This is a genomic window from Microcoleus sp. D2_18a_B4, from assembly GCF_036702475.1.
Taxonomy (GTDB): Bacteria; Cyanobacteriota; Cyanobacteriia; order Cyanobacteriales; family Microcoleaceae; genus Microcoleus.
Genome location: NZ_JAUBTL010000037.1, coordinates 1 through 57,671, shown reverse-complemented (window position 1 = coordinate 57,671; position 57,671 = coordinate 1). Strand labels below are relative to the sequence as shown.

The 57,671-nt window shown below is 45.2% G+C and carries 46 protein-coding genes and 1 pseudogene (1 of these 47 running past the window's edge); 24 read left to right on the top strand and 23 right to left on the bottom strand.

Annotated features, from left to right (window positions below):
* The 4 genes from QUB04_RS20410 to QUB04_RS20395 form a co-directional block, all read right to left on the bottom strand.
* Positions 1-347, bottom strand: partial view of a hypothetical protein gene (locus QUB04_RS20410; RefSeq protein ID WP_333287112.1) — the 5' portion only. 160 nt of this gene lie to the left of the window's left edge; 347 of the gene's 507 nt are visible here — the first part of the coding sequence; the start codon lies at positions 345-347; the stop codon falls past the left edge of the window.
* Positions 344-820, bottom strand: coding sequence for a hypothetical protein (locus QUB04_RS20405; protein ID WP_333287110.1), 477 nt, complete (start codon positions 818-820; stop codon positions 344-346). Before QUB04_RS20405 ends, QUB04_RS20410 begins: the two co-directional genes overlap by 4 nt.
* A complete protein-coding gene (locus QUB04_RS20400) occupies positions 813-1,187 on the bottom strand; it encodes a hypothetical protein (RefSeq protein WP_333287108.1) in 375 nt (124 codons plus the stop codon). The genes QUB04_RS20405 and QUB04_RS20400 overlap by 8 nt, the downstream gene beginning before the upstream one ends.
* Positions 1,188-1,348: 161 nt before the next feature.
* Entirely contained in the window at positions 1,349-2,782 is a 1,434-nt protein-coding gene (locus tag QUB04_RS20395; protein WP_333287107.1) for a hypothetical protein, read from the bottom strand.
* 512 nt (positions 2,783-3,294) lie between these two features.
* Here QUB04_RS20395 and QUB04_RS20390 point away from each other — a divergent pair.
* A complete protein-coding gene (locus QUB04_RS20390) occupies positions 3,295-4,923 on the top strand; it encodes a site-2 protease family protein (protein WP_333287105.1) in 1,629 nt (542 codons plus the stop codon).
* A 240-nt stretch (positions 4,924-5,163) separates the two neighbouring features.
* Complete coding sequence (locus QUB04_RS20385; protein WP_333287103.1) at positions 5,164-6,114, top strand: hypothetical protein; 951 nt, start codon at positions 5,164-5,166, stop codon at positions 6,112-6,114.
* A gap of 169 nt (positions 6,115-6,283) precedes the next feature.
* On the opposite strand, the gene QUB04_RS20380 is transcribed toward QUB04_RS20385, so the two are convergent.
* The 3 genes from QUB04_RS20380 to glpX all read right to left on the bottom strand — a co-directional run bounded on the left by QUB04_RS20380 (position 6,284) and on the right by glpX (position 11,969).
* Entirely contained in the window at positions 6,284-9,292 is a 3,009-nt protein-coding gene (locus QUB04_RS20380; protein ID WP_333287101.1) for a UPF0182 family protein, read from the bottom strand.
* 201 nt (positions 9,293-9,493) lie between these two features.
* A complete protein-coding gene (locus QUB04_RS20375) occupies positions 9,494-10,786 on the bottom strand; it encodes a glutamyl-tRNA reductase (protein ID WP_333287099.1) in 1,293 nt (430 codons plus the stop codon).
* Between the two features lie 145 nt (positions 10,787-10,931).
* Positions 10,932-11,969, bottom strand: coding sequence for a class II fructose-bisphosphatase (gene glpX, locus QUB04_RS20370; protein ID WP_333287097.1), 1,038 nt, complete (start codon positions 11,967-11,969; stop codon positions 10,932-10,934).
* Positions 11,970-12,468: 499 nt separating this feature from the next.
* Here glpX and QUB04_RS20365 point away from each other — a divergent pair, with 499 nt between their 5' ends.
* A complete protein-coding gene (locus QUB04_RS20365) occupies positions 12,469-13,086 on the top strand; it encodes a CP12 domain-containing protein (protein WP_333143433.1) in 618 nt (205 codons plus the stop codon).
* 120 nt (positions 13,087-13,206) lie between these two features.
* Here the strand turns inward: QUB04_RS20365 and QUB04_RS20360 are convergent, their stop codons facing one another.
* The 8 genes and pseudogenes from QUB04_RS20360 to QUB04_RS20325 all read right to left on the bottom strand — a co-directional run bounded on the left by QUB04_RS20360 (position 13,207) and on the right by QUB04_RS20325 (position 28,960).
* Entirely contained in the window at positions 13,207-13,593 is a 387-nt protein-coding gene (locus QUB04_RS20360; RefSeq protein WP_333287095.1) for a VOC family protein, read from the bottom strand.
* A 150-nt stretch (positions 13,594-13,743) separates the two neighbouring features.
* On the bottom strand, positions 13,744-14,415 hold the full coding sequence (locus QUB04_RS20355) for an SOS response-associated peptidase (protein ID WP_333287093.1): 672 nt from the start codon (positions 14,413-14,415) through the stop codon (positions 13,744-13,746).
* Positions 14,416-14,936: 521 nt separating this feature from the next.
* Positions 14,937-15,881, bottom strand: a complete 945-nt coding sequence (gene uvsE / locus QUB04_RS20350; protein ID WP_333287091.1) for a UV DNA damage repair endonuclease UvsE — start codon at positions 15,879-15,881, stop codon at positions 14,937-14,939.
* A 338-nt stretch (positions 15,882-16,219) separates the two neighbouring features.
* Positions 16,220-16,426, bottom strand: coding sequence for a hypothetical protein (locus QUB04_RS20345; protein ID WP_333210369.1), 207 nt, complete (start codon positions 16,424-16,426; stop codon positions 16,220-16,222).
* Positions 16,427-16,544: 118 nt separating this feature from the next.
* Positions 16,545-21,818: an AAA family ATPase gene (locus tag QUB04_RS32570; protein ID WP_445301078.1), complete on the bottom strand. Its 5,274-nt coding sequence runs from the start codon at positions 21,816-21,818 to the stop codon at positions 16,545-16,547.
* 555 nt (positions 21,819-22,373) lie between these two features.
* Positions 22,374-23,219: pseudogene (locus QUB04_RS20335) on the bottom strand (sigma-70 family RNA polymerase sigma factor); the annotation flags it as partial.
* A gap of 683 nt (positions 23,220-23,902) precedes the next feature.
* Positions 23,903-27,202: a helicase-related protein gene (locus QUB04_RS20330; RefSeq protein WP_333287089.1), complete on the bottom strand. Its 3,300-nt coding sequence runs from the start codon at positions 27,200-27,202 to the stop codon at positions 23,903-23,905.
* Positions 27,203-27,307: 105 nt separating this feature from the next.
* On the bottom strand, positions 27,308-28,960 hold the full coding sequence (locus QUB04_RS20325) for an AarF/ABC1/UbiB kinase family protein (protein WP_333287087.1): 1,653 nt from the start codon (positions 28,958-28,960) through the stop codon (positions 27,308-27,310).
* A 284-nt stretch (positions 28,961-29,244) separates the two neighbouring features.
* Here QUB04_RS20325 and QUB04_RS20320 point away from each other — a divergent pair, with 284 nt between their 5' ends.
* Positions 29,245-29,517 carry a helix-turn-helix transcriptional regulator gene (locus QUB04_RS20320; protein WP_333055825.1) on the top strand — a complete coding sequence of 91 codons (273 nt, stop codon included), beginning with the start codon at positions 29,245-29,247 and terminating at the stop codon, positions 29,515-29,517.
* Positions 29,514-30,518 carry a BstXI family restriction endonuclease gene (locus QUB04_RS20315; protein ID WP_333287085.1) on the top strand — a complete coding sequence of 335 codons (1,005 nt, stop codon included), beginning with the start codon at positions 29,514-29,516 and terminating at the stop codon, positions 30,516-30,518. Before QUB04_RS20320 ends, QUB04_RS20315 begins: the two co-directional genes overlap by 4 nt.
* On the opposite strand, the gene QUB04_RS20310 is transcribed toward QUB04_RS20315, so the two are convergent.
* The 3 genes from QUB04_RS20310 to QUB04_RS20300 form a co-directional block, all read right to left on the bottom strand.
* Complete coding sequence (locus tag QUB04_RS20310; RefSeq protein WP_333287083.1) at positions 30,519-31,631, bottom strand: DNA methyltransferase; 1,113 nt, start codon at positions 31,629-31,631, stop codon at positions 30,519-30,521.
* A gap of 176 nt (positions 31,632-31,807) precedes the next feature.
* Positions 31,808-32,869: a mannose-1-phosphate guanylyltransferase gene (locus tag QUB04_RS20305; protein WP_333202590.1), complete on the bottom strand. Its 1,062-nt coding sequence runs from the start codon at positions 32,867-32,869 to the stop codon at positions 31,808-31,810.
* Between the two features lie 218 nt (positions 32,870-33,087).
* Entirely contained in the window at positions 33,088-33,699 is a 612-nt protein-coding gene (locus QUB04_RS20300; RefSeq protein ID WP_333202592.1) for a thylakoid membrane photosystem I accumulation factor, read from the bottom strand.
* Between the two features lie 322 nt (positions 33,700-34,021).
* Between QUB04_RS20300 and QUB04_RS20295 the strand changes: the two genes are divergently transcribed.
* From QUB04_RS20295 to psbM, 6 genes are all read left to right on the top strand, one after another.
* Positions 34,022-34,924, top strand: coding sequence for an undecaprenyl-diphosphate phosphatase (locus QUB04_RS20295; protein WP_333202593.1), 903 nt, complete (start codon positions 34,022-34,024; stop codon positions 34,922-34,924).
* A gap of 680 nt (positions 34,925-35,604) precedes the next feature.
* Positions 35,605-35,826, top strand: a complete 222-nt coding sequence (locus tag QUB04_RS20290; RefSeq protein ID WP_333202595.1) for a hypothetical protein — start codon at positions 35,605-35,607, stop codon at positions 35,824-35,826.
* A gap of 161 nt (positions 35,827-35,987) precedes the next feature.
* Positions 35,988-37,373, top strand: coding sequence for a TIGR03279 family radical SAM protein (locus QUB04_RS20285; RefSeq protein ID WP_333287081.1), 1,386 nt, complete (start codon positions 35,988-35,990; stop codon positions 37,371-37,373).
* Between the two features lie 141 nt (positions 37,374-37,514).
* On the top strand, positions 37,515-39,362 hold the full coding sequence (locus tag QUB04_RS20280; RefSeq protein WP_333287079.1) for a TolC family protein: 1,848 nt from the start codon (positions 37,515-37,517) through the stop codon (positions 39,360-39,362).
* A 147-nt stretch (positions 39,363-39,509) separates the two neighbouring features.
* Entirely contained in the window at positions 39,510-39,806 is a 297-nt protein-coding gene (locus tag QUB04_RS20275) for a 2Fe-2S iron-sulfur cluster-binding protein (RefSeq protein WP_006631487.1), read from the top strand.
* Positions 39,807-40,102: 296 nt separating this feature from the next.
* Positions 40,103-40,216, top strand: coding sequence for a photosystem II reaction center protein PsbM (gene psbM, locus QUB04_RS20270; protein WP_015177760.1), 114 nt, complete (start codon positions 40,103-40,105; stop codon positions 40,214-40,216).
* A gap of 120 nt (positions 40,217-40,336) precedes the next feature.
* On the opposite strand, the gene QUB04_RS20265 is transcribed toward psbM, so the two are convergent.
* The gene (locus QUB04_RS20265) at positions 40,337-41,188 is read right to left on the bottom strand and encodes a universal stress protein (protein WP_333287077.1); all 852 of its coding nucleotides are present in this window, start codon (positions 41,186-41,188) and stop codon (positions 40,337-40,339) included.
* Between the two features lie 141 nt (positions 41,189-41,329).
* Between QUB04_RS20265 and QUB04_RS20260 the strand changes: the two genes are divergently transcribed.
* The 5 genes from QUB04_RS20260 (at position 41,330) to QUB04_RS20240 (ending at position 47,988) form a co-directional block, all read left to right on the top strand.
* Positions 41,330-41,830 (top strand): thioesterase family protein, encoded by a 501-nt coding sequence (locus QUB04_RS20260; RefSeq protein ID WP_333287075.1) that lies wholly within the window; start codon positions 41,330-41,332, stop codon positions 41,828-41,830.
* A 227-nt stretch (positions 41,831-42,057) separates the two neighbouring features.
* Positions 42,058-43,119: a DMT family transporter gene (locus QUB04_RS20255; protein WP_333287073.1), complete on the top strand. Its 1,062-nt coding sequence runs from the start codon at positions 42,058-42,060 to the stop codon at positions 43,117-43,119.
* Positions 43,120-43,141: 22 nt separating this feature from the next.
* Positions 43,142-44,317 (top strand): ATP-grasp domain-containing protein, encoded by a 1,176-nt coding sequence (locus QUB04_RS20250; RefSeq protein ID WP_333287071.1) that lies wholly within the window; start codon positions 43,142-43,144, stop codon positions 44,315-44,317.
* A gap of 335 nt (positions 44,318-44,652) precedes the next feature.
* A complete protein-coding gene (locus tag QUB04_RS20245; protein WP_333287069.1) occupies positions 44,653-47,784 on the top strand; it encodes a right-handed parallel beta-helix repeat-containing protein in 3,132 nt (1,043 codons plus the stop codon).
* A 42-nt stretch (positions 47,785-47,826) separates the two neighbouring features.
* Complete coding sequence (locus QUB04_RS20240; RefSeq protein ID WP_333287067.1) at positions 47,827-47,988, top strand: hypothetical protein; 162 nt, start codon at positions 47,827-47,829, stop codon at positions 47,986-47,988.
* Here QUB04_RS20240 and QUB04_RS20235 read toward each other — a convergent pair.
* From QUB04_RS20235 to QUB04_RS20225, 3 genes are read right to left on the bottom strand one after another with little or no spacing between them, the layout of a single operon-like run.
* A complete protein-coding gene (locus tag QUB04_RS20235) occupies positions 47,977-48,933 on the bottom strand; it encodes a DUF6282 family protein (RefSeq protein WP_333287065.1) in 957 nt (318 codons plus the stop codon). The two genes, QUB04_RS20240 and QUB04_RS20235, sit on opposite strands and share 12 nt — an antisense overlap.
* 59 nt (positions 48,934-48,992) lie before the next feature.
* Complete coding sequence (locus tag QUB04_RS20230) at positions 48,993-49,907, bottom strand: alpha/beta hydrolase (protein ID WP_333287063.1); 915 nt, start codon at positions 49,905-49,907, stop codon at positions 48,993-48,995.
* Between the two features lie 14 nt (positions 49,908-49,921).
* Positions 49,922-50,368 (bottom strand): SufE family protein, encoded by a 447-nt coding sequence (locus QUB04_RS20225; protein WP_333287061.1) that lies wholly within the window; start codon positions 50,366-50,368, stop codon positions 49,922-49,924.
* A 196-nt stretch (positions 50,369-50,564) separates the two neighbouring features.
* Here QUB04_RS20225 and QUB04_RS20220 point away from each other — a divergent pair, with 196 nt between their 5' ends.
* The 5 genes from QUB04_RS20220 (at position 50,565) to QUB04_RS20200 (ending at position 53,965) form a co-directional block, all read left to right on the top strand.
* The gene (locus QUB04_RS20220; protein WP_333287059.1) at positions 50,565-51,563 is read left to right on the top strand and encodes an iron ABC transporter permease; all 999 of its coding nucleotides are present in this window, start codon (positions 50,565-50,567) and stop codon (positions 51,561-51,563) included.
* Positions 51,564-51,667: 104 nt separating this feature from the next.
* A complete protein-coding gene (locus tag QUB04_RS20215) occupies positions 51,668-52,453 on the top strand; it encodes an ABC transporter ATP-binding protein (protein ID WP_333287057.1) in 786 nt (261 codons plus the stop codon).
* Between the two features lie 279 nt (positions 52,454-52,732).
* Positions 52,733-52,858, top strand: a complete 126-nt coding sequence (locus tag QUB04_RS20210) for a hypothetical protein (protein WP_333287055.1) — start codon at positions 52,733-52,735, stop codon at positions 52,856-52,858.
* Positions 52,859-52,872: 14 nt separating this feature from the next.
* Positions 52,873-53,778 (top strand): ABC transporter substrate-binding protein, encoded by a 906-nt coding sequence (locus QUB04_RS20205; protein WP_333287053.1) that lies wholly within the window; start codon positions 52,873-52,875, stop codon positions 53,776-53,778.
* A gap of 34 nt (positions 53,779-53,812) precedes the next feature.
* A complete protein-coding gene (locus QUB04_RS20200; RefSeq protein WP_333287051.1) occupies positions 53,813-53,965 on the top strand; it encodes a hypothetical protein in 153 nt (50 codons plus the stop codon).
* Positions 53,966-53,999: 34 nt separating this feature from the next.
* On the opposite strand, the gene QUB04_RS20195 is transcribed toward QUB04_RS20200, so the two are convergent.
* Positions 54,000-54,362 (bottom strand): hypothetical protein, encoded by a 363-nt coding sequence (locus tag QUB04_RS20195; RefSeq protein ID WP_333287049.1) that lies wholly within the window; start codon positions 54,360-54,362, stop codon positions 54,000-54,002.
* Positions 54,363-54,687: 325 nt separating this feature from the next.
* On the opposite strand from QUB04_RS20195, the gene QUB04_RS20190 reads away from it, so the two are divergent.
* The 3 genes from QUB04_RS20190 (at position 54,688) to QUB04_RS20180 (ending at position 57,280) form a co-directional block, all read left to right on the top strand.
* A complete protein-coding gene (locus tag QUB04_RS20190) occupies positions 54,688-55,419 on the top strand; it encodes a response regulator (RefSeq protein ID WP_333287047.1) in 732 nt (243 codons plus the stop codon).
* A 6-nt stretch (positions 55,420-55,425) separates the two neighbouring features.
* Positions 55,426-56,025 carry an adenylate/guanylate cyclase domain-containing protein gene (locus tag QUB04_RS20185; protein ID WP_333287045.1) on the top strand — a complete coding sequence of 200 codons (600 nt, stop codon included), beginning with the start codon at positions 55,426-55,428 and terminating at the stop codon, positions 56,023-56,025.
* Positions 56,026-56,344: 319 nt separating this feature from the next.
* Positions 56,345-57,280, top strand: a complete 936-nt coding sequence (locus QUB04_RS20180; RefSeq protein WP_333287042.1) for a fused MFS/spermidine synthase — start codon at positions 56,345-56,347, stop codon at positions 57,278-57,280.
* Positions 57,281-57,671 lie beyond the last annotated feature (391 nt).

The window sequence follows — 57,671 nt, the reverse complement described above, 5'->3', positions numbered from 1 at the left end:
CCAGCCACTACGCCTTTGTATTGGTAGTGGGCTTTATGTACCTTCGTATCAGCGGTATCAATCCGAGAAAGCGCCCCGTACATCTGTTTGGCGTACTTAGCACCAGATTCTTTCTCTGTTGCCAGTGTCCGCACTGCTTTTGCCTCTTCCTTTGAGGCATAGCGGGGAGTATCAACCACCGGCACAGAACGGATTGAATCAAAATTGCCGGGATTCATTGGGCTTAAGGCTTGTCCATCAGTGGCGGCCAATACCTTAGATTTGTCGATTGCGTGTCCGCCGTCGTTGCTGGTAGTCATTTTTCCAGCATCAGAATTGCCGCCGAATAGGCGTAGTTGTAAGCTCATAATTTTGTCCCGATTTGAATGTTGATGCGAACTGGGGATGGGAATAAATTCAAGGGATTGATTTGTCGCCACATAGACATCGCCAGCACAAACACCCCCGCCGATGCGAGTACAAGTGCGATGAGTTGCCCAAAGTCAACCCAGTCTAAAAAGCTGGTGGAAGTCTGGCGGGTAAAACCACACACAGGGAACGAACCGTCGTTAGTCCAATCTAGGGTGTCTACACTGTCTACACGTTCTGAGTCAAGCGGTTCAGGCGTGGTGTCTACAGTGTCTAGCACTATGTCTAGTGGTACGTCTAGCACCGTGTCAAGCGATTCACCGTCAACGAGGTACAGTTCCAGCAGCGCTTCCCATGTAGCAGTTTTGCTGAGTTTCCCGAACTGTCTGGCGTCTTCATTGGTGAAGCCACGGTCAAAGGCGATCGCCTTTAGTTGGTCAATGCGACGGTAGCTGACAGTGGGCTTAGTCATGGCTAACAAGCCTCAAATCACCGCCAATAGTCAAGTGTTCGTCAAAGCAGGGATAGGAAGAATCCGGCATCCCCCCACTCGTCCAACTGATTAGGTAAGCCCAAGTTTGTTCGTAAGGATGCCAGCAAATACCAAGCACTTCCCCGTACTCAATACAGTCCTGGTCAAATTCGTCAGTCCAGTGGTCAGAGACTTTGTTGCCGATGCAGAATTTCGAGGTCGGATATTTCTTAGGGCTTTCAATAGCTGACTGAGAACGCGGCACAAAAAACAGCAAAGCGGCCGATGCGATTTTCTGCAATAACTCGCGACGGGGAAACATTAAGAGTTGCGATCGTCCGTTAGGACAATCGGCTGAAAGTGGCATAATTTATAGGCTCCAAACGTTGAGATAGAACGGTTTGGGGAAGTCGTGGTTTGTTCGGTGTGACTAGCACCGCTCAACCGCGCATCAATCTTCCTTAGTTACTCACGATTGCAGACTTACACTTCCTTGTCAACACAGGGACTGTAAAGTTTTGTTTCAAGTTATTCGGCAAGCAACTCCATCACTTCGTGGGGCGTAATGCCGTAAATAGCGGCTAGCAGTTTGACATTTTTCACATCACTTCCTAACTGTTTAAGCACTCCAATTGCACTACCCAATGGAATAGCTTCTGTTGTGGACTGAGTTAGTAAATCAATCGTTGTCTGAGTATTGGCTCGTTTTTTATAAGTACCTTCATTCATCTGTGTTGAATGCCCCAAACTCTTAGCTCTTGTCTCCTGAGACATCCCGGCCATTTGACCGTTGAGATTCGCTAAGTGACGTAAAGCGTGGGTTTGGGTAAAGCCTTTGTCCCATCTTCTTAAGATAGTTTGTGCGCGGTCACTGTATAGCCCACTAATCGTCTTTGGATTGTTTGACGATGTTCTAACATCAGGCAAGTTGCCTGACTTGATTTCTAAACATTCCATCAAATCAGGATGAGTAGGAGGGAGCATGGGTATACACAACCTGTAGCCCGTCTTAGTTGTAGTATCTAGTAACGTCTTATCGCCTACTACGGCAATCATTTGTTTGTTTATCGGTTCATTCAAGGCAGGAATAATAACACCATCTTTCGTCTTAAATGGCTTGTCAATATTCTGAATCGCAAAAACTTCATGAACTCGAAAGCCATACACCAACTGCATTGAGAATACCCACATCCACCGCCTACGTGATTCCAAATGGTATCGTTTGTTGTTGGGAACAGCTAAAACCAATTCGCGAAGTTTTAAAAACTCATCAACCGATAAAGTTTGAAGGTCTTCACGAAATTCTGTTTGTCTACCGTCAATCTCTTTGAGCCTGCCCAATAAGTCGGTACTGTTAATAGTCTCAGCAAGTTTTTTCATGGCAGACAAGCAATTTTTAAAGCAGTTGGTTCCTTGTTTTTTGCCGTTAACTGCGGACAGAATATCTGTTAGGTTTACGACCCTATCTTGTGGCAACAGCTTATAGTAGTCACCGTAAACGGCACTCCAAGTACGTTGCTGACTAATACTACTCCTGTCACGTTGTTGACGGCGTTTAGTGCGTCCATCCCAGTATTCTTTCTCTACTTTTGTTATCGCCTGACCAAACGTTATCAAATCATTTTTGATGACGTTTTTATCCAAAATAACATCATCATACCAGGCTAAAAACCGACTCTCGCTAGAGAAGGACTGTAAACCGCTAGCAACTAGATGAGCTTTCCTCAGAGCATCAGTGATACCTTGCATGGTCAGGTAGCACCCACAAGTCTTGTTGACCCGCTTGTCACCTAACTTGAATTGCAACGTTATGTAACCACCACTCGCTTTCCTGTCTCTTTTTAGCCCTACGCCCTTGGGGCATTCTTTCTGTGCTTGTTGGAAGTAGTCTAGAATCCGCTCGTAGCCAACAAGGTAGTCTGCGGTGGTACTTGCAGTGACAGGATTAGATTTTTCGCTCATCTCTCGCTCCCTACTCTGATAGTGCTGATTTCGACTGATGCACTCAGCCTACAGCAAGTCGCTCAGTGTTCGCTCAAATCAAAAACAGGACTTTCAGAGTGGGTGCAAAAAATGGCTAGAACGACGGAAATTCGTAATTCAAGAGCGAGGCTTTGATTCAAGTCCTGCCGTACCCGTAGATAAAACCTAATAGCATCAACGCTTTGAGCCGTTCTTTACCGAAAAGTAGAGAGCGGCTTAAACCTTATTTGTTTCGCATTTGTTTCGCATTTTGTTTCGCACAACAAATGCGAAACACTGCCTATCTGGGTCAGGTGGTATCCCGGCATCCTGTCGGTAGACACTGCTACCCTTCTGAGTATAGGTTTGCCACAGCCGATGTGCTATCATAAAAAGTCGATTGTGTCAATAGCCTAGCTCCTGCGATGTTCAAACAGCAACAGCAGGTTGTGGGCCGAGTAGCCCTCAGAGGTTATCCTTAGTAATCAGGCTAGTTTCCGACAGGTTTGGATATGTTCCCAACAACTCTATTTCATGTTCCCCAAAATTTAATGCTATTACTCGACCGCAGCGCGATCGACCAATTAGAGCCCCTATTGGCGCAAGCAACCGGAATGCCTATAGTTGCATCGGAAAATACGGCAACAATTGCGCTCGTATTGGTTGCTCTGGGAATTCTGGGTTGGGGATTTTATCGCGCCAGACCTTTTGGCAAACTGGGAATTTTGGCTTGGTTGCAGTCTGTTGCGCTGATGAGTCCCTGGCTGCTGTTCTTTGGTTTGTTCGCCGCCGGAATTTACCTCAATCTAGTGGCGGTATTGTTGCTGCTAGTGGCATCCACGGGATTGTACATTTATCTGGGCCGGCAATTGCGTAAGGCTGCATCTGATACAGTGCTGCCGAGGCCGGATGCTGCTGAGGTAAAGTCCCAAAGCGATGCTTTCTCGGCCCCTGAGTCGCAGCGACCACCAGGCCCAGAAACCATTAAGATCGTCACCTCGTCGCCTGCGAATAATGAATTACAAATTATTCCCGTTCCAGTGGAAGACCTCAAGGCAATTAAAGGCATCTTTGGAATTGATACTTTCTTTGCCACAGAAACGATTCCCTATCAAGATGGGGTAATCTTGAAAGGCAATCTCCGGGGAGACCCAGAACAAGTACACTCACGTTTGACGGCAAGTTTGGAAGAAAGATTAAACGATCGCTACCGTCTATTTTTAGTAGAAAATCAGGACGAGAAGCCCGTAGTTATTATCTTGCCCAGCACCAACGACCCGCAGCCAACAACGGTGTCTCAAAAAATCCTAGCAGTCGTGCTGCTGCTGGCAACAATTGCTACTAGCTTAGAGACAGGCGGTTTGCTGCTAAGTTTCGATTTCTTTAACTCGCCGGCTAGATATCTAGAAGTTTTGCCAATTGCAGCGGGAATTTGGGCGGTTTTAGGCTCTGGGGAAATTGCTCGCCGAGTGCTGGCAAATCGGTACAAGGTTGGCTTGAGTTGGCCGTTTTTTATACCAACTTTGCAGATAGGTTGTTTTGGCGCGATCGACCGTTTTGAGTCGCTGCTGCCCAACCGTAAAGTTTTGTTTGACATAGCTTTTGCCGGGTCAGCGGCTGGGGGAATAGTTTCTGTGCTAATGCTGGTAACGGGTTTGCTGCTGTCTCACCCCGGCAGTTTGTTTCAAATTCCCGCAGAATTTTTCAAGGGCTCGGTTTTGGTCGGAACTTTGGCAAAAGTGGTTTTGGGTTCGGCGTTGCAGCAGCAGATTGTTGACGTTCACCCGCTGGTAGTTATCGGTTGGTTGGGCTTGGTAATAACGGCGATTAATTTGATGCCGGCGGGACAGTTGGACGGGGGTAGAATCGTGCAAGCCATCTACGGTCGGAAAATAGCCAGCCGCACTACTTTGGCGACTTTTGTGGTGCTGGCCATCGTTTCTTTAGTTAATCCTTTGGCCCTGTATTGGGCGATCGTGATTCTGATTTTACAGCGGAATCTGGAGCGGCCGAGCCTCAACGAGCTGACTGAGCCTGACGACGCTCGCGCCGCTTTGGGTTTGCTAGCTTTGTTCTTGATGATTGCTGCGCTGTTGCCGTTGACTCCGGCTTTGGCTGGCCGTCTGGGAATCGGGAACTAGCAGTAGTCGGGCATCTTTGGTAATAGGCTCTTGGGTTGCGGTAAATTAGTGGAATCTAGGAATTGAGCGATCGAACTGAGAACTGAAGGGCGATCGGGTTCCTAACTACTAATTTCCAATTAAGAGCCCCGCCCGGGGCAATTTATCTATTACCAAAAGTTGATTTTTTTATAACCCAAAATTTGTTTAAACTTGATCAATTAAGTTTAAATAACTTATCTGAGCCTATAGGATAAAGTCATGGCTAATCAACTTCCTCCTGTATTGGTAACTTTTGATGCAGATGTTTTAATGACTGGCAGAACCCAAGTGTGGCAAGAATATTCCAAGGTGGGAACTTGCTATATCCCGGAAGTAGTGTACGACGAAATAGATCGTCTGACAGGGCAAGCGGTGGAAAAAGCTCAAGAGCAAGTAGCTAGAGAGTTTATGCGATTTTTTGCCGACAGTGGCTGGATTGCAACTGACGCTCAGGAAACACACCGAGCTCTCGAACCTTCGATCAAAAATCAAAGCAAGCCAGCAATGCTCGTGGTGGCCACGGCTCAGTGCGTTTACGGTTTGGCTCAGGAACACCCGGAGGCATTGGTGATTTTTGTTTCCAACAGCCAGCCTCTGCTGAAGCGGCTGGCTTCTGTAGGCGCTACGAATCTCTGCGGGATTACCGGGGCGATGCTGTTAAATTGGGCGAGGAAAGGGGAACGCCCGCCGGCGGCGACTCAGCAATTGCAAAGTTTGATGCGTACCCTCGCCGAGCGCAAATCGACTCAGCGCCCTAACAGCAGAATTCAGGATGCTGCTGTTGGCCAAACGGGGGCTTCTGCTAGCAAGTTAACGGGAACCCGCGCCGCTTCGGAGCTAAAATCGCCCAGCAGTTTTACTAAAACTAATAAAACGGGTTTGACTCAGAAGCGCAGTGCGAGTTCGCGCCCCAAAACGTCGCCCCGCAGTCGCGAGGAGTCGATAGATTACGAGCCGGCTGTATATCGCATGAAACATATTACACCTCCGAAAAAAAGGAACAGCGGTTTTCTGTCTAGTGCGTTCAATTTTTTGGGAGCGTTATTTTTCTTGACGGTAGCGGTAGGTATTTTGTGGCGAGTGTTCGATGTTAAGGGTTTTAGAAAGACTTTTGTGCCGGCTCTACCACAGCCTGTGCAACAATTTGTTAAGTCGATCGACCCTAAATAATCTGGTTTTCTGAAAATTTCACCTTCTGATCCCCTGGCATCGGAATAATAAAATCGAGTCAACACTTAACACTCAACCATTCAGTTTTTCGACTCCTCCTTCTACAACCCACAGTCAACAGTCAACAGTCAACAGTCAACAATCATGATGAGTGCAACCGGAATTGATATCATTCAGTATTTAAAGCTGGTGCTGTTCCTTCCACAGGTCGAATAATGACCGGTTTATTAGTAGATCGTTGCTCAAAAAGTGCCTTGAGTGCCAAGTCAAGACTTTCGGCCATGACGATGCGGTTTTCGTAGGCAGCAATAACTCTGATTAAAGTCGGCAAACTATTGCGTTCGGCTTCTAAGTAAAGAGGTTCCACATACAGTAAAGATTGTTCAATGGGAATTACTAATAAGTTTCCTTGAATGGCTTTTGAACCCTGGCGATTCCAGAGAGAGATTTGTTCGGAAATAACCGGATCTTGGTTAATTAAAGCTTCTATTTGTTCCGGGCCGTAAACTAATCGCTGTTTGGGGAATAAATACAGCAGCAATTTTCCGTACTCGCTACCATCCGATCGCCCTGCAATCCAAGCAATTAAATTGTTACGACTTACTGGTGTAAAGGGAAGCAGCAAAATAAATTCTTCGGCTTTTTCAGTTGGCAGCTTCATAATCAAATAATAGGGTGATACGGGCTGCTGTTCGCTGCCATAAATTTCATTGGGAACTCGCCACAAATCCTCCCGATTGTAAAATACTTGCGGGTCTTCCATATGATAAGTTAGCAAGCGTTCTGATTGAATGCTCAGCAAATCTACAGGATATCTGATATGTTTGCGGAGAGCCGGAGGCATTTTGTCTAGGGGTTTGAAGAGTCCGGGAAAGATAGCCATCCAACTGTTAATAATCGGATCGGAGGGATAGGCAACGTAGAAGTCAACAGACCCGTTGTAGGCATCAATCACTACTTTAACGGAGTTGCGGATGTAGTTAAACTCATGATTTCCGGGGTCAGAATACGGATAGCGATCGCTCGCTGTATAGGCATCGATAATCCAGTAAAGATAGTTGGGAGATTTATCAGTGACCGAGGGTGAAGGTTTAATCTCGTTGCCATTTTCATCTTTTTCTTTTTCTATATCATCATTGCTAAGATTGGCGTTCGCTACTACTAAATACGGGTCAGAATCGTAGCGTAAAAAAGGAGCTATCGCCCGGACTCTTTTATTAATATTTCGCCGGTAGAGCAATTTAGTTTCTGGCGTAAAATTGCGCGTCAGTGCCATTTGCCAATTTTTGAGATAATTAGCAAACAGCCAGCGCCGCCACATAGAACCGATCGCAATTCCGCCCCTACCGCTGTAAGTATTGTAAACATTGTCTTCGCCGCTGGGATAGTCGAATTCTTTGACTTTTGTGGGCGCCATCGCTTCTGTATCGGTGATTTCGCCGTAGTAAATTCGCGGGTAGCCGATCGGAATACTGGCCCGAATTCGATCGCTGGTTACTTCCAAAGCAGTCTCCCCTTCCTGGGCTGCAACTCCAATATCTTTGACGAAATAATCGGGTAAACCGCCGACACCGACTGTATTTACCGGAGAAAGAGTAAAGCCGTAACCGTGAGTGTAAATCAGGTGTTTGTTCACCCAAGTTTGAGCTTCGGGGGCAACTGCCGTGTAATCTAATTCCCGCGCTGCCAGAAACACTTGTTGGCTTTCAGAATCTCCCTTTTTTGCTTTTTCATTTTTGATTGTGTAGCGCTCTATATCGGCATCAGGAAATGTATAATAGGGTCTAATTTGCTGTAACTGTCGGGTGGTTTGCAGCAGCGGCTGCTTGTCCCACAGCCGGATGTTGCTAATAGTAAGTTTATTTTTTTCTAAGTCGGCATAAGTAAGTTTTCCGGCGGGATCGAAAGTTTTTATTTCTATATTGTTGAGGTCAAAGGCTTCTTGAGTAAAGGCAATACTGCGCTTAATGTAGGGCTTTTCCCTTGCTAATTCGTTAGGTTTAACTAGGAGTTGCTGCACAATTGTTGGCAGCAGCCAAGTTCCCAACAAGCTTAAAGTTAGCCACGCTATAATAATCTTTTTTATGAGTTCATGTTTTATTTTGAATGGGTAAACTTGCCACAGCATCAAAACGGCGATCGCCCCCGCCAAAATACTCAAAAATCCATACCAGGGCAGCCGTACCGTTACGTCAGCATAATTCGCCCCGTAAGTAACGTCTCCCCGCGAATACAGCAATGCGTAGCGCCCCAGCCAGTAGCGGAATGCAACGGCTAGCATGGAAGCTGCACCCAACCCGTACAAGTGCCGCTGCTGCGATCGAGAAAACCCCAAAAATCTCCCTTGACTCAGGCTATTTCCCGATAGCAAATATGTTAAAGCACAAGATACTAAACTGTACAAAAATACAACTGTCAGCCAGAATCCTAGCAAATCTAAGATTGGCAAAATAAATACATAAAAGCTAATATTTTGATGGAAAAGAGGGTCGGTTGTGTTAAAATTAATAGGGTGAAAATATTGCAAAACATTTGTCCAGCGACTGGTGGCAATCAGCCCGATCGCCAAACTGAGAAAAAGGGCGATCGCCCGCAGCCAAAAATCAGGCTTAATTACCACAGCTAAAATTGCCCCCAGCAGCAAGCCCAACTGCCACCAGCGAGAAAATAGCTGCACCCCTATTTGTTGGATTGACTCAATTCCCAACTGCACGGGCGGTGCAGGCAAATTGCCAGCTATACGGAAATAGGCGATACTGCTTGCAGCTAACAGCCCGCAGTGAATTACTATAAAAGTTGCGATCGAACTCAATCCGAATACCGTCAACAGCAGCCAGGAAAAGGTAAGTTGGGATTTAGCAACAGGTAATTCGTAATTCTTCCCAGTTTTGTTGGTTCTTAGTGGAGCGAATAGCGCCCCCGCAATCGGCGATTTCATTTCCTCTGCGGGATGTTCCAGGCGGCGGGCTAAAGCCAAATTTCCGAGCAAAAAGGCAGAAGAAACAGCAATTGCGATCGTCCCCAGCAACCCTTGAGTTTTCAGCTTTAACAGAAAAACCTGAAGATATCCAACTTCCTGAAACCAGAGAATTTCTGCCGAAATGCGGGAGGCAAACTCAACAACCAGCCCTAGCCCCGCAATCAGTAGGATTATTTGATAAATTCGCCTATTAGTCATTAGTTATTAGTCATTAGTTATTAGTCATTAGTTATTGGTGGAATGATAACTGATATCAGGTTCGAGCAATTTACCCTCCCGAATGATGCTTTTGCCGCAAGGGTTGCAGGCATTTTTATTCATGGTAATTTACCGGACATAATATGACTCCTGCTTTCGGGTCAACTGACTAATGACTAATGACTAATGACTAATGACAAACTAGCTGTACTGCTGATTGACATCCACATCCAAATTAAACAGTGTTTGCAAAGTTTGCATCGCTTGCCGCCGCGCCTCAATATCCTGCTGAGCGCGTAACTGTACCATCGGATCGTGCAAAATCTTATTCACAATCCCCCTGGTTAAAGATTCAATCACATCTTGATGTTTCTCCGAAAATTCCGAACCCAGACGCGATAAAGCTTTTTCTAACTCTTGTTCCCGAATCAATTCTATCTTATCCCGCAAACAGCTAATAGTAGGAACAGTTTCCAGACTGCGCCACCAGAGATCGAAAGCCTCTACTTCCTGTTCCAGCAAGCCCTGAGCTTCCATTGCCATTTTGCGGCGGCTTTCGTGATTTTGAGCTACCACTGCTTTCAAGTCGTCCACATTAAACGATCGCACATTAGCGAGTTCGTTCGCATCTGAGTCAATGTTGCGTGGCACAGAAATATCCACCAACATCAAAGGGCGATTCGGGTCTAAAACCGCTTCCAATTTAGCTTTATTTAACAGCGGATCGGTAGCTGCCGTACTGGTAAAAACCAAGTCAGAACTGGCAATTACCTGCATCATTTCCGAGAGCTGATACAGGTGCAATTGAGCATCTTTAAACTGACCGGCCAACTCCAGGGCGCCGCGCACAGAGCGGTTAACTATCGAAATATGGCTAGCTCCTTTTGAAAGCAAATGCTGCACCAAAAGCCGCGACATTTTGCCAGCACCGATAATCGCAATTTTGCTGCTTGCTAAATGCTGACCCTTCATTTGAGCCAATTCTGCCGCCGCCGAACTGATCGAAACCGCACCGGTACCTATGCTAGTTTCCGTGCGAACTCGTTTCCCTGCTGTGAGAGCTTGCTTGAACAAGCGCTCTAAAATTCTGCCTACACCTTTGTACTGCTGGGCTAGTTTGTGAGTTTGTTTCACCTGAGCCAAAATTTGTCCTTCTCCGAGCACCAAACTGTCGAGGCCAGAAGCCACTCGCATCAAGTGCATCACCGCATCTTCGTGCAGCAAAATAAACAGGTGAGGGCGCAAAGACTGCACATAAACTTTACTGCATTCTGAAAGGAACTGAATAACCTCTCGCACTCCCGGCTCCGACTCGCTGGTAACAATATAAATTTCTAAGCGGTTGCAAGTGCTGAGGATGGCAACCTCTTGAATGTGCGGGTAGCCGCGCAATTGGGCGATCGCGGCTTCAACTTTCTGTTCTGGAATGCTCAGTTTTTCGCGAACTTCTACCGGCGCTGTTTTGTGGCTGAGACCTACGACTGCAATATTCATATCTGTGATTTGTCACTATTTCTTTCTTAGTTGTTAACAGTCACCTGTTATTAGTTCTTAGTTTATCGCTAATTGCTAATCATCGGTGACTGTTAACATTTAACTGTTAATTGTTAACATTTAACTGTTAACCCCTAACTAATCACTAATTCAATTGCAAAGATTTCGGCTGGTCAAACATATGGATTGTATCCACAAACCGAGCAGTTTTCGACTGAGAAGAAATTACCAAACTTTCAGTGCGAGCGCCGCCGCCAAAGAAGCGAACTCCATTCATCAGCGTTCCGGGAGTAATCCCGCAAGCTGCAAACAGAACTGTTTCTCCAGATGCCAGCTCTTCAGCATTGTAAATCTTGTCTGGGTCTGTGATGCCCATGTCTTTCAGGCGGGCGATATTGCTCTCTTTGCTTTCACCGATCAAACCAGTTTTTACAACAGCCGGATCGTAAATTAACTGCCCTTGGAAGTGACCGCCCAAGCAGCGCATTGCTGCTGCGGAAATCACACCTTCGGGTGCTGCGCCAATACCCATAAGTGCGTGGATGTTGGAACCAGAAAACGCGCAAGAAATCGCTGCCGAAACGTCGCCGTCGCTGATCAGCCGAACTCTTGCACCCGCTTGCCGAATTTCATTAATTAAATCTTTGTGTCGGGGGCGATCCATGACCACCACCACCAAATCTTCAACACCGCGGCCGAGACAATCAGAGATAATTTTGAGGTTTTGAGTCGGCGTTTTGCGAATATCTACATGATTCTTAGCAGCCGCCGGAGCAGCCAATTTGTTCATGTAGAAATCCGGTGCCGCAAACAAACCACCTTTTTCAGAAATTGCCAAAACTGCCATCGAACCGTTTTGACCGTAAGCCACCAGGTTAGTACCTTCGCAGGGGTCAACAGCGATGTCAATTTCGATCAATTCATCTAGGTTGCAGACATCTTTGGCATCTTCGCGGGTACAAATACCTACTTGTTCCCCGATGTAAAGCATCGGTGCGTCATCGCGCTCGCCTTCGCCGATCACGATGCGGCCGCGCATATGAATTTTGTTCATGCGCTCCCGCATGGCTTCTACAGCCACTCTGTCAGCTTCATCTTTTTCGCCTTTGCCCATCAAGCGAGCGGAGGCGATGGCTGCCTGCTCAACTACTTCGATGATCTCTAAACCGATTACATTGTCCACGAACTAGATCCTCCCAACTGCTGATGCGTGCCTTGTGCTATTTTGCACTCCCAGCCATCAAGTTTATCAGAGGCGGGGATCTGTGCGAGCGCAAGCAGTTGGTTAGTTTGTGTTAACTTTTGCTTCTTTGAGACTGGGGCTGGAAAATCTGAGTCCCACAAGCTCAAAGATCGATCGCCCCAATACTTCACTCTTGCTTGGAGGATCGCACGCTAGCCCCGTCTCAGACGCGGCTAAATCGCGGAGTCCAGAGGCTCAGGGGCAGCGAGCGGCTGTTTCAGGCAACTTGTCATCGCGAGTGCCGTTAAAGGTTTTATGATTAGTTTGCGATCGCACGATTTCTCAGAAACCTGGTTGCTAACCCGGAATTTATCGTTACTAAACCCAAAATTTTGGTAGAAACCGGGTTTGTGAGGGTAAGTCCTAATGATGATCGCAAATCAAATGGACAGCCCCAAATCGGGACGCAGTAGACTTTATCAGCGGGAAGGAATAAACAATGATGATGAAAGCCCAAGACATTATGACCACAGATGTTGTTACCATTCGCGGTTCAGCAACGGTAGCTGAAGCGGTGGCGATGATGAACGATTTGTGTTTGCGCGCGTTGATTGTGGAACGTCGCCACGAACAAGATGCCTATGGCATTGTGACAGAAACGGATATTGTCTATAAAGTAGCAGCCTACGGAGTAGACCCGAAAAAAGTCCGCGTCTTCGAGATTATGACCAAACCGTGCATTACGGTCAATCCCGACTTGGGCGTGGAATACGTGGCGAGGTTGTTCGCCAATACCCGCATCCGCCGGGCGCCGGTGATTAAGGACGAGCTAGTGGGCATTATTTCGGTCACGGATATATTGACAAAAAGCGATTTTCTTGAGAAGCCGAAGAGTGTTTTATTTGAGGAACAAATCGAACAGGCGATCGCGGATGCCAGAACTATCTGTGCCGAAAAAGGCGCTACCTCTAGAGAGTGCGCGGTAGCGTGGGATATTGTAGAAGAAATGCAGGCTGAGGCTTCTCACCAGCGATCGATGAAGCTTGAAAAAACGGCTTTTGACGAGTATTGCGAGGAAAATCCCGAGGCTGCTGAAGCGCGGATGTACGATAGCTAATTTAGTTATTAGTCATTAGCCATTAGTTATTAGTTATCAACTCTTATTTAGGGATTGATAACTAATAGCTAACGATCGGAAATAGCTTTTTTTCTTCGATATTCACGAAAAACAAAAAGATTAAGTGTTTGGCCCAGGCATACAAAACACGTTCAGCTTGTTCCCCTCAAGATCCCGAAAATATCCCGCATAAAACCCCGGCAACACGCCTCTTGGTCCTGCGGCTCCTTCATCCTTAGCCCCAAGTTCGATCGCTTTGTTATAAACTAAGTTGACTTTTTCGGGACTGTCAACTTTAAGAGCTATCATTACTCCATTGCCAACAGTTGCTGTGTTACCATCATAGGGTTTTGTAATAGCAAGTGCTGGTAGCTCTGGAGAAAGACCCCATGCGATAAATTGGTCGAATTCTATGAATCGTCGAGCGCCAATTTCAGCAAGCAAAGCATCATAAAACTTGGCTGCACTTTCAATATCGTTGGTACCTAGTGTAACGTATCCGATCATATTTTTTGTCTTCTAACTGATGTTAAGGTTTAAAAAATGTTTGAGCAAATAACAACTGAGTTAAACTGATCTTGAGAAAACCAAAGCTACAACTCAAACATCATTTTACATGATAACTCAAACTATCTCGGTTTTGTCCGCTCCAATGATTTATTGCCGATCGCTAATACATTCGGGAGTGTCTCTACTTGGACTGTTGACGATCGCACTTACGGCCTTTGCTTTCATCGCTTCGGAAGCATACGGTTTTAACAATGGCAAAACTTCCTGAGCATTTTTAACAGAAGGATCTAGCCACTGTTCCCAATCGCTGTCGGGGAGAATCACCGGCATTCGATCGTGCAGCGGCTGCACTGTTTCGTTAGCAGCGGTAGTAACTATAGTGCAAGATACAATGTTTTCTTTTTCTGGAGATTCCCAATTTTCCCACAAACCGGCAAAAGCAAAAGGTTCGCCGTCTGCCTTTTGAAAATAGTAAGGCTGTTTGTTCTTTCCCTCCTGTTGCCATTCGTAGAAACCGTCAGCGACTATCAAACATCGCCTGTGCTTGATGGCGCTGCGAAAAGCAGGTTTTTCGGCTACTGTTTCCGATCGCGCGTTAATCATGCGGCTGCCTATTTTCATGTCTTTTGCCCAACTTGGAATCAGACCCCAGCGCATAAATTGAAACTGTCGCTGCATTTTTTCTGGTTCAACTGTGACTGTGGCAACTGATTGAGTTGGGGCGATATTGTATCGCGGTTTGATGTCGGGAACTCCCGACAGTTTGAAGAATTCGGCGATGATTTGACCTGAAGTAGTTAAAGTGAATCTTCCGCACATAATTTTATAGTTGTATTAACGCGGTTTTTACCGATTCCTGCAGTTCGACAGTCGGGTAATCCGGCAGTCCGGCAGGGGTTTAAACCCCTGCCTCAAAGCTAAAGTCGGTTAAAACCGACTGGAAATACGATCTCAATATCTATCTATTTTAGTCCTCTGAAGCGAGGACTTTAGCTATGAGACAGGGGTTTTTAACCCCTGTCGGACTGTCGGACTAAACCGGGCGGGACACCCCACAACAAAATTCATTCTTTGTGGAACAGGCATCTTGCCTGTTCTTGCGGGACACCCCACAACAAAATTCATTCTTTGTGGAACAGGCATCTTGCCTGTTCTTGCAATTTACCGTTAAAAACCCTCTCGGACTGTCGCACTAAACCGGGCGGGCTCTTCGGCCCACCCCACAAAAAAATTCCTTCTTTGTGGAACAGGCATCTTGCCTGTTCTTGCGATTGACTCTTGGGCGGGGCGGGTTTTCGAGATTATTGGTGTTAGGCAAAGATGGTTTGTAAAACCCGCCCCTACGAGACATTGCTAAATTGTGGAACATTCGCCGACAACCATTCGGCGCGCAACTTTTCAATTGCTAATTCTTTGAATTTAGCTTCTACTTCAATCCAAGGAGCCTGATAATAGCAATTAGGCATTTCTGTAATTAAATCGCTGTGGCGCGGATCGGCAAAAAATTCTCTGCCATTCGATATGTGCACTAATTGCAATTCAGGAACAGACCAAGTTGTGCGGGCTGCTGCGAGCATTTCGGCAACACTGGGATCGTCGTAAGTTTCTAAATGTTCGTGAATGACGTGGTGGTGGGCGTCAAAAACCATTGGTACGCCGGTATCGAGACAAACTTCTAAAATTTCCGAGGAACTGTAAGCGTATTCGTCATTTTCAAAGGTTAAGCGTGATCGAATTGATTCGGGTAAATCGCGGATGACAGACTTGAGTTGCGAAGTGCGATCGCTCTTGCCGCCGTGAATGTTCATCAGTGCCTGGGGCGATCGGGGCTGTCCCAACATATCTAAAATTAAAGCATGAGCCGCGAGAATTTTAATGCTGTTTTCAACCACAGAAAGCTTGTCGGAACTGAGGACGACAAATTGATCGGGGTGCAGTACCAAGCGGATGCCCAAAGACAAAGCGCGATCGCCCGTAGTCCGCAATTCCTCAGTCATGGAGTGTAGCACTGCTTCCCCCAAATCTGTATCTGCAAAAGGGAACAGTGCAGAAGTCATGCGGTAGAGCTTAATCTGATTAACGGAACAGAAGTCGATCGCTTTGTCAAGCCGCTTTAAGTTGTCTGTATAAAGCTCGCGCAATACTGTTTCTTGTTCAGTTTCCGAAAGCTGTAACAGTCGCTTCCGGGTGACAGTGCGAAAGCGAACTTCATTGGATGTTGTAATGCAGACTAACCCCAATTCCGGCAATTTGTCTTTTTGAAATAGTTGGTTAATCTCGCTCATTTCTCAATAATTCCTAACTTGAATTTTATAGGTTAAATAGTTTTGTAGTAAGGACTTTAGTCCTTTGTTCTGAAGCTGTGATATCAATTGGTTGTATCGGAATGATTAAACCACAGAGGGCACAGAGGACACAGAGAAAGAGAAGAGAGAGATAATAATTCCGATGTCAACGAATTTGATATGAGGTACTACTGAGCCTGCCCAAATAGTCCGCCGGAGATTCTAATCCCTGGCGGACTATGGAAGTGCAAGATGCAATTAGTACAAACCGGATTTTTATCAAACATCTAATCAACCGCGTCGCAGATAGGATATCGATGACAATTTAATCGATATAACTATTGCTGTTCTTCGCCAGACTCAGCCTCTTCGTCTGGCCGCGCGGTGGCAACAGGATTTTCCATTGCTTCGTTATGGAACGGATAACCGGATGTTTCTTGATTTAGCGGGTCAGCGGGTTGATCTTCAGGGGATGTAATTTGACCGTTAGTGTTGGTATTGGGTTTTGTGGAAGAGCCTTTATGGCTGGCGTGACCGCTACTCATCTTTTTTTCCTCAATTAGGTTTATGGAACAATTTCTAGCTTAGACTTAGCGGCTGCGGGCGATCGCCTATCTTAAGTCAGAGATCTGCTTAAGTACATCGCACAGCAGAAAGTTTGTATTACTCTGCCATAGATTCGAGCAGACGACCAACTACAGGGTCAATCTGCCAGTAATCCTTACCGTTTTGCTTCTGATTTCCTAAATGCGAGACAAGACTGAGGAGATCCGCCCATTTGAGAGTCTGCTTGACAATTTCAGGCGATACATCATCAAGAACCTCAATTAATTCCTCAACCGCGGCAGCTTCTCCCCATTGGGCTAAAGTCCTCATCACCAGTTTTCTTTGAGGTTCGCAACCGTCAAAACCCATTGAATTAATTAATTTGTCAGATTTATTAAATTGATTCTTCAGTTCCGCCAAGGAATTTGGCCAGCAATGCGGATTAGCTTGAGCAAATTGATAGAATTCTTGCAGCAGGTTTGACCAATTCCCTGTAACTGCCGTAATCTTCTTTCTAACTTCTAGTTCCCTGGGCAACTTAGCATCTTCCAACCAATGTCGCAGCGCCGCATCGTGCCAAGGTTTGAGGCTGAAAAATCTCAGTTCCTTAAAGGAATCTAAACCTATCGAATTATGAATAACTAACTGCCAAGCCTTCTGAGGGTCGGCGACAAAAACAAGCTGAATAAACGCTTCTTTCTTCAATCTTTTGATTTTCTGAATTGCCTCATCAACCCAATCCTTACTCCAAAGGGTGCTGGCAGACACAACAATAAGTGTCGTAGTATCTTTCTTGCGACGGTTACTAATTTCTGTCAAACGCTGGCTGAAATCCGATCGATCTGAGACATTTTCTAAATAGTGAACTTTGCAATCCTTCTTACTAAAGGCTGCTTCCATAAAAACTCTCAAATCATCAATTCCTGCCGCTTGGCAGCCAAATATAATAGAGACACCGTACTCCCGGCGCAGCAAATCAGATTCCTGTTGAACAGTTAAAGGACTGCGCCGGGAATCAGCTTTATTTTTGACAAGAGGAGACCGAAAAGTAGCAGGTTCGTATTCAGGTTGAGGTTCGCGGTGTCTCAGAAGTTCTGCTTCAATCTCTCGCTGCGTACCCATAAGCAAGGCTAAATTAGAACTTCTCAGAGTGAAGTAACCAGCATCGGTTTCTCGTAAAACTCCTAATCCGACCATTTCTTCTAGTAAAGCAAGAATTTCATCTTCCGATGACCTTCCCGCGAATCCCTCAGACCACCAATACAAGACTTGCTCGCGAATCCAAGATACAGAAAACCCATCCTCCATACCTGTTTCATTCTGCTGAGAACCATCAGCAATCGAGTAGGCAATTACTTCGTAGCGCGGATCTAGTCCGAGTGTCAACTTAAAGCGATCGCGAATATTATTGCGAAGGTCTTGACTTTGATAAGCTTCTTCTACATGGCGAGAAGCGATCGCGTAAGGCGGGCTAATTTTAGGATCGAAAGTAGGGACATCTGGGTTAGTGATGTGCTTGAGTAACTGCTCGCAATAAAGTTGAATCAAGCTCGGATAATAGTTAGTCTGCCACAGAATGCGCTGGATTAAATCTGGCGATTCAAAATGATAGCCAAGACTAGCCAGCGGACGTTTTACCAAAGCTGTTGCCGCACGCATTTCACCATTATTTAGCAGAGGTCCAATGCAGATCGGCGCGCCAAAGTGAGCCAGCGGATGGTTGGGTTGTCTAGTGGTTCTCAGAACGTTGTGCAATCCGGCAAAGACCACCTTAAAACGTCGGTTAGTTTCCGCCATTAATTTTCTGAACTCATCACAGCGCGGGAAATCCTCCTTACCATCGGCTTCCAGGAAATTATCGGCCTCATCCAACAACAGCAAAAAGCGCCGCTGATTGTCCAATTCCAGCCAACTTTTAATCCGCTGCAAGCTGCTTTCGCGGACGGAATTGCGTCGGTTGGTATCGGGAATTTTCAATTTATCCAATTCTTCATTTAGTAGATGCCAAATCTTATCTAACAGTTGCTTGCGCCCAATTTCTTTAATATCTAAAAATAGGGCGTTCCTTCCCGCGTCGGTTGCATGAAAAGTCCGGTGTACATACTTAAGCAAAACCGTTTTACCTAACTGGCGGCCTCCATAAATTAAACAAGAACCTTTGGGATCGATTATAGATTCCCGTTCTCGTACTCGCCCGTAAAACATTTCAGGCGGAACTTCTCCGGCTGCGGTTTTATAAGGTTCTAGGAAAGTAAAGGGTAAGGTACAATCAAACAATACAGGTAAGCGTGTTTTTTGTTCTCCGCAAAGGTAGAGCATCAGCACATCATCTATAACAATGAAAGTGCTCCGACGCTGCCGGCACAAATCAGCCAAATCTCGGCGTTTCTTGACGGTCATTCGCCCAAAATGAAAGACGAAGACCGGTCCTCCAAGAGCAGTTTCTCCAACGGCATTGAGGAGATCCTGTTCGTTCGGTCTATCCCATACGCAAAGAATGCGGTAATGACCCTTTGCCGCTGAACCATAGGCAGACACAGGACAGCGATTTTGGTCAAATATCGGCTCGGCATTAACCTCAATCCAGGTATTTTGTCCTGATTTTTTAAATGTCAGAGATGTTATGTTAAAACCGAGGTTGCTGAGAATTTGATGAGCATCTTTCTCTGTGGCTTGATTCCTTCCCTTAGCAGCAAACCAAGCGTCGAGCATTTCAGCGGCTTTTTTGGCTTGAGATCCTTGCGGTATCTGGATTTTGGCGATACTTTTCCCTTTGGAAATATTGGGAATTAGCTCTTGCTTTTTTTGTCGATCACGATCGCACTCCTCAAGCACTTTTTCGATCGCAGCATACTTATCCTCAAAGAAGTCTTTAAAAGCACCTCCCTTTTTTTCTTGTTCAGGAAGCGATCGCCGGTCTTGCAGCATAGATATATATTCCTTAGCCGTCAGGATATCGCCTTGCTCCAATACACTGCAAATTCTGGTACGATCGGCATCTGCTATACCTGTTTGCTGAAGACTGTCTAATTGCTCGGATACTCTATCGATCTTTTCCTGGCGCTTGGCGCTAATTCCTTGACCGATCGCGCGAAGCTGCTCAATTTTTTCGGAAAACCGCCTGGTTGTTACCAGAGCATTTTTAATGCTTTCAATCTGTGCTGCATAAGCAATGCTATCTGTTTCTATTAGTAAACCAAAAGCTACGGCACTTTCGAGCTCTTTGCTAGTAGTCTCGACCTGCTCCTGCAAAATTACTTGGCACTCTTCAATCCGATTATTGCGTTCGTCCTTTAGCTGAGCGAGGTCTAATGTTGATTCAGGATGGTGTTCGAGGTATTCGATGATTTGCGCCGTAGCCTCGTGATTTCCCACAGCTTTTGAACTACAGAGATAACTGTGCAGAGCGAATGCTTGTTGCCAATCCCAAATATCATTTTTTACTAACTCCAAAATCCCATCTATACCCGCTTCTGCATTAGCGATATCCAGTTCCCAGGAATCGTTAATAGGGATAGACGGCATTCTTAACAGATCCGCGTGCAGGATATGTTTTAGGTAAGGTTCTGCGGTCTGCAATTCGGTATCTGGATCGAAGATATTGCCGATGTCTTCCACAGCTTTTCGGCAACAGGCAATACCAGCTAAAATAAACACTGGAGGTTTTGTTTCTTCAAAGGTATCCAATTCTTTGAGGACAGTATTTTGAAGCTTCTCAATATCTTCTTTTAACTGTTTGGCTTCTTTCTGAAGATAATTGTCTCTTCGATCTAAGCGCGATTCCTGAATTTCAATCCAATTTCGCACCAAATCAACAGGTTCACGAACGCGATCGCGAAACTGAATCACGGCTTTCCCCATCATGGCGTCACTGCGACTGCGGCGAATTTTACGATCGGTCTTCTCAACTTCAGAGTCTATCTGGGATTCGTCAGACAATCGATTGACTTTCTGCTTGAGTGCTGAAAGTTTACTCAAATCGCTTTCAAGTACAGGAAATAGTAATGAGTGAATCAGTTCGTCCGGCTTCAACCAATCCTGCCAAACCTTCTTCGCCGGCGGGTAAATCATCTCTTTTTTCTGTGCTTGAGACCACCAAGTTTCGATTTTTTGATGCAGATCGTCTAAAGATTTTTGTATGTCAGCCTGGTCTTGAGCTTTCTTGATGGCTGTGATATCCAGCGCCCGCTGCCGATCGCCGTGTTTGGCGATAATTTGGCAATAATCGTACAGTTTTGCAAGTCCAGCTTTACCGAAGTGAAGTTGCTGGAGAAGGTGCTTCGCACCAGTATGCGGCGCTAGTAAAGACGGTCGCATTGCTGCAGCAGCCAAGAGCAAGCTTGCAGCTTGATTCCATTCACTTTTGTCGGCTAATGAATAGCTGGCGGTGTAACTGGTGAAGTCATCTTTAAGCAGATTTGCAAGTTTTCCATATCCTACGTCATAGCGCAGGTTTTGTCCTAGCAATACTGCTCGAATTAACTGCGGTGGCAGGTGCGGTTCAAAGTTGGAGTATTGTTTTTCAAAGCAGCGAGCTAAATGAAATGCAAGGCTGAGTTTTTGTTCAAAAATCAGTCGCCAAACTAAGTCGCGCAAAACTGCTGGGCGTTCTCGGTCGGGGTCGTCCAAGATGGATTGAGCGATTTGTTGAGCGGTATCATTGGGCGAGAAGCTGTAGAGAGACTGTTTTTCTTCTCTTTTTTTATTCCCCGGCTTGTCAACTTCTTTTCCTTGCTTATTTTCCGAATTTTGATTATTTATCTGAGTTGCGGTAGGCGCTTCTGTTGGTGGAATATCTGAGATATTTTCAGTGGTTGGCTGCGCGATCGCCTCCTCTATCAAGACCGCGTTCAACTCTGCTAATGGTGGTTGTTCTAGAATAGGAACCGTTTCAGGTTCCGGCTCATCAACTAAGAAAGTTTTCTCTAACTTATTGCTAGTATAAACAGCAGGCAAATCTGGTATTCCTTCGGTCTGGATCGTCAATTCTCGTCTGACTGCTGCCATCGCCAAAGGAATTCCAAATGATGCAGCTACGGCATTCTGTAAGGAAAATAAACGCTCGTAATCTGCTGCGTCCAATTCTGCAATTAGTGTTAGCAGTTTGCAGAATGGATGATTACCGTCAGCCAAGAGTTGGGTGTAGGGATGCAAGTCAGACTCCTGGGATTCGGAGATGGCGCGTTGAAGTTTGCGGGCTTCTTCCTGACATTCCAGCAATGACTGAAAATTGCTCTCTACTCGATGGGCGATCGCTAAAATTCGTTCCAGAACCCTCAAAGCAGAGTCGCGGACAAGAGCGATCGCACTTTTTTGCTTCTCGGCAAAATCAACACGCTCAAGTACAGACTTGATATCTGCTAAAGAACCAATTTCCTCAGCCTTCAGCATTGGCGATACTGCCAAATATTCAGCCAGTTCTAGCGCCTTGTCGCGAAGCTGAATAAAGTTTTCCCGCGACTCGTCAAGTTCTTGAATCAGCTCTTTAGATATAGGTATACCAGGGTTTAGCAATTTTCGACTCGCCTCTGACAGCCGTTTCTCTAGTTGGGAAAAAACATCTTCTAGTGCGGTGAGTTGTTTGAGTAAGTCTGCTGAATTGTGTTTCATCGGTTTAATCGCTCCATTAAAGTCATTTTTTGTCAGTTCGGCCATGTGGAAATTATGCTCGTTCAAATTTGCATAAGTGAGATTTTTTTCATTTTCATCGGCACTCGACAAGTAAGTCTCAGCCAATATTGTTTGTTCTATATTTGATTCTTCTATGAAATTGTTAAAAGGAATTAATGGTTCGGTCATATTAGCTGTTTCAACTATTTTATCACGAACAGGCTCCTGTAAGAAAGTGTCGCGGCTGCGAGACAAGTTTTCTGAGATATTGAACTGTCTGGGCTGCATCGGTTGGGCGATCGGTCTTTTTGTCTGTGTTTGGCCAATTACTGTCGGGCGAATATAATCTTTTAAAATGCTGCTGCGGTTGGGATGGCGCAATCTTAGTAAAGCCTTAGCCTCAATTTGCCGAATCCGCTCGCGGGTAACATCAAATATATTGCCGATTTCCTGTAGAGTCTTCTCGCAGCCATTATCCAAGCCGAATCGCATCCGCATAACCTCACGTTCGCGGGGTTTGAGGGTCTTTAAGATTCTTTCTATGTCTGCCAGTCGGTTAATGTTGAAAATGTAATCTTCTGGTGTTTCCCCATCGAATTCAATCAACTCTCCCAATGTAGAACATTCCTCCTCACCCATTCGAGTATCTAAGGAAATGATAGGTTTATCCGATTGAATAACCAAGCGCAATTTTGCAGTTGTCATTTCCAAACAATTGGCGATTGCTTCCATCTTGGGAATGCGACCAAATTCTTGAGAAAGCCGTTTAGTAGTTTGCTTAACGTCGGAAATTGTGCGCCACAAGTGAACTGGTAGCCGGATGGTGCGGGAATGGTTATAAATTGCCCGCGTAATTGCCTGACGTATCCAGCAAGTCGCGTAGGTGGAAAACCTGTAGCCTTTCGTGCAATCAAACTTTTCTACAGCCCTGATTAAACCCAGATTTCCCTCCTGAATCAAGTCTAATAAATCCAGCCCTCGATTTTGATATTTTTTAGCGATTGAGACTACCAGCCGCAAGTTAGACTCTACCATTTTGTCTTTCGCTTTTGGGCTGGCCTCTAATTCTAACTCAGAAAATTTTCGAGCTAATTCAATCTCTTCGTCAGCTTTGAGCATGGGAATTCGACCGATCTCTTGCAGATAAACGCGAAGCGAATCTGGCGGTATACGGTCTTCTTTAAATTTGATGCTGTCAGGAAGAGTTTTATGCCAAGCTTCATGAAATTCGTCAAAGTTGCTAAATCCGTGATTTTTATGCAACTCTGCCAAGGAAAGAGCGAAGAGATTTTTTAAATGGGAGTTTGTAGGACTGTCGAATGGGATATCTTTAATATGTTTGACTTTTCCTAATACATCTTTAGATTCATTGCCTTTGTCGGGGCGGCGGTTGATAATGGATAAAGTCAGAGTTTGTCCATGCTGGAATAGAATTATCGCGGGCTTGAGAAAGAGTTTATTAATCTCGCGGACAATGCCGTCAAGCTGTTCGCTAGTGTAGGTGCTACGCCGCAATTCTATTGCGAAAAACAAGTAGGAGGAAATGAAAAACGTATTTTCTCCCTTAGCTCTTGTCTCCAAGGATAATTTTAGCTGCTCATCACCCGCAATTTCATCCCAAGTGAGCTGAAATAAAAAATCAATAGTCAGCCATTCATTTAAGAGAGCTTTTTGGTGATTTAGCTTTTTATCACTATCAAATTGGGCAATAAAATTATCCGAACTATTAGGATAAAACGGAAGAGTTTTCTCACTGCGGTAGCCAAGAGCAAACAACAAATTACGGGCGTTATCGGCTAGTTCTCCCTTGGCAAAACTACTTAAAGCTTGGTTAATAGATGCTTTGGCTTGTTGTTCGCTGACGCTCATTTAATCACCAGCCAGGTAATCAGTTCAAAATCAGTTGTTGCTTTAACCTGATGCGGTTGCTCAACCAACACAGCACTGCGGCTAGACTGCAGGTGGCCGATGAGCCGCTTGTTGTAAATACCTGCAATTGAATCAACCGCCCCCTGAAGCAAATCGTTATACAAACTCATATCAAATCCGTTATTAGTTTGTCTATCGAACAAGTTGCACAACTCTTCATAGGGAACACTACACCCCGCGCACAGCAACTGATATATTTCAAGTATTTGTTTGGGTTGAGCAAAAGTTAATAGCACTTTCTTATTTTCTCGAACGTAAACTAAAAAGTATGGTTGCAGCGGGTTGACGGTTTTATTATCAAGACAATCGCCTTTTTGTTTGAGGCAAAAAATTACGCCCGGAGCAATTATCGGGTACTCCGAGTTAGTTGGAACTACTGCATAGAGTCCTAAAGGAGCATCTTGCAGTAGTTTGCGGTTGCTCTCAATGTATTTGGCTAGTTCCATTCGGAAATCATCGAGAGTGAATTCCGTTAGGGCTACAGTCTCGGTGAAATCTTCGATATCCAGCACCTCATCTTTCAATCGGAGCAACTGCTTGTCGCGGTATTTCAAATCACTTTCAATCAGTTCTTGAATCTCCTTTGCCTCCAGCAGGTTATCTTCAAATGTACCAGCCATGTCTGCTAAAGCCATCCGTGCTTCTACTCGATTTTTCAGATTGATGTATTGATCCAACTCCTCTGTCGGCCAAAAATTAATTAATTGTACCCTGTGGTTGGGGCTGCCAATGCGATCGCACCTACCGAACCGCTGGATAATTCGGACTGGGTTCCAGTGTATGTCGTAGTTAATCAGATAATCACAATCTTGTAAATTTTGCCCTTCAGAAATACAATCTGTGGCAATCAATAGATCAATCTCGCCGTCTTGCTGCATAGATGGAATTTGGGCGCGTTTCTTGGCGAAAGGCGAAAAATTTGTCAGGATGTGATTGAACTCGTTTTTGCCAAAGGTAGTCTTATTTGCCGCCGAGCCCCCAGTGACCAAAGCTAATTTAATTTTTAATTCTACTCTTGCCCATTCCCGCAATCCTTCGTAGAGATAGACTGCCGTATCTGCAAAGGCAGTAAAGACTAAAACCTTGCGATTTGGTTGGCTATGCTTGTTAGTTGTAGGATTCCTAACTTTCGCGGCGATCAGTTCTTTTAAATTAGCCAGCTTGGCATCGCGTTCAACAGAAATGCTTTGGGCAGAATTGTAAATTTTTTTAAGCTGTTCCTTGTCGCGTTTCAGGTCTTTTAACCAGGTTTCGACATCGAGGTGCGCCATTTTAACTTTTAGCTTGCCAACCTCCCACGCCGCTCGTAAATCCTCGTCTTCTTCTGCCTCGAACTCTAAATCCTTGAAATCAATTTCCGCGTTTTCGTCTTGCCAATTCCTGAAGGATTCGAGTCGTTTTTGTAACTCGGATATTTTGTCAATAGTCCGCTGCATTGTGATAGCGAAGGAATTCACCGAGCTTTCCAGGCGTTTCAAAAAATTAACCTTTATCATGCCGATTAGAGAGCGTTCCCGATCGCTCTGTTTGAAGTTTTGCACTCTTTTATTTTCATAAGCCGAACGGTATGGCGGCAGGACATATTTTGAAGGGTTGAATAGCGAGAGTTGATATTTAGAAATTTCGCTGTTAAGCTGTTCGTAGGACATGAACTCACCCTTTAGGTCAATCTCAGGAAATACCGAGATGGGTTTGAGCCGTTCTGGAAAGCCGCCTAATTGGGCGATCGCATCTTTATAGTATTTTTGAATGTGCTTGCGCGATCGTGCGATCGTCAATTCGTCAAGCAGTTTGAAAAAAGCCGAACTAAGTTCTTCCAGCAGTTCGCTAGTTTTGCGATCGCGACTTTTCTTGGCCCACTTGGTAAATTTCCCCTGAGCATCAGCTAGTGTATCGCGCAGACTGGCAATTCCCAGCGATTCCCCAAACGCAGCGTCGCCACCTTCTGTGATAAAATAAAGTTGATTCCGCAAATCCTTTAAATCATTGTTAACCGGAGTTGCTGATAAGAGTAGCACCTTAGTTTTGACACCGCTCTTGATAATGTCATCCATCAGCCTTTCGTAACGGCTCTTTCTAATTAGATTGCCAAATTCGTCCCGTTTACTCTTGATGTTGTTGCGGAAATTGTGGGATTCGTCAATAACTACCAAGTCATAGTTACCCCAATTAATCGTTTCTAAATTAATGTCCCCAGACCAACCGTAATCGCGGCTCAGGTCAGTGTGAGATAGGACTGTATAGCTAAAGCGGTCTTTAATAAAAGGATTGATATCGCTATTGTTCTGTGCTTGATATACAGTCCAATTCTCGCGGAGTTTTTTGGGACACAGAACCAAAACTTTTTCATTCCGCCGTTCAAAATATTGAATAACCGCTAGAGCTTCAAATGTTTTCCCTAAACCAACGCTGTCAGCAATAATACACCCGTTATATCGTCGAATTTTATTGATTGCTGCCTTAACTCCGTCTTTTTGAAATTCAAATAGAGCTTTCCAGATTTCTGTATCAAATAGGTGTAGCTGTTCGCTGAGAATATCGCTTTTTTCTAGGTCATCTAGAAAAGTCTCGAAGATATGAAACAGAGTTTTGTAGTAGATAAACTCAGGAGTATTATTCTGGTAAAGTTGCTCTAGGTACAGCAGCACATCTTGTTTGACATCTTCGATGAGTTCGGCATCATTCCAGAGTTCATCAAACCAGGCTTTAAGGTCGCGGGTATCGCGTTTACTATCTACTTCTAAATTGAGTTCAATATTGTTATATTTCGTACCTAATCCCAGTCCCCGCACGGTAAAATTAGAACTGCCCATAATAGCATTTTCACTTCCGTTATGAGCAATGTGATACATTTTGCCGTGCAGTAAATTAGATTGCTTTACCGACCGTATCTGTACTTTTTTCTCAATCCATTCTGCACATTCTTTTGCAACCCGCTTTTGCTGCAACCGATTCTGTAGCTGCAAGCCCTCATCCTCAATTTGGAAAGCCTTTTTATCAGTTTTACTTGGATCAAGTGACTTGATGAAGCGCGGTTCGCCAAAGAGAAATTTCAAGCTTTTAATACCTAGAAGTTGTTGCTTCAAAGCATCAAAGGCATAAATTGTAAAGTAAGCAGAAACAATTGACAAGGTTGAGTTTTCCTCAACCTTGGCTTTCAAAAAATCGCCCACAGTACCCCGGTGGCGGTTGTCTCTAATTGCCGACTTTGGGAGAGAAGCATCGTGCTGTGACATAGCCTACCTTTATGCGGTTTTTGCACTTGGCTATATTCTACATCTTCCACAATTCTCAAGAACAGGCAAGATGCCTGTTCCACAACATATACCGATATTGTACAATCAACTTCGCAAACGCCCTGACCTGAGAATGCTAATAATTAACCAAAAACCCAAAAAACTCGCCGCCCCAAACAAACCAGTGCTCAGAAAAGATAGCTGAGGAGTTTGTGCGTTAGAAGAAATAATTGCCGCCCCCACAATCAGCGAACCCACGACAATACTAAAAGAAAGTCGGTTCGCAGAATCCCCCAGAGTGCGGCGTAGCGGATCGAGTTCTTTTAGTGTCAAGTTCCACTTCAAAGTTTCCGAAGTAACTCGGTCTAAAAGCACTTCCACCTGTCGCGGGGATTGCAAAGATAAGCTTTTGAGATCCAGGGCAGTTCTCAGCAGAGCTTGGATCGGATCGTCTCCTAATAACTGACGCCGAAACATATCGGTCATCAGCGGTTTCACCTGCTCTACAATATTAAACCGGGGATTAAAAGAGCGCGCCAGTCCCTCCAAATTAGCTAGAGTTTTTGCATACAAACCGAGATTGCTGGGAAGCCGAATTTTATTTTTGCGGGTGATTTCCAGCACCTCATAAAATATTTCCGACAAGTTCATTTGCGACAAGCTGACATTGTAATACTTGCGTAGCATTCGAGCCAAATCGTTCTCTAGATTAACTAAACTTGTCGGCTGAGCAAATTCTGCCATTTCCAAAGTTAATTGAGCGCAGCGCTGAGCGTCTAAATCGACAATTGCCAGCAACATTTCTGTCAAATTCTGCTGAGTGCGCGGGTCTAATCTGCCGACCATGCCGCAGTCCAGCAAAGCTATGCGGCCGTCTTTGAGATAAAATAAATTGCCGGGATGCGGGTCGGCGTGAAAGAATCCGTCGATATATAACTGCTGGAAGAAAACGCGGCAAAGCAGCGTTGTAATTTCTTCGCGTTCGGCATTTATATCTCCTTTCTGGCGAATTCCTTGCAAGTCGCCTAGCAAAATTGGGACTCCGTTCAGCCACTCCATTACTAAGAGTTTTTTTGTAGTCAACTCCCAGTTAATTTCTGGTAAGACAACTTGTGTGGGGTCAAACCATTTACTTTTAGATAAATTGCGGCGCAGTTCGTCTGTGTAGCTGGCTTCTTGAATGAAGTCTAGTTCTGCACGCAGGGCGATCGCAAATTCTTCAGCTAGGGCGACAATATCGTATTGTTGACCGAAGTCTGTGAGCATGACAAGTTCTGCCAAACCTCGCAGTACGGCGATGTCTTGTTCGATGACAATATCAATACCGGGGCGCTGAACTTTGAGGGCGACTTCGCGGCCGTCTTTTAAAGTAGCTTTGTGGGTTTGGGCGATCGAACCTGCGGCGATGGCTTCGGTGTTAAATTTGGCGAAGGTATTTTCGAGAGATTGTGTGAGTTCCTGGCGGACGATTGCTTCTACTTGCGACCACGGTACGGGCGGCACTTCCGCTTGTAGCGTGGAGAGAGTTTCGATATAGCTGGCCGGTAAAAGGTCGGGACGGGTACTCAGCAATTGTCCTAATTTGACAAAAACTGGGCCTAATTGGACGAGGATGTTGCGGAGAACTGCTGGAGTTGGGAGACTGGGTGCGTCGGTTTTGCGGCCGGTTAGGAGGCTTTTCATGTAGTCCCAACCGTTGCGGAAGACGACCTCTAGAATTTCTCCTTTGCGAGAATTGTTTTGAACTAGGCTAAACAAGGGGCCTCCGGGTCGATCGGGTTTAAGGGCTATATAACTACTAGGATAGCGCTGTTGACCGGGCTGACCAGTGTCTTGGGGAATAACTTGGGCGTGGTGCGAATGGGGCGCGATTCCCTACGGGATAGCTTCGCTTCACGAATTTTGGGTAGCAGAATTGCTGTTGAGAATTTCCTCGTCTCGGAAACATTTTCAGACCGTTTTGTTACTTATAGTATTCATCAAGTTACTTATAATCTGTAGACTTATTGTCTATAAAAGTTTATTTATAGTCTGTAGATTTATTGTCTACATTTTTTGATAATTGTACCTTGAAGCAAAAAAGTGAAATAGATATCAAAAAGCGTTTTGGAAAAGCCATAAGGCGGCGTCGGCGAGAACTCGATCTATCACAAGAACACCTAGCCGAAATTTCAGGACTTCATCGCACTTACATTTCGAGCATAGAAAGAGGTCAGCGCAATCCATCTTTGGAAAATATTGACAATCTAACAAAAGCCCTGGATATATCTATTTCTGAGCTCTTTGCTAACTATGGTATAGAGGTAGAAGAGTGACAGCTAAAAAAAATGCTAAAGCTAAAAATACTCGGTTAAGCTATAAACTTGGTCTGCCAGCAGCAATAGCGAGAAAAGTTGAAAAGACAGGTCAAACCAGAGGTGCAGAGAAAGATACTGTTTATCAAAACCGCGTCCTCCGATGTAGCACAGTCCTCATACCGCTGAGTTCCTGGAAAGTTGGAGTTGTCCCACCACCCGAAGGATTTGAAAATGGTTACATAGTTCTTGCCCATCCAGAGGAATACTTTTCTGACACCCCTCCAACCTCTAAATTAGATTTACCAAAAGACTTACAGCTAGGAAAAGATTTATTAGTATTTTATGAAACTAGACCTCAATGGATTCGCTACCATCCAAGTCACTATGGTTGGCATCCCGCCCATTCTCGAATTCCACCACTAGGAGGTCAATACCTTGCCCGCGTACCAGATACTACCAGTCCTGGAGACTCTCTTGAAAGGCATGGGTACATAGATAGCAAAACTGGCGGTCAAGGGGCAGGAATTAGGATTTATGAGTATGCTTCAAAAACAGAAATAGAAGCTACTAAATATCAGTTATCTTTCCTTGTGTGGCAAACTGAGGGAATTATTGATATGGCGCGAGAAGAAGGCACACTGAATCCTGAAGAATGCAAGGCAATAATCGAAGCTAAATGTCAGGACATGGGGCTAATAGATCTTAATTTACTTCAAAAAAACAGGATAATAGATAGCCAACAGCGTACCGTTTGCCCTCTTTGCTTGAAGCCTATCCTAGCTCAAGAACTGGCGTCCCGCGTGGAACAAGCTGAAGGTCGAAATGTACCTGATTTGACAGTTACCACAGCAAATTTATTTCATGTTAAGGAACTCAAAGCCGGAGTATATAATCACTGTCGTTACAATTTGGGATGGGGACATCATCACTGTAATGCAGCAGCTAGAGACTGGGGAGTTAAACGCACATTAAAATGGATGGAAGAAGTCCTCACAAATAACGGAAAAATAATTAATTAATTATTTTTCCGAAGACACATTATTTAATAAGTTTTGAAACAAAAATTCCTTTTTCCAGTCAAATTCTGATGTTTTAGACTTTGGTAATGGCTGTGATATATCAGAACACCGTAAAGTTATTTTGTGACACAGACTTTCTTCAATCTCAATCAGCATAGCTTTACGACCTAACATTTGGGCTGCTTGTCCAACAACACCTGAACCTGCAAAGCAATCCAGCACCATATCACCCGAATAAGAACTGGCTTCAATAATATGAGTAATCATATCTAATGGCTTTTCTGCTGGGTGTTTACCCCGGTAAGGTCTAACTGTGGGGAAATCCCAAACATCGGTGTATGGTATATTGGCAGTTACAGAAAAAGGTCTGATTATTTCTTGATAATCAGGTAATTCTGGGACTGGAGGGCTAAATTTAGACAACACCGATTTTAGTTTTTGATATTGTTCGGGACTGGGGATGTTTTTGCCGGTCTCCCAATTCGATACTGCACCACCGTGATTGACACTCCCATACTCACCAATAGCTTCTGTTAGCTGAATAGTTGAGAACCCTGCTGCTTCGCGGGTTTTTCTGAGCAAGCTACCAAAAGCTGATTGTTTGTTGTTTTCCGCTGAGGCTGATTCAGCAAAAATAATCCGTTCCGAATGAAGATACCAACTCCTTAAACTTTCTTTTTTTGCCTTTTGCTTCCATCCATCATAGCCGGGTTCATTGGGTTTTGTCCAAGTAATTGAAGCTAGGACATTAAATCTTTCACCTAACATTACCTCAATTTTGGCGGCCATTTTATTAGAGGCAAAACAGTAGAGAGATCCATTGGGAGCTAATACCCGCTGCCATTGCTCGGCTATAGTGTCTAACCAGTGAAGGTAATCTCGATCATTTTTAAATCTTTTGTCGCCAGTAATGTTATCTTTTTTAGTAGAATGATAGGGGGGGTCTGTCAGAATTAGATTGACACAATTATTAGGCAGTGACTTTAATACATCTAAGCAGTCACCTTGGTAGAGAGTGACAGCAGGGGATTGAAAGTAGGTGTTCATTGGCTTATTTTCTCTATAGCGCTCTGTACTCAACCGCTTGATTCCATAATTTAAGTTATTATACATGGGAAACCGAACCTCAGTCTAGTCTGTAAGACAATTAAATGATTGGTTTTACGATCGCCCGGTTCAACATCTTTAACAGCTTCTGGAAAAACACCCTGTTTTATAATTTTTTGTAATTCGCTTTTTCCGGGATTTATTGTAATCCCAAAGGGCGATTGATAATCGCCCTATTTCTATCACAGCAAATCTTTCAATTTATCATCTTCTCCCAACACCTTGATTACCTGTTTAATCTCCTGCGTCCTGTCCTTTTTCACAATCAAAGTCACATTGCCATCTCTGACAACTACCACATCTTCTAAACCAATGGTGACAATCACCTCATTCTCATCGGCTGCATAAAAAATGCCACCTTTCGTATCAATTCCGACGTGTTTTGCTAACTCCACATTCGGCTTGTCTCCTTGCAGCAAACGACCGATCGCATTCCAATCTCCCAAATCGTCCCAGCTAAAGCCCACCGGCAGAACACAAGCCTTTTGCGTCTTCTCCATCAAAGCGTAATCGATGCTAATTTTGGGTAATTCCGAGTATGCCTGCGCGCCTTTTGCTTCCAAAGCTGCCATCATTTCCGGTACATGATTTCGCAATTCTGTCAAGACTGTTCCGACTCGAAATACAAAAATTCCGCCGTTCCAACTAAACTTGCCGCTGGCTACAAATTCTTCAGCAGTTGTGCGATCGGGCTTTTCCGTAAACCTCGCCACCCGATAGGCCGGAAAACCCCCAAAACTGCCAATTTCTTCACCTTGTTCGATGTAGCCGTAACCAGTGGAAGCATAACTCGGTTTTACTCCCAAAGTGGCGATCGCATCTTGATTTTTCGCCAACTCCGCCGCCGCCTCCAAAGTCTTGACAAACTCCTCGGGTTCCCCAATCCAGTGATCCGCCGGGAAAAAACCCACCACCGCATCCTCACCGTAACGCTTCGCAGTTTCTATAGCAGTCCAGGCCACCGCCGGCGCAGTATCCCGGCCCTCCGGTTCCGCCAGCAAATTCTCCGGCGGTAACAGCGGCAACTGTTCGCGGACTCCCGCAGCCAACATTTCCGACGTTACCACCCACAAATCGTCCCAGCCGTTACCTAATTCCAAAAGTCTTTCCGCAGTAGCCTGCAGTAAACTCTTGCCGCTACCGTCGAGACTCAAAAACTGCTTGGGCCGCTGCTTGCGACTCAGCGGCCAAAAACGTTCGCCTTTACCACCGGCCAGAATCACAGGAATTAAGGTTCTACTCATCGTTTAAAGTTTAAATAGTTCACGTCCATTTTGCCCTGAGACCCGATATGGTGTTTGTAAAGAATTACTGAGGCAGAATGATGATTGACTGTTGACTGTTGACTGTATCACCCTAAATGTAGGGCGCGCATTGGGTACCTTACCCAATATAGAACAAAAAAACTCTCGTTAAGGAATCCTTGAAAATTGCTATAGCGACTAGCAATTACCATTACCTATTACTTCGACAATTCGACGTTAAGTTCGTTCACGACACGGCGTTTGAGCGGGATTGATTTTTCTCGGGGCAGCAAGTCAAATACTTTCCGAAAAGCATCATCTACCTGTTCAAAGGGTATTTGTCCTTTCTCATTAAAAACTACTTTTCCCGATTGGTCGAGGATGACAGTTTGAGGTACGAAACCTTCGTAATAATGGCTGGGTTCGGTGATTTCGGGTGACTGTTGCGGAGGCAAAGAGTCAATTGTTATGGGCATAAAATCGGCTTCGCGCCCGTAAAATTCCTGGAGTTGAGAGACGACGATCGCGTATTGCTTGGAGTCGCTGCTGTCGTCAGTGTAAAACACTAACAATACGGGTTTATTGCGTTTGAAAGAATCTGTGAGTTTGACTTTAGGAGGAACTAGGGAACCGTTGCCGGCGTAGAGGGCAAAAATTGTACCGTCATAGCGATCGTCTGTGAGAGTGGCGAAGGCTGGTGGGGTGCCGGTTAGCAGTATCAAGCTAAGTGCGATCGCCACTGTTACAAGACTCGCTGACAACATTCGCCTCAGCCAGCGGATGCCAGAAGCAGCAGTAACACTTGAATTTTTGTTTTCAGGAAATATCATAGGTTATTGGCAGTTGCTGTAAGGAAAGCGAAATCAGATGCAAAAACTTTCCTAAGTTTATCAGCAAAATGTAGGCAAATGTTGTTGAGTAGGTTAAAGTAGTTTCGACTCGATGATCATAAATTGCTGATAGTGGCGATCTACAAGGCGATTCTACAGACCGAAGATCACTATTTGCGATCGGCTTTTCAGGGGCGGACTGGAACAGTCCGCGCCACAATAAAATTTATTTGTGGTGGGGTGGGCTTCTAGCTTCCCAGAAGGGTGCAAGATATTAAATTCAACTGATTACTAGAAACTGACAACTGGGAATTTACAACTAATGATAGCTTTGCTTGACGCACTCCTCGCCCAAACGCCGGCTGCTGATGTTTCCGGGCCGGCTCAAATCAATCTGGTGCAGGCCCTTGTTTTAGGAATTGTACAAGGATTAACAGAGTTTTTGCCCATTAGCAGCAGCGCTCATTTAAAGGTAGTGCCGATCGCCCTGGGATGGGGCGATCCGGGGGTTGCTTATACTGCTGTTATTCAGTTGGGCAGTATTGTGGCAGTGCTTTGGTATTTCTGGAAAGACTTGACAAATATAACTGTTGGTGCTGTAGATGCAGTGGTGCGGCGCGACTACAAATCGCAAGAGTTTCAAATAGCGCTGGGAATTGTTTTGGGAACAATACCTATACTCTTTTTTGGGCTGCTAATCAAGGCATTGGTTCCAGATTTTGACAACTCCCCGCTGAGAAGTTTGGCCAGCATCGCCATTGCTTCGATCGTCATGTCGCTACTGTTAGCAATAGCAGAAAAAACTGGCAAGCGCCATCGCACTTATGAAAAGTTAACTGTCTCAGACGGCATTTTTATGGGATTAGCTCAAGCAATAGCCTTGATTCCGGGGTGTTCGCGATCGGGTTCTACCCTAACAGCAGGATTGTTTATAGGATTAGAAAGACCCGCGGCCGCGCGGTTTTCTTTTTTATTGGGAATTCCGGCAATTACTCTGGCTGGATTAGTGGAATTGAAGGGTGCTTTGGGAGAAGGAATCAGCGATGCTGGAGTTGCAGCTTTGATAGTGGGAACGATTTCGGCATTTGTGTTTTCTTATTTGTCGATCGCGTGGCTGCTCAAGTTCCTGCAAACTCAAAATACCTGGGTGTTTGTGTGGTATCGGCTGGCTTTTGGTGTGGCGATTTTAACGGCGATCGCAGGTGGGGCAGTGAAAAATGCGTAGGTTGTTATAATTACAAGGACAGGCAAGATGCCTGTTCCACCAAAACAAGAACAGGCAAGATGCCTGTTCCACAAAGAGTAAATTTTCTTGTGGAACGGGCCGAAGAGCCCGTTCATAAAAAGCTTATTAATAGCTGACAAGCTGTTAGCTTTTAACTCAAAGTGAGCGTCGCCGTGAAGGATGTAGAATGCTCGAAGATAGCGAGCGACAAAATGCACAATTAGCGCTAATTAGGCTGGTTACTGCTGCTAGTATTGGTGTAGCGATGTCCTTCTTTATCGCTCCCGGAATTCTGGGAACAATAGTATCAGATTGAAAACAGGTTTTCCGTTCAGAATCCCAGTGCTAATATATGGAAGAGTATCGCAAAAAAAGCGATTATTTCCCGCACTGCTGGGTTGACAAAAGAGCGGTGTTGTGCTGGCAGAAACAACTAAGCCTGTCAGGAACCCGTCAAAATTTTGAGTTTCATAAATACATATTTTTGATACATCCTCTCACAGCCAAGCTAAATTCACAACCCAGAACTTATCCTGATTCTAAAGGCGATCGACCTTAGCAAACTATGTCAATACCGAAAAAAGGAACCAGAAAAATAATTGTTGATGGGGAGCCTTTCATCTGGCTAATCCGAAGACAAGCTACTAATATGCAAGCAGACTACGGTTGCGGAAATCTTCATGTTGCTGTCCAACACGCTGAAGAACCGGGCGGGCGTGTTAGTTATTCTCACCCATCGACCTCATCCTCAAGGTTTAAGTCCCGCTAACGAAGTGAAACCAGTAACACCCTGTGATGCAACACAATGGATACGGCAAGCAGTGCAACTTGGATGGCAGCCTCAGCTACCTGGAATAACTTTTGAGGTGCGGATTGCAGGACTGTTTATGGAAAAAATATAATAATGCTGTATATTTAGCAACCCGACAAGTCAATTCTGTTAAAGACAATTCACTCGCCTAGACTGGCAGAAGCGATCGGGCGATCGCTTCTGTCAGCCTAGACAAGTTAAACTGTAAACATTCTCCGCTAACAAATAACAAATAACAAATAACTAATAATCATGAGCGACTTATCAATCCGGCCCGCCCTAATCACCAAAGTTATCCCTGACAGCATCTGCGCCGAAATGGGATTTGAACCAGGAGACTCAATCGTCGCCGTCAACGGTCAAAAACCCCGCGACTTGATTGACTATCAATTCCTGTGCGCCGATGAATTTCTAGAATTAGAAGTATTAGACACTAAAGGCAAAACTCACAAATTAGAAATAGAAAAAGAGTATGATGAAGACTTGGGAGTGGAATTTGAAACAGCTCTTTTTGACGGACTAATTCAGTGCAACAATCGCTGTCCTTTTTGCTTTATAGACCAACAACCACCGGGAAAGCGGGAAACTCTCTATCTCAAAGATGATGACTACCGCCTCAGCTTTCTGTATGGTAGCTATCTCACTCTCACAAATTTGTCTCAAAAAGAGTGGGACAGAATCGAACAAATGCGGCTTTCTCCTCTCTATGTTTCCGTTCACGCTACGGAACCGGAAGTGCGAATTCGGTTGTTAAAAAATCTCCGCGCTGGGAAGATTCTCGAACAAATCAAATGGTTTCAAGAACGCCGCTTGCAAATTCACGCTCAAGTAGTTGTTTGTCCCGGTATTAATGATGGCGAACATTTAGAACGCACTTTGTTAGATTTGGCAAAGTTTCATACTGGAAGTATTCCCGCTGTAGCATCCGTGGCTGTAGTGCCGGTGGGTTTAACTCGCTTTCGTCCTGCCGAAGATGAACTGATCGCAGTAACTGCGGAAAAAGCGCGAGAAGTAATCGAGCAAGTGCAGAAAATTCAAGTGCTTTTGAGTAAAGGAAAAGGTGGTCAAAAGGCGAAAAAGCAGAATTCAAAATCGCGCTGTATTTGGCTGGCTGACGAGTGGTTTTTAATCGCGGGTTTAGATTTGCCGTCGGCTGCTGATTACGAAGATTATCCCCAAATTGGTAATGGTGTGGGTTCTATCCGCCAGTTTATCCAGCAGTTTGAAACGGCTTTTGAGAAGCTGCAACCGATGCAAGTCGAGCCAGATCGCAAGTTAGTTTGGGTGGTGGGGAATGCTGTCGAAAAAGCTTTTGAGCCGATCGTACAACAACTAAACCAAATTCCCGGCTTGTCCGTCAACATGGCAGCACTGTGCAGCCGCTACTGGGGACAAACTATCACTGTCACGGGTTTGCTGACGGGGCAAGATTTACTCGAAGCTTTGCAGGGGCGAGACTTGGGAGATGGTATCCTGCTGCCGTCGGTGATGCTAAAACAGGGGGAACCGCGTTTTCTCGACGACATGACCCTCGAACAGCTCGCCAGCTCGCTGAAAACCCGGATTTTGCCGGTGAGCGGAGTAGAGGAACTAATCTCGGCGGCGATCGGTCTGGCAACTGCGGAAGTTAAATTCTAAATTTTGAATCGAACATTCAAAAGTTAAGATGAGTATGGTAATTGTGACTTGTAACCGTCGAGTTCAGGCTACAGACTAGAAACTTGAGACCTCAATCTTGCTCTAAAATTGTCTCTAGGATTGCAGAGTAATTAAAAAATTATGCGTGTTTTTCGTCAAATCATCGGAGTCGGAGTGGGCGCTGCAATTACTTTCAGCAACGCCGCACAGAGTGCTTCAGCACAGTCTCCGGCTCAATCTCAGGACAGTTTGGCCCCTAGCAATCAGCTCGTCGAATTAGGGCCGAATATTCGATCGACCTCGAACACAGCAGCAGAATCAGCATCACACGCCGAACAGTCGATCGCCCTTAACCCCCCAACCGGGCCCGAGCAAGCATCAAAGCCTCAACAGGCTGCTCCGGCTTCCCCATCAACTCTGTCTCAGGCCGGTTCAACGCCTCTAAGAGGGTTGGAACCGACACAGACTCAGCAGCCTTCCCCGAACCCTCCCAACAATGTTCCTGTGCCGAGTTCCCCGGTACCAATTCTCCGGGGCACTCCGAACGAAAGTTTCCCCCCTCTCCCTCCGAGGGGCATTTTAGACACCAAGCCTCCGGCTTCCCTGGAACCCAACCCGAATCCGCTGCTGTTTCCGACAAACCCGGAGGATGTCAGGATCGAGCAAACTGAGCCAATTACCTTGCAGCAGGCGATCGACCTCGCGCGCCGCAACAGCCAAGTTTTGCAAATCGCCGGACAGGAAGTGGAACAAAGCAGATCCGCTTTGCGCGAACAGCAAGCTGCTCTTTATCCAGACCTGAATTTTCAAATGGACGCCAGCCGGTCTGTGACTGCCGGCGGAGAACTCGGAGTCCGGGCTCAGCAGCGCTTCAACAACTCTCGGGCTAACGGAACCGGGCAGCCCGCCGAGCAAGCCCGGGAAAATTTAGGCAGCAACAGTCTCAACAGCACTTTGCAGTTGAACTATGACATCGATTTGTTCGGAAGGCGGCGGGCTAACATCCGCGCGGCAGAGGAACAGTTGCGCCTTCGGGAATTGGATGTGGAACGCCAAGCCGAGGAACTGCGCTTCGACACTGCTGAGGCTTACTACACCTTGCAAAACGCGGACGGACAAGTTGCCATCCGCCAAGCTTCGGTCAGAAATGCCGAGCAAAGTTTGCGGGATGCCGAAGCCCTGGAACGGGCAGGGGTCGGAACCCGGTTTGCTGTGTTGCAGGCTCAGGCAAATTTGGCTAACGAACAGCAACAACTGTCACTGGCCCGCCGCGATCAGCGAGTTGCCCAGCGGCGTCTGGCTGAGATTTTGAATGTCAGCCAGTCGGCGAACTTGACGGCGGCAGATCCGGTAGAGCAAGCGGGCTCTTGGAGGCTGTCTTTGGAAGAGAGTATTGTGCAGGCTTTTAAGAATCGCCCAGAGTTGGAACAGCAGTTGGTGCAGAGGGATATCAGCAAGCAGCAGAGGCGATCGATTCAGGCGGGGCGTTTGCCTCAACTGAGTGTTGGGGGTAGTTACAACGTGCTGGGACAAGACCCTGACGACCCCAACCCGTTTGCTACTCGTGGGTGGGCCGATGGGTATTCGATCCGGGCGAGTCTGACTTGGAGTATCTTCGATGGGGGCGCGGCGAACGCGAGGGTGAGACAGCGGGATGCTGATATTGCGATCGCCGAAAGTCGATTTGACCAACTCCGCAACCAGGTGCGCCGGGAAGTAGAACAAGCTTATTTTGGCTTAGAGTCGAGTTTTGAGAATATCGAAACTTCAGAGGCGGGGGTTTTGCAGTCAAGGGAAGCTCTGCGTCTGGCGAGACTGCGGTTTCAAGCTGGCGTGGGTACTCAGACGGATGTGATTCAGGCGGAAACTGATTTGACTAGGGCTGAGAGAAACCGATTGTCGGCAATTGTCACCTACAACCTGGGGCTTTCGTCTCTCCAGCGGGCTGTGAGCAATCTTCCGACTAATAACCTCTCGGATGCTCCTTGAGATTGAGTTGGGGCGATTCCCTACGGGAGAGCTACGCTTCAGGATCTTTAATCACAAAGGCAATTAGACATCGGGGTATTAAACGTCCGACACATTAGTTAATATTTTGTAATAGAGTTCGATGTCAACTGCGTTAAGGAATCGGCAATGGCCAATATCAAGTTTGTGAAGGAAAATCAGGAAGTCATCGCAGCAGACGGGGCCAATTTGAGGCTCAAAGCTCTAGAAAACCGCATCGATTTGTACACGTTTTCGGGAAAGCTCATGAATTGCGGGGGCATTGGTCAATGCGGCACCTGCATTGTGGAAATTGTCGAGGGCAGTGAAAATCTGTCGCCCCGCACTGACTTTGAGAACCGCAAGCTCAAGAAAAAGCCCGAAAACTATCGGTTGGCTTGTCAAGCTATGGTCAATGGCCAGGTGAGCGTGAAGACTAAACCGTGACTTTCAGAAGGCAGAAGGCTAGAGATGCTAGAGATGCAGAAGGAAAGAAAAATGCAGAATGCAATAATTTTGTTTTTTTTTCCTATTTCACTGTATAATCACGCCTTTTGCTCGCCTAGGAAAAGAAAGTTGGTTTCTAGGAAAAATAAGAGATTGGGCAACGAGGCATCCAGGCAGAAAGCGGGTTTCGACGCTTGTCCGTCAGCTCTTCTTCTGTCTTCGAGTTTGCCTTTTGCCTTTGAGTGATATCCTAGTTGTGTGTGTTTTTCTATTTTCCGATAGAGGCGAGCGTCTTCATGGAAGTTAACGATTTAGGGTTTGTGGCAACCATTCTTTTTGTATTGGTTCCCAGTGTTTTTCTAATCATTCTGTACATTCAAACAGCTAGCCGTCAAGGTAGAAAAGATTAGCAACTGCTGCTATTTCTCTCTGGCTTTGCTGCTTGCAAAAAAAAGCGCCAACAGCTTTTTGCTGAGGCGCTTTTTTTGTTAAATGTTGAGTGTTAGCTGCTAACTCTTAACGATGAGATTCTAGCCGACTGTGCGGGCTAGCAAGACGGGACAGTTGGCATAAACTCGCACGTAGTCTGATAGCGAATTTCCTAGGAGTCGATCGATATCCACAAAGTTTTTGGCAACGTTGGGTCGCCGATCCGGGGAACCGATTACCAACAAGTCGGCATTCAAGTCGTCTGCAATCCGACAAATTTCTTCCCCTGGCTTGCCTGTAGCACTCACGCAGCGGTAGCTAACTCCCATTTGTTTGGTTAGTGCTACTGCTGGGGCCAATACGGGGTCTTTTTCAGCACTTGCTGTTAAATCTTCGCTGGCTTTTCCCGTCAAATCTTTGGTGACGTGTACTAAAATTATCTCTCCGCCACTGACTTCTTTGACCAAAGATAGCGCAAGCTGCAATGACTGTTTGGCAGCTTCTGATTTGTCTACCGCCACCATGACGCGCTTGATTTTTTTGACGTAGATGTCGTCTTTTACTAACAACATCGGTCGGGATGTTAGCTGAAAAACGTACTGGCTGACTGAGTTTTCCAAAATCGATTGCAGCCGTCCGAGTCCCCGCGAACCCATGATTACTAAGTCGGATTGTTCTTCTTCTGCGACTTGGCAAACTGTTGTTTTGGGATCTCCCTGTTTGAGCCGAGGATTAACTCTGCTGGGATCTATTTTCAAAGACTGGACTGCTTGTGCTAAAATCTTTCCTCCTTCTTCCAATTTCTCGGCCATGCCATCGGAGGTTACTTGCGGTGGCACGACGTGCAAGACGGTGACAGATGTTTGTTGCAAGGAAGGGATGTCCATCAACATATTAAACATCTCTTCGCACAAGCCGCGACCGGCTACGGCTACTAAAATTTTTTCTATCATGGTTTTGGCGGTAAAAACAGTTGAGTTTTCTTGTGCGACGTTAAACTAGGGCGTTGGTACTCTAGTTTCTTACTGTCAAGCATAAGCCTGAAGTTTGTCTTATGATTTGTAGAAATGTAGCGTTTTGGAACGATTTGTAAAGTGTTAGAGAACGATCGAACTCAACCAGAACTCGCACCGGCTGGTGCTATTCAAAATCGGCGCGGGATAGACTCTGAGGGCTGGTTTGAATATTTGGTGCGAGTGTACCCTCATCATACTGACTACAGCGGTGTGGTTTGGCACGGGACTTATCTGGCTTGGATGGAGGAAGCTAGGGTGGAAAGTTTGCGATCTCTTGGCATCGAGTATGCAGACTGGGTGGCGCAGGGTTTGGAATTGCCCGTGGTGGAACTTTCGCTGCGCTACCACCGGGCTGTACAAATGGGTCAATCTGTGGCAGTCAGAACGCGGATGGCTGCTAGCGAGGGTGTGCGACTGCTTTGGGATTACGAAATTCGATCGGCTGATACTCAGGAGTTATATGTGACAGCACAGGTAACTTTGGTTGGTGTCGATCGTGACAAGAACAAGATTATCCGGCAATTGCCGCCGGCGCTAAAGGAGGCTTTGACAAGGCTTTCTGTTAAACCTTCAACCTAAGCTGTTGTTAACTATCAATTCTCGCCTCGTCTTGCAACAATGATGAGTGTGGGTTTGTTTACTGAAAGACTGTTTGTAAGGTGCGTCGCTCAAAGATTGTGGATATTATTTAATATTTTTGATGGCGACGCACCCTACAGATACTGTTGCATGACTTTTGATAATTAGTATAATTATAAATTATACCTTCTGCTTTCTCTGTTTTGCCTTCATTGGAACTTTTAATAATGTCAAAAAAACTGGAATTGCCAGAGCCAAATATTGAACTTCAGCGCAATATTTTGGAAAAAACCGAGTTAAACTCTGCCTTAAGAACTGAAGACAAAACTCTTGTTTCGGGAAAGCCAGACAGTTTAAAAAACGGTGAATTAGCTGACAGTCAAGGCAAAATTTGGGCGATCGCATCGCTGTCGGCGGCGCTGCTAGCGGTGTCGCTGGCTGCGATTTTTATTAGGTTGAGCGAACGGGAAATCAGCCCTAATGCTACTGTTTTCAACCGTTTGTGGATAGCAACTGTGGTATTTGGAGTGTGGAATGGTGCGGGTGTTGCGCGCCGCCGAATGTCTGGGGCGGAAGTAGAAGAGCGATCGAACTACACTCTGCAGGATGTGATGCTGTTAATAGCCGTAGGCGTTGTTTCTTCTGCTTCTGTGGGTTTCTGGGCCTGGTCACTGAGTCAGACTAATGTCGCTAATTCTACTGTACTGCGAAACTTAACTCCTTTATTTACTACTTTGGGGGGATGGCTGCTGTTGGGGCGACGCTTTGACAACAGGTTTTTGGTGGGACTGGCGGTGGCTTTGTCCGGCGCAATTGCGATCGGAATCGACGATTTGCAAACTGCGGGAGACAATCTTGCCGGCGACATGGCTGCTCTTTTATCGGCGATGTTTTATGCAGGAAATCTGCTAATTTCAGAACATTTGCGAACCAAGTTTCCGGCGACAACTATATTGATGTGGCGCTGTTTTATGGGCAGTATCTTGGTTTTGCCACTGGTTCTGCTTGCGGGCGATCGAGTTTTCCCTTATTCTTGGCAGGGATGGCTGACTGTAATTGCTTTGGCCGTGATTTGCCAAGCTTTCGGTCAGGGACTACTTATCCACAGTCTCGGTCGTTTGTCATCGGAATTTGTAGCTTTTTTCCTGCTGCTAGAACCCGTAATTACCGCTATTATGGCTTGGGTGCTGTTTTCGGAAAGTTTGAGCTTGTTTAATTGGTTTGCTTTTTCTGTGGTTTTGGCTGGAATATATTTGGGAAAATCCAGCGGTTCGTTAGCTCAAAAATGAAACACAAAGGAAAAAAAGCTTAATGATTGCAACATCAATTGGCATGAATCGCTGGCAGTATGACTTTAGTTTGCTGCCTCAATATTTGGAGGTGCTGTTTGCTAAATTGCGGATTGCTGTGGTGTTCGGCGGCGACTGCGATCGCCCCGGCTCAGTGATTTACAAAACTCACAATCCCCGCTCTTGGAAAAGTTACGAAGTAGTCGCCCGCGAGATTGCTCAAGCCTTAGCAGAAATTGGCTTTCAGCAAGTCTTTGTCATGCCTGATGACATGAATTTGCCGGGACAACTAAAACAAAAAAATATCCATTTAGTGTGGCTGAATACTGGCGGAGTCCAGGGCTACAATCCTGTTTGTCACACTCCCGCATTGTTGGAAATGTTGGGAATGCCTTATGTCGGTCACAATCCTCTAAATAGTTCAATTTTAGATAACAAACACGCTTTTAAACGGGAACTGCAATCAGTCGGAATTAAAACCGCTCCGTTTATGACTTGGCATCCTTCTCAAGGAATATTGCACCCTAATTTGCATCAGCGTTTTGCCATTGCTTTTGGTGACTATCAAGGGCCGTTTGTTGTTAAACCCGTATCCGGTCGCGCTTCGCTGCACGTTCATTTTGTAGACAAAATTGAGGGTTTGTCTCAGGCGGTTTCGGAAGTTCACCGCTCCACTCACAATACTGCTTTAATTGAAAAGTATTTGCCGGGACGAGAATTTTGTGTAGCGGTTTGTGGCTATGTTAAATATGCTAAAGGCGGTTTCTCAAAAAATACAAAGCCTTTTGCTTTTTCCACGATAGAGCGCGTGTTGGAGCCTGACGAACGTATCTTTACTTCTATGGATCAAAAGGCGATTACGGCAGATAGAGGACGGTTGATGGGCGGTGAGGAACCAGAACTAAAACAAAACTTAATTGAGTTAGCTCGAAAAATTTATTGGGAGTTTAGTTTGAACAGTTTGGTGCGGATCGATGTCCGAAGTGATGCTGATGGCTCACTTTATGTTTTGGAAGCAAATCCGAAACCGGATCTGAAACATCCAGGGGAAAATGTGACGAGTTTGGTAGCTTTAGGTTTGGCGGAATACGGGATGAGCTATAACGATTTAATTTTTAGTTTACTGGCGGATAGGTTGGATTATTTGTTGACTCAGCATATCGAAATTATTCCTCATATTGTGGATTTGCTTCATTAATCGGACTTGCAGGGTGCGCTGCACCTTACCTGTAACCAAAAGGGATTTGTAAAGAAATATAAATTATCGATCCAAGTGAACACAGGCTGGCAAGTTGTGATAGTTTTGAGTAATATCAATTCCGGTGGCACTCCTCATGACAGTTGACAGTTGACAGTTGACAGTTGACAGTTGACAGTTGACTCGCAGTCGTAAAACTGAATGCTTGAGTGTTAACTGTTGACTCGATTTTATTATTCCGATGCAACCGGAAACGATATAAGATAGCGATTGGTAGATGTCCATTTTTGGGTCGGCCTCAAAATAACTCAATTGATATTAATTAGATAAAACAAATGCAAGCATTACTTTTATTCATAGGATTTGGAGGCGGGGCATTAGTCTGCTGGCTAATTTTGAATAAGCGAAATTCACGCAATTTGGTGCGGATGCAGGGTTCGCAGGAGGCTATATCGAATTTGGCTGCTCAGTTGGATGCCAGAACTTCGGAATTGCGACAAAAGGTGCAGAATGAAAATCAGCTAAATTCTGAATTGTCTCAGTTGCAAAGTCGGTGGGAAACTGTGACTCGCGAGCAAGAAGTGTTAAAAAATCAAGTGTCGGAAATGGAAGAATTTTTGGCAGGAATTGCCCAGGATCGATCGCAAATTGATGCTCTGATTGCGGATTTGCAGTTTCAACTAGAAAATGCTCAACAAGCTGAGTCGCAGTTAGGAGAAGTGGCCGAACTTAAAGATCAGTTAGAAGTTGCGGATCAGGAGCGATCGCAACTTAACGCTCAATTGCTGGAAATGCAAGCAGAGTTAGAGGCGGTTGATGCAGAACGTTCTCAATTTCACGCTTTGCTGTCGGAATTTGAGAGTCAGTTGGAAACGGCTACTCAAAGCAGATTGCAGGTACAGTACCAGTTGTCGGAAATTCAAATAAAGTTCGATCGCTCCATTGAAGAGCGGCAGCAACTTCAGTCTCAACTGTCGGGTTTGCAAGCTCAACTGCAATTAGTCGAAGCAGAGCGATCGCAATTTACTTCGGAATTGTCAGATATACAAGCTCAATTGGAGAGTGCAGAGCAAGAACGCGAAATACTCAACTCTCAATTGCAAACCGCTAGCCAACAAGCACAGCAACCTCCATTTGAATTATTAGAACTGCAAAGACAGTTAGAAGCAGCTAATCTGGAGAAGATGCAGTTAAACTCTCAAGTTCATGAACTACAAATTCAATCCGAAATGGTTGCTCTAGAGCGAGAAAGACTGCTGTCTGAGTTGTCAGAATTGGAGTCTCAGATACATCGCAAGGAGGGAGATAGCTCGCAACTCCAGTCTCAGTTATCAGAACTGCAAGCTGAATTAGAAACTGCTAACACAGAACGCTCGCACCTTTATTCTCAACTGTCGGAATTGCAAAGTCAAATCGAGACAGCCAACCAGATCCCAACTCAACTTCAATCTCAAATTTCGGAGTTAGAACACCAGTTAGAAAGTGTGCGTCAAACTCGCTCTGAATTAGAAGTTCAGCTAGAAACTGCTAACACAGAACGATCGCAACTTTATTCTCAACTCTCGGAAATTCAAAGTCAAACCGAGACAGCAAACCAGAATCAAACTCAACTTCAATCTCAAATCTCCGAGTTAGAACACCAGTTAGAAACTGTGCGTCAAAATCGCTCTGAATTGGAAGCTCAACTCACTTCTCAAATTTCCCAATTGCAAAGTCAAACCGAGACAGCAAACCAGAATCAAAATCAACTTCAATCTCAAATCTCCGAGTTAGAACAACAGTTAGAAAGTGTGCGTCAAAGTCGCGCTGAATTGGAATCTCAGCTCACTTCTCAAATCTCGGAATCCCAAAGTCAAATCGAGACGGCAAATCAGAATCAAACTCAACTTCAATCTCAAGTATCGGACTTAGAAAATCAGCTAAATAGCCTGCGTCAAACTCGCTCTGAATTAGAAGTTCAGCTAGAAACAGCTAACACCGAACGCTCGCAACTTTATTCTCAACTCTCGGAATTCCAAAGTCAAACCGAGACAGCAAACCAGAATCAAAATCAACTTCAATCTCAAATCTTTGAGTTAGAAAATCAGTTAGGAGATGTGCGTCAAAGTCGCACTGAATTGGAATCTCAGCTAACTTCTCAAATCTCCCAATTGCAAAGTCAAACCGAGACAGCCAACCAGAATCAAAATCAACTTCAATCTCAAGTATCCGACTTAGAAGCTCAGCTAGAAAGTGTGCGTCAAAGTCGCTCTGAATTGGAATCTCAGCTAACTTCTCAACTCTCCCAATTGCAAAGTCAAATCGAGACAGCCAATCAGAATCAAAATCAACTTCTATCTCAAGTATCCGACTTAGAAAGTCAGTTAGAAAGTGTGCGTCAAAGTCGCACTGAATTGGAATCTCAGCTAACTTCTCAAATCTCCCAATTGCAAAGTCAAATCGAGACAGCTAATCAAAATCAAAATCAACTTCTATCTCAAGTATCCGACTTAGAAAGTCAGTTAGAAAGTGTGCGTCAAAGTCGCTCTGAATTGGAATCTCAGCTAGAAACTGCTAACAGAGAACGATCGCACCTTTATTCTCAACTCTCGGAAACTCAAAGTCAAATCGAGACAGCAAAGCAGAATCAAGCTCAACTTCTATCTCAAGTATGCGAGTTAGAACATCAGCTAGAGACAGTTTATCAAGAACGCTTGCAGCTAACATCGCAACTTTCCGAAGCGGGCGATCGACAATCTGAGCATTTTGAGTCGAAGTCAGGGAAGATTAAAGCATCTACTTCAGATACCAAAGTTGGGAAGAGTCAAGGATTTGTTGTTTCTCAGCAGGGTCAAGGCGATTATACTACTATTAGCGAAGCGCTGAAAAATGCAGCACCGGGCACGCGCATTGACGTGCATCCAGGCGTTTACCGTGAAAGTCTAATTATCGACAAATCGGTAGAAATTATCGGCAGCGGAGAGGTCGATCGCATTGTGGTTGAAAGTATCAACTCAAACTGCATTAAAATGGCAACTGACAGTGCTTTAGTGCGCGGTTTAACCCTGAGCGCCACTGGGAAATATTACACTGTAGATATTCGCAAAGGCGAGTTGATCGTAGAAGACAGCGATATTACTTCTGCGGACTATTCTGTGGTGGGAATTTGCGGCCCCGACGCAAATTCTATCCTCCGCCGCAGTCAAATTCATGATGGGGTATGGAACGGAATTTTTATATCCGATAATGGGAAAGCAACGGTGGAAGATTGCAGTATTTTTGACAACGGCAGTTTGGGAATAGGTGTCGGATTGGGAGGAAAATTGATCGTGCGCCGGTGTCGGATTAATGGTAATGAAGGTGAGGCGATCGCCGTTTACACAGATGGCATTGCTACCGTGGAAGATTGCGATTTAACGGGCAATGCTGGGGGTGCTTGGCGCATTGCAGATAACGGATACCTGCGCGGCAAAGGCAATCAAGAATAGAAGAAGGAAGTTCGGCAACGGATTATGTAACGGATGTAACGGATGTCAGGAAGAGGGAAGAAGGCAGAAGGCAGAAGGCAGAAGGCAGAAGGCAGAAGGAAGAGGGAAGGAGGAAGAAGGAAGAGGGAAGAGAATTCCAAATTAGCGATTCCCAATCCCCGATTCCCAATACCCAATTACCAATTACCAATTCTAAATGCCTAACAATCGAGCTGGATTGTGTTTCATCATTAAATCAATTTCGCGCTGAGAAATGCCTTCGCCCATCAATTTTTCCACAAATAACTTGTAGCCTTCTGCAGGTAAAGGATCGGGTTTCCTTCCTAAATCCGTGCTCATCAGAAAATGCTCTGCTCCTATTAGTTTAATCGCTTCTGCCATCTTCTTAATTGAAACTTGATGCCAGTTTTTGTGTCCGTCATCGGCGGCATTTTCTCCCATCAAATCGTTCACAAATGCGAGTTCTAAGAAAGCTCCGGCTGCGGCGGCTGTTTGCATATTTTCTAGGGATAAACCGGGTACATCCGCCATTGCGTGGGTAATCAGGATGTTTTTAATGTTGAGCAGGTTGGCTTCACCGACAACTGCCATCACTTCTTCTGAGGAAATATGACCGGTTTCCAATACCAAATTCTCTTTGGCTACAATCTTCAACACCGCTGCTGTTTCCGGTAAAACCTTGCCATTTTCCGCAACTTTAATCCCAATTCCCGGCTTGTGAAAAACCTGCAAGTGATGCTCAGCATCAACCGTTGGTAGCCACACTACTTTACCGTATTTGCCACCGATGCGGTGCATTGCGTCTACAGCGTCGGGATTAATTCCGCCTACCGAATGATTGAGAACAACTCCTCCGAAAACTTCGATTTCTGGTACTATTTTATTAGCCAAAACTGCCCGCGCTGCTGTGCTGGCATAATGATTTTTCAAGACAACAGCTTTCATCTTCGCCCTAGCAGCTAATTTCGCTACTTCAAAATCGTCTAATCTGCGGGGAATCACATCAGGAGAAGAATGAATGTGAAAGTCGATCGCACCTTCAATCGTACTCTGTGGCAAATTGATTATCGGCGAATCTCCGACAGCATAAACTGGCAGACAAAACCAATAGCAAACCATCCAAACTAACGTAAAAAAAACAGCTTGCATTCCTCCCCTCTTCCCTTCTCCCCTCTGCGTTCTCTGCGCCCTCTGCGGTTCATCCCCTCTTAATCCTCCCAAATAAAAGATTGAATCGCATTTGCCAAAGCTTCTGCATTCTCTTCGTGCATACCCAAAGAACCAGGAATAACTCGCGATTCAACACCCGGTAATTCCGTTAGTGCTTCCATTTCAGCCTTTGATTTGGGCGGCGCATTTTCAGCAATTACAACCATCACCGGCACTGCTAACTGTTGAAATTTATCTGTAAATTCCGATCGCACTTTTGCCGTATCTAAACCACCAGTCACAAAGGCCGCGGAACCGTATCGAGCACCGGGTTTTTGCGTCACTTGCCATTTGCTTTGGATGAAATCCGGCGTGACTTTAGCTGGATCAACATAGACGTGGCGGCGGTACATCAAACTGAGAAATGACGGCGCAGTGTTGAGTTTGTATAGGAATTGTCCCAGTAAGGGCGATCGTACTAATTCTCTCACCATTCCGTGCCACCCGCTTTGCTGTTTGCTCATCGTCGGCAAAGGCCCGCGCCAAGTCGGCGCAGCTAAGACAATCTTTGACCAAACATTGGGCTGTGATTGGGCTAATTGCATCACATAACCCGCCGCGTGACCGGCTGCAACTACAGCCACAGGACTCTTAAAAATTGACTCAACAAAATCCTTGAGAAATTGATGGTATAATTGCGGTTGATAGTCGGTTCGCGGCCGCTCAGATTCGCCAAATCCCGGCCAATCTAAGCTCACAACTTGAAATTGGGGAGCTAATAATTCTGCTAAAGGACGCATTTCTTCTCGCGTCGAAACCGTACTGAAAGCAGGCAGCAGCAATACAGGATTTCCCTGTCCTCTGGTTTCGTAAATAACTTTGATTTGCGTTTCTTGCCAATTCCAGAGATATTGTTGAACTGCGACGGGATAGTTGCCAGAACCTGATTTTGTTAAATTTGTAGTTTGAGTCATGGCTGTTTATTCTTTTAATTTCCTTCGGCTTGCTTGCTCAATTCACAAGCAAGTGCTTTATTTTTCATCATTTGAAAGATGTTGTAAAATCCGTTAGCGCGGGAAGGTGTCAGACTCACATTCAATCCCGTGTCTTGAATAAAATCTGGGGTAATGGTGACAATTTCAGCAGGCGTTAATCCGCTCAAACCTTCCACCAGCAAGCCAACTAATCCTTTGACTAACTGAGCGTCTGAATCGCCTTGATACAAAACTTTTCCGTCTGCCAAATTTGCAGTAACATAAACTTGCGACGCGCAGCCAGAAACTTTGTTTTCCGGCAGTTTGTCGCTTTCGGGAAATGCTGGAAGTCGCTTGGCATACCACAGCAGTTGTTCGTAGCGCTGTTTCGGATCGGAATGTCGCTGAAAGCGCTGGACGATTTTAGCTAGGGCTGCGGGTAGCGCGGTGTTTGCGGACATGATTCACTCGTAGCAGTTTACTTCGTTAATATTATACATTTAATTTTGGCGGCGGGTGCGATCGCCTGCTCATCTGCTCCCACTGAAGCCGTCTTCAGGTGAATTGGTTATTGTTATTGTAGTTAACGAGTTCGAGCGTTAAAAACGGAGGAAATATGGTATTTCGTGCTGTTAATGAAGATTGTGGTGTAATGTAGTGACTCTGCAAAAACTCTGGCTACAACATCGCATTTTTCCGGCAGTTGTCTTTTTAGGATTGGGTTTGCTATTAACCATCGCCCTTTCGCTTTCTTTTGGTGCGGTGCCGATGAGTTCAGATCAATTGTGGCAAGCATTTCTGCACCGAGGTGATGCTGTCAATCAAACTATTTTGTGGGAATTGCGTTTGCCCAGAGTTGCGGCGGCGCTGACAGTTGGTGCGGCTTTAGGAATGTCGGGGGCTTTGCTGCAAGGTTTGCTCCGCAATGGTTTAGCAGATCCTTTTGTATTAGGAATTTCTGCTGGTGCGGGGTTGGTTGCGATTACCATGCTGACTTTGGGAATATTTCAAACTTGGGTGCCTTTGGCGGCTTGGATAGGTGCTATTTTCACTTCGATGCTGGTCTACTTTTTGGGAAAAACTAAAACGGGGATTTCTGTGGAACGTTTGGTTTTAGCTGGTGTGGCTGTGAGTTCTCTGTTTGGGGCAATACAAACTACACTGCTGCTGTTAGCTGAAGACAGCCGTTTGCAAGCTGCTTTGAATTGGTTGATCGGCAGTTTGAACGGTCGCGGTTGGTCTGATTTGCAGGTGGCTGCACCTTATATTTTAACTGCTTTGCTGTTAGGATGTTTTTTGGGTCGATCGATAAATTTGCTGGCTTTGGGCGACGATTTAGCTGTTGGTTTGGGGGTTTCGCTGGTGCGATCGCGCTTGTTGATTGGGGGTGTTGCTACTTTGCTAGCTGCGAGTGCTGTCAGCATCGGGGGATTGATTGGTTTTGTGGGATTGGTTGTGCCTCACGGGGTGCGTTTGTTGGTTGGTAATGATTATCGGTTTGTGTTGCCGCTGAGTGCGATCGGCGGTGCTTGGGTGTTGACTTTTGCTGATTTTTTGGCTCGTTTGGGTGCCGTAGAATTGCCTGTGGGTACGGTTACGGCTTTGTTGGGTTCTCCGCTGTTTGTCTGGCTGCTTTATCGGCGTTCTAGTCAGTAGTCATTAGTCATTAGTTATTAGTCATCAGTCATTAGTTATTAGTAACCAATGCCCAATGCCCCATGCCCCATGCCCCATGCCCAATTACCCATTACCAAAATATAATGTCTTTAGAAATTCAAAATTTAACTGGGGGTTACGGCGAAGTTGCGATCGCCCACAACATCACTTTAGCTTTACAACCTGGTGAGTGGTTGAGTCTCATCGGTGCCAACGGTTCTGGTAAGTCTACTTTCTTGAAGTTAGTTAGCCGCATCCTAACTCCGCAGCAAGGAAGTGTGTTGCTTGATGGCAAAGCAATTCATACTCAATCTGCTGCTGTTGTCGCTCAAAAATTAGCGATTTTGCCGCAGCAGCAAACAGTACCCGAAGGTTTGACGGTACGGCAATTAGTTAGTTTGGGGCGTTCTCCTCATCAGGGTTGGTGGCAGTGGGAATTGAGCAAGGAAGATGCAGAAAAGGTGGAGGTTGCTATCAGTCAAACTGGGATTGAGCAATTTCGCGATCGCCCTGTCGAACAACTCTCAGGAGGCGAACGCCAGCGCGCTTTCCTCGCCTTAGCTTTGGCTCAAAATCCGCAAGTATTGTTATTAGATGAACCTACTACTTATTTAGATATTTGCTATCAGTTGCAATTGTTAGAACTGCTGAATCAACTTAATCAAAAACAAAAATTGACGATTATTACGGTGCTGCATGAAATTAATTTAGCTGCTAGGTACAGTTCGCGGATTGCTATGTTAAATAAAGGGGAGCTTTTTTGTGTAGGAACTCCGGCCGAAGTTTTAACTCCTGATAATTTAGCTCAGATTTTTGGCGTAGAAGCTATCATTTTAGAAACTTCTGTAGGCTTGCAGATTTGTGCGATCGCTCCCACTCTTCACACTTAGTTTCGATCCCCCTAAATCCCCCTTAAGAAGGGGAGTAGGGGTTGACTTTAAGAATAATCTTGTTCCCCCCTTATTAAGGGGGGCTAGGGGGGATCGATTCCTAATCTTGACGAAAATACCTCGTTGCAGCCCGCACCCAAGGTAAAAACCCGGTTTCTTTGGTCGCAGTGCGTCCAGGACTGCAAATATCCCGTAAACTATTGATATTTAAATCATTAAGCACTCAATTGCGATCGAACTTCCCGTCTGATCGTTTCCGGTTGCATCGGTATTGTTCAAATGTCCAAACAGTCAACAGTCAACAGTCAACAGTCAACAGTCAACAGTCAACAGTCAACAATCATTTTACTCGTGCGATCGAACTTCCCGTCAATTCTGTCTCAACCTGGTCTAAACTCGCTGTAACTCCCGCCTAAACTATGTACAAAACTTTTTTTTATCGTACCGCTATCCTGTTGCTGAGTTTAGCATTTACCGCCTGCTCCGCCGCCACTTCACCCCAAATTCAGCAATCAAATCCTGCTGGTTCGCCAGCTAATCAACCACAAACCACTAACAGCGAAGCAGCACAAAAAGTTGTAGCTTTAACACCTTTAACCGCCGATATTATCCATCAACTCGACCCAACCAAACTTGTAGGAATTCCCGGCAGCAAATTAGTCAGCAGCAACCCCAAATTTACAGGGATTACCGCAGTCACTGCCGAACGCACCCCTCCCAATTTGGAAAAAATCATCGCATTGAAACCGGATTTGGTGGTAGGTGCGTCGGGGTTTCATGACCAAACAATGCAAAAATTGCAGCAGCTAGGAATAAACACTTTACTCACTCAAGTTGATAGCTGGAACTCCCTAGAAGAGTTAACAACAACTTTAGCTAAATCGCTCAATACCAATCCCGAACCTCTGTTAAAACGCTACCAAACATTTTTAGCAGACATCCCAAATCAAAGCCCCGCTACTTTAGTTTTAGTAAGCAGACAACCGATTTTATCGCCGAATCAAAGCAGTTGGGCTGGAGATTTGCTGGGTAAGTTTAACGTGAAAAATGTCGCAGCCCAATTGCAAGGAGATAGCCCCATGCGAGGCTACGTAACGCTTTCAGCGGAAAAGGTTTTAGAGGCTAATCCCGAAGTAATCATTATAGTCGATCGCGGAGAAGGAATTTTAGACCAATTTAAATCTGATTCATTTTGGAACCAACTAACAGCCACCAAAAATAATCGAGTTTACGTTTTTGACTACTACGGATTGGTCAACCCAGGTAGTATCGAAAAAATTGAGCAAGCAACTGCTCAACTTAAACAAGTTCTAGCTAAAAAGTAGAGACCCGATTTATAGAGATAAAAAATCTCTATAAATGATGGAACAAATTGACTATAATTTCTCTAAAAGTGAGAAAGCTAAAGGCACTCAAAAGCGCGCACCATTGTCAGCAACAGGCAAGATGCCTGTTCCACAAAAGATAAATTTTCTTGTGGAACAGGCATCTTGCCTGTTCATAAAAGGTTAATTGACAATGATGCAACAGATAAGATCGATCGGCCTCAAGTCAGATCCAGAGGCGGCAAACCGCGCAACTGCCGCAGCGAGTTGATACACGCCTGGCAGTCGCAGCCAAACAGCGCCGCCGCCGCATCGCTTTCTTCTTCCGAAAAATCCAGCATCGCCACCCGTTCTTCACCCGGGCGCTGCCAAGTAATTCTCGGCTTAGAAGCCACAGCAGCAGACTTGCCAGGAAGCCGCACGCAAGTCAGACGCTGAGTGTGGGGCGAACGCACGCATTGGGGCGAATCAGCCGATTGGCTTGGTATTTCGCTAATTTGAGCGGGATTTGCGATCGCGCTCAAAGACATCAGAGATCCAAACAGCGTCGGACTTACAAGTAAAGTGAGGAGCAATCGATTCATTTGTCGTCCTTAAGAACTTCAACGTATACAGTAGCCGATTATCTGTTGCAATTCAACAAGGTTTTCGTCCGATATCAGTACGATTTGCCGTTATTAAGGCTTAAAAGCCCAATATTTGTCGCCCAAATATCGAATAATTTTCCGGGTATTAGCAACCAGCATTTTCGGATAAGTATCACCTTGGCTCCCCAGTTTAAGATTTGTTGCAATTTTAGTAAATTTAGCTTGCCAGTGATAACAAACTCTTCCAATGTGGGTAAACTGATTTCAGCAAGGGTTACTCGAAGCAGCGAACAAGTTTACCTCAAAAACCAGGTGGGGAGTGATGAGTACAGTTTTAGTGGTGGAAGATTCCCGCAGCCAGCGCGAGTGCATTTCACATCAGTTGAGATGCAGCGGATTGAATGTAATTCAGGCATCTGACGGTGTGGAAGCGCTGGATAAAATTGAAAAAAATTGCCCTGATTTAGTATTATTAGATGTCATAATGCCCCGTCTAGACGGCTACGGGGTTTGTCGTTTAATTAAAGCTAATCCCGAAACTCGGAATCTACCAGTTGTTTTTTTAACAGGCAAGGGACAGCAGTTAGCTTTATTTGCGAGGTTCCAGGGCGATCGCGCCGAGGCTTATGTTAGCAAACCTTGGCAGCCGAGGGAACTTTTGGCAACGATCAAAAAAGTTTTGCTCAATGCCACTATTAAGTTCGATCGAGCTTCTGCCGACGCTTGGACAGAATACGGAATTTTAAATTTAAGTACAGTCGAACTGTATCAAAGCCATGCCGATGCTTGGACAAAATACAGCGCCCAAATTATTAAATTGTACGATTCCAGCTTAGCAGCTTTCGAGCAAGCTTTGACAATTGAACCGAGCCACCCGAATGCAAACAAGTATCGCAACCGAGTCCAGACAATCCGGGCTATCTTGATGAAAAAATTAGAGCAAACTAAACCTTGCAAAGTGTGCGATTATTATTACGGCAAGGACGGCATCAATTGTGCGGTGCATCCTGCTGGCCGCCCTCAAGAACAGTGTCGCGATTGGGAATTTAATTAAACTAAAATGAAAACAAATAACCGCGCTAACTTGGAAAAGTTGCTGCAAGAAAGAAACGAGCATCCCGAAAGAATGGCGGAAATTGATGCAAAAATTAATGAATCTTTCCGCAAAAATTACGCCATTTTAGTAATGGATATGTCGGGGTTTTCGCGCACGACAGTCCGATACGGAATTATTCATTTTTTGGCAATGATTCACCGGATGCACGGAATTGTCAAACCGATAATTTCCGAATACGGTGGCACTGTAGTTAAGGAGGAAGCAGACAATATTTTTGCAGTTTTTGCCGATGTAAAATCAGCGGTGGAAGCTGCGATCGACTCTTTGAAACAAACGGCGGCTGTCAACACGACACTGCCGCCGGAGATGGATATTTACCTCTGCATTGGTATTGGCTGTGGTGATGTTTTGATGCTGGAAGGAGAAGATATGTACGGAGCGGAATTTAATCTGGCATCCAAGCTGGGAGAGGATTTGGCGGAACGCGGAGAGATTTTGCTTACCTCAGCAGCCTTTGAAAAGTTGGAAGGTGACAAGCAAGATTGGGAAAAAGTGGAACTTTCGATTTCAGGTTTGGAATTGGTGGCGTACAAGCGGCTGTAATCGGGTGAATTTCTGTTGTATTCTCGTTTTTTGCCCTGCTGCAAAATGAGAACATGACCCAGCCCAAAAACGGATACAAGCCACCGACTTAAGTTGTGGAAAGAGAAAAATTTTAGACCCTAGTTCAAGATCCCAGATTTATCTGTGGGGTAAATCTAAAATCTAAAATCTAAAATCTAAAATCGACTGACTTGCGCCAGCCTTCACTGGAAACCCGGTTTATTCGCAGAGTTTCGGCTACTCCGCTATTTGCGTACCAACCGGGTTTATGAGGCTATATTCCTAGAGAATATCGAATTAAAATAAAATTTAAAATTAGATGATTGAGGAACACAAAACTTGGCAATCTATTAATTTATCCGCTATTCGACAGCGGCTGGCTTGGCTGCAACAGCAGCCAGACAAAGTTATTTTTTGCAAAGAGTCTGGTGTTCACTATGTTGCAGTCACCAAAGATCGATCGCACATTAAGCTATCTTTAGTAGAAAAAGTAAATCAGCACACAGATTTACTGCAATCTATTTTCGATTTCAACAATCCTTTACATCTAGTGTCTGAATATACTCAGGCGATGATGTTGGGTTTAGTGTGGCAAAACCAACCTCAAAGAATCTATATGGCTGGATTTGGCGGCGGCAGAATTCCCTTAGTTTTGCACCACTATTTGCCGGACACTGTTATAGAATGTGCGGATGTAGACCCGATCGCGATCGAAGCAGCTACACAGTGTTTTGGGGTAAAATTGGACGATCGGCTAACTGTAACAATTCAAGACGGCAGAGAGTATTTAGAGCAGCAAAAATCAGATACTCAGTACGATATCATCATGATCGACGTAGCTTTTGGCAACGGCTACTTTCCGCACCGCCTATCCACCAAAGAATTTTATCAAATCTGCGAAAAACACTTGTCAAGCGAGGGAGTTGTGGTAGCAAATCTGCTGCACAGAGATCAGTTTTATGCCGAAAAAATCACGACTTTTCAAAGTGTGTTTTCTCAGGTGTGCGTCTGTGTTTGCCAGGAAAGTAATAGCATTTTGATTGGTAGCAACAGCCAGATTTTGGAGAAAGATGAGATTGTTGCTAAGGCAAAATATTTGCAAGATAGCCATCAATTTTCCTTTCCATTAACAGACAGGGCGCTTGAGGTAAAAGTAGGTAGAGAATTGGTGGAGGCTGTACCTAGTTTAGACAAAGCTCAAATTTTTCATGACGATTCGCCGCCCGCTGGTTATTTTGATTGCTGGTTATTCTGATATTTATAATAAGTCCCGGTTTACTCTTTGTGGAACAGGCATCTTGCCTGTTGCTGATAGGAAGTTTATCTCACCAGGGATTGAAAGAGACTATGGGATAAAATTGCCCTCAGAGTGCGATCGGATATAACCATCGACAATAGGGCAAATGAGGACACGGCATTGCCGTTTCCCTACCCCAACATAATCAATCTTCCTCAATAAGATATCTAACCATAGCCCGATTAATTGTAGGGAAACCGCACGGCGTCGTCTCCTGACTGTAGGTAATATCAATTCCGATGCCACCGGATTTGATATAATATCATGTCCGATGTGCGATTCGTTTAACCTAAATGGGTAGGTTCTCCTATCCAGGGACGGTTAGCCTGACTCCGAGGAGTTAGTGATA

Coding starts and splice junctions, on each gene's coding strand:
- QUB04_RS20405 (WP_333287110.1), bottom strand. CDS start 820: ATGACTAAGCCCACTGTCAGCTACCGTCGCATTGACCAACTAAAGGCG.
- QUB04_RS20400 (WP_333287108.1), bottom strand. CDS start 1,187: ATGCCACTTTCAGCCGATTGTCCTAACGGACGATCGCAACTCTTAATG.
- QUB04_RS20395 (WP_333287107.1), bottom strand. CDS start 2,782: ATGAGCGAAAAATCTAATCCTGTCACTGCAAGTACCACCGCAGACTAC.
- QUB04_RS20390 (WP_333287105.1), top strand. CDS start 3,295: ATGTTCCCAACAACTCTATTTCATGTTCCCCAAAATTTAATGCTATTA.
- QUB04_RS20385 (WP_333287103.1), top strand. CDS start 5,164: ATGGCTAATCAACTTCCTCCTGTATTGGTAACTTTTGATGCAGATGTT.
- QUB04_RS20380 (WP_333287101.1), bottom strand. CDS start 9,292: ATGACTAATAGGCGAATTTATCAAATAATCCTACTGATTGCGGGGCTA.
- QUB04_RS20375 (WP_333287099.1), bottom strand. CDS start 10,786: ATGAATATTGCAGTCGTAGGTCTCAGCCACAAAACAGCGCCGGTAGAA.
- QUB04_RS20365 (WP_333143433.1), top strand. CDS start 12,469: ATGATGATGAAAGCCCAAGACATTATGACCACAGATGTTGTTACCATT.
- QUB04_RS20360 (WP_333287095.1), bottom strand. CDS start 13,593: ATGATCGGATACGTTACACTAGGTACCAACGATATTGAAAGTGCAGCC.
- QUB04_RS20355 (WP_333287093.1), bottom strand. CDS start 14,415: ATGTGCGGAAGATTCACTTTAACTACTTCAGGTCAAATCATCGCCGAA.
- uvsE (WP_333287091.1), bottom strand. CDS start 15,881: ATGAGCGAGATTAACCAACTATTTCAAAAAGACAAATTGCCGGAATTG.
- QUB04_RS20345 (WP_333210369.1), bottom strand. CDS start 16,426: ATGAGTAGCGGTCACGCCAGCCATAAAGGCTCTTCCACAAAACCCAAT.
- QUB04_RS32570 (WP_445301078.1), bottom strand. CDS start 21,818: ATGCTGAAGGCTGAGGAAATTGGTTCTTTAGCAGATATCAAGTCTGTA.
- QUB04_RS20330 (WP_333287089.1), bottom strand. CDS start 27,202: ATGTCACAGCACGATGCTTCTCTCCCAAAGTCGGCAATTAGAGACAAC.
- QUB04_RS20310 (WP_333287083.1), bottom strand. CDS start 31,631: ATGTATAATAACTTAAATTATGGAATCAAGCGGTTGAGTACAGAGCGC.
- QUB04_RS20305 (WP_333202590.1), bottom strand. CDS start 32,869: ATGAGTAGAACCTTAATTCCTGTGATTCTGGCCGGTGGTAAAGGCGAA.
- QUB04_RS20300 (WP_333202592.1), bottom strand. CDS start 33,699: ATGATATTTCCTGAAAACAAAAATTCAAGTGTTACTGCTGCTTCTGGC.
- QUB04_RS20295 (WP_333202593.1), top strand. CDS start 34,022: ATGATAGCTTTGCTTGACGCACTCCTCGCCCAAACGCCGGCTGCTGAT.
- QUB04_RS20290 (WP_333202595.1), top strand. CDS start 35,605: ATGTTGCTGTCCAACACGCTGAAGAACCGGGCGGGCGTGTTAGTTATT.
- QUB04_RS20285 (WP_333287081.1), top strand. CDS start 35,988: ATGAGCGACTTATCAATCCGGCCCGCCCTAATCACCAAAGTTATCCCT.
- QUB04_RS20280 (WP_333287079.1), top strand. CDS start 37,515: ATGCGTGTTTTTCGTCAAATCATCGGAGTCGGAGTGGGCGCTGCAATT.
- QUB04_RS20275 (WP_006631487.1), top strand. CDS start 39,510: ATGGCCAATATCAAGTTTGTGAAGGAAAATCAGGAAGTCATCGCAGCA.
- psbM (WP_015177760.1), top strand. CDS start 40,103: ATGGAAGTTAACGATTTAGGGTTTGTGGCAACCATTCTTTTTGTATTG.
- QUB04_RS20265 (WP_333287077.1), bottom strand. CDS start 41,188: ATGATAGAAAAAATTTTAGTAGCCGTAGCCGGTCGCGGCTTGTGCGAA.
- QUB04_RS20255 (WP_333287073.1), top strand. CDS start 42,058: ATGTCAAAAAAACTGGAATTGCCAGAGCCAAATATTGAACTTCAGCGC.
- QUB04_RS20250 (WP_333287071.1), top strand. CDS start 43,142: ATGATTGCAACATCAATTGGCATGAATCGCTGGCAGTATGACTTTAGT.
- QUB04_RS20245 (WP_333287069.1), top strand. CDS start 44,653: ATGCAAGCATTACTTTTATTCATAGGATTTGGAGGCGGGGCATTAGTC.
- QUB04_RS20240 (WP_333287067.1), top strand. CDS start 47,827: ATGTCAGGAAGAGGGAAGAAGGCAGAAGGCAGAAGGCAGAAGGCAGAA.
- QUB04_RS20235 (WP_333287065.1), bottom strand. CDS start 48,933: ATGCAAGCTGTTTTTTTTACGTTAGTTTGGATGGTTTGCTATTGGTTT.
- QUB04_RS20230 (WP_333287063.1), bottom strand. CDS start 49,907: ATGACTCAAACTACAAATTTAACAAAATCAGGTTCTGGCAACTATCCC.
- QUB04_RS20225 (WP_333287061.1), bottom strand. CDS start 50,368: ATGTCCGCAAACACCGCGCTACCCGCAGCCCTAGCTAAAATCGTCCAG.
- QUB04_RS20215 (WP_333287057.1), top strand. CDS start 51,668: ATGTCTTTAGAAATTCAAAATTTAACTGGGGGTTACGGCGAAGTTGCG.
- QUB04_RS20210 (WP_333287055.1), top strand. CDS start 52,733: ATGTCCAAACAGTCAACAGTCAACAGTCAACAGTCAACAGTCAACAGT.
- QUB04_RS20205 (WP_333287053.1), top strand. CDS start 52,873: ATGTACAAAACTTTTTTTTATCGTACCGCTATCCTGTTGCTGAGTTTA.
- QUB04_RS20200 (WP_333287051.1), top strand. CDS start 53,813: ATGATGGAACAAATTGACTATAATTTCTCTAAAAGTGAGAAAGCTAAA.
- QUB04_RS20195 (WP_333287049.1), bottom strand. CDS start 54,362: ATGAATCGATTGCTCCTCACTTTACTTGTAAGTCCGACGCTGTTTGGA.
- QUB04_RS20190 (WP_333287047.1), top strand. CDS start 54,688: ATGAGTACAGTTTTAGTGGTGGAAGATTCCCGCAGCCAGCGCGAGTGC.
- QUB04_RS20185 (WP_333287045.1), top strand. CDS start 55,426: ATGAAAACAAATAACCGCGCTAACTTGGAAAAGTTGCTGCAAGAAAGA.
- QUB04_RS20180 (WP_333287042.1), top strand. CDS start 56,345: ATGATTGAGGAACACAAAACTTGGCAATCTATTAATTTATCCGCTATT.